Annotated in this window: 57 protein-coding genes (2 of these 57 cut by a window edge); 3 read left to right on the top strand and 54 right to left on the bottom strand. The window is 44.4% G+C overall.

What is annotated here, in order from left to right:
* The 24 genes from codY to smc all read right to left on the bottom strand — a co-directional run.
* A protein-coding gene (codY, locus tag ACGTNI_RS03125; protein WP_028782780.1) for a GTP-sensing pleiotropic transcriptional regulator CodY crosses the window boundary here: on the bottom strand, positions 1-603 show its 5' portion. It extends 177 nt beyond the left edge of the window; 603 of the gene's 780 nt are visible here — the first part of the coding sequence; it begins with the start codon at positions 601-603; its stop codon lies off the left edge, out of view.
* A gap of 30 nt (positions 604-633) precedes the next feature.
* Complete coding sequence (gene hslU / locus ACGTNI_RS03120; protein ID WP_394460009.1) at positions 634-2,028, bottom strand: ATP-dependent protease ATPase subunit HslU; 1,395 nt, start codon at positions 2,026-2,028, stop codon at positions 634-636.
* A 13-nt stretch (positions 2,029-2,041) separates the two neighbouring features.
* A complete protein-coding gene (gene hslV / locus ACGTNI_RS03115) occupies positions 2,042-2,587 on the bottom strand; it encodes an ATP-dependent protease subunit HslV (protein WP_085508258.1) in 546 nt (181 codons plus the stop codon).
* A 13-nt stretch (positions 2,588-2,600) separates the two neighbouring features.
* Positions 2,601-3,509 (bottom strand): tyrosine recombinase XerC, encoded by a 909-nt coding sequence (xerC, locus tag ACGTNI_RS03110; protein ID WP_394460006.1) that lies wholly within the window; start codon positions 3,507-3,509, stop codon positions 2,601-2,603.
* Positions 3,510-3,573: 64 nt separating this feature from the next.
* On the bottom strand, positions 3,574-4,881 hold the full coding sequence (trmFO, locus tag ACGTNI_RS03105) for an FADH(2)-oxidizing methylenetetrahydrofolate--tRNA-(uracil(54)-C(5))-methyltransferase TrmFO (protein ID WP_085508253.1): 1,308 nt from the start codon (positions 4,879-4,881) through the stop codon (positions 3,574-3,576).
* A 150-nt stretch (positions 4,882-5,031) separates the two neighbouring features.
* The gene (gene topA / locus ACGTNI_RS03100; protein ID WP_394460004.1) at positions 5,032-7,107 is read right to left on the bottom strand and encodes a type I DNA topoisomerase; all 2,076 of its coding nucleotides are present in this window, start codon (positions 7,105-7,107) and stop codon (positions 5,032-5,034) included.
* A 165-nt stretch (positions 7,108-7,272) separates the two neighbouring features.
* Positions 7,273-8,148, bottom strand: coding sequence for a DNA-processing protein DprA (gene dprA / locus ACGTNI_RS03095; protein ID WP_394460002.1), 876 nt, complete (start codon positions 8,146-8,148; stop codon positions 7,273-7,275).
* A 134-nt stretch (positions 8,149-8,282) separates the two neighbouring features.
* Positions 8,283-9,185 carry a succinate--CoA ligase subunit alpha gene (gene sucD / locus ACGTNI_RS03090; RefSeq protein WP_085508247.1) on the bottom strand — a complete coding sequence of 301 codons (903 nt, stop codon included), beginning with the start codon at positions 9,183-9,185 and terminating at the stop codon, positions 8,283-8,285.
* Positions 9,186-9,201: 16 nt separating this feature from the next.
* The gene (gene sucC, locus ACGTNI_RS03085) at positions 9,202-10,362 is read right to left on the bottom strand and encodes an ADP-forming succinate--CoA ligase subunit beta (RefSeq protein WP_062445823.1); all 1,161 of its coding nucleotides are present in this window, start codon (positions 10,360-10,362) and stop codon (positions 9,202-9,204) included.
* A gap of 157 nt (positions 10,363-10,519) precedes the next feature.
* The gene (locus tag ACGTNI_RS03080; RefSeq protein ID WP_085508245.1) at positions 10,520-10,783 is read right to left on the bottom strand and encodes an EscU/YscU/HrcU family type III secretion system export apparatus switch protein; all 264 of its coding nucleotides are present in this window, start codon (positions 10,781-10,783) and stop codon (positions 10,520-10,522) included.
* Entirely contained in the window at positions 10,780-12,045 is a 1,266-nt protein-coding gene (locus ACGTNI_RS03075; RefSeq protein ID WP_394460001.1) for a TP0910 N-terminal domain-containing protein, read from the bottom strand. Before ACGTNI_RS03075 ends, ACGTNI_RS03080 begins: the two co-directional genes overlap by 4 nt.
* Positions 12,046-12,060: 15 nt before the next feature.
* A complete protein-coding gene (rnhB, locus tag ACGTNI_RS03070; protein WP_394460000.1) occupies positions 12,061-12,834 on the bottom strand; it encodes a ribonuclease HII in 774 nt (257 codons plus the stop codon).
* A gap of 357 nt (positions 12,835-13,191) precedes the next feature.
* A complete protein-coding gene (gene ylqF / locus ACGTNI_RS03065) occupies positions 13,192-14,037 on the bottom strand; it encodes a ribosome biogenesis GTPase YlqF (protein WP_394459999.1) in 846 nt (281 codons plus the stop codon).
* 15 nt (positions 14,038-14,052) lie between these two features.
* Positions 14,053-14,613: a signal peptidase I gene (lepB, locus tag ACGTNI_RS03060; RefSeq protein WP_085508237.1), complete on the bottom strand. Its 561-nt coding sequence runs from the start codon at positions 14,611-14,613 to the stop codon at positions 14,053-14,055.
* A 142-nt stretch (positions 14,614-14,755) separates the two neighbouring features.
* Complete coding sequence (gene rplS, locus ACGTNI_RS03055) at positions 14,756-15,100, bottom strand: 50S ribosomal protein L19 (RefSeq protein ID WP_028782766.1); 345 nt, start codon at positions 15,098-15,100, stop codon at positions 14,756-14,758.
* A gap of 129 nt (positions 15,101-15,229) precedes the next feature.
* The gene (gene trmD, locus ACGTNI_RS03050) at positions 15,230-15,961 is read right to left on the bottom strand and encodes a tRNA (guanosine(37)-N1)-methyltransferase TrmD (RefSeq protein WP_394459997.1); all 732 of its coding nucleotides are present in this window, start codon (positions 15,959-15,961) and stop codon (positions 15,230-15,232) included.
* Entirely contained in the window at positions 15,961-16,476 is a 516-nt protein-coding gene (rimM, locus tag ACGTNI_RS03045; RefSeq protein ID WP_394459995.1) for a ribosome maturation factor RimM, read from the bottom strand. The genes trmD and rimM overlap by 1 nt, the downstream gene beginning before the upstream one ends.
* A 4-nt stretch (positions 16,477-16,480) precedes the next feature.
* Positions 16,481-16,867: a YlqD family protein gene (locus tag ACGTNI_RS03040; RefSeq protein WP_394459993.1), complete on the bottom strand. Its 387-nt coding sequence runs from the start codon at positions 16,865-16,867 to the stop codon at positions 16,481-16,483.
* Positions 16,868-16,967: 100 nt separating this feature from the next.
* Positions 16,968-17,195: a KH domain-containing protein gene (locus tag ACGTNI_RS03035; protein ID WP_394459991.1), complete on the bottom strand. Its 228-nt coding sequence runs from the start codon at positions 17,193-17,195 to the stop codon at positions 16,968-16,970.
* 15 nt (positions 17,196-17,210) lie between these two features.
* Entirely contained in the window at positions 17,211-17,483 is a 273-nt protein-coding gene (gene rpsP, locus ACGTNI_RS03030) for a 30S ribosomal protein S16 (protein WP_062445812.1), read from the bottom strand.
* Positions 17,484-17,567: 84 nt separating this feature from the next.
* Complete coding sequence (gene ffh / locus ACGTNI_RS03025) at positions 17,568-18,911, bottom strand: signal recognition particle protein (RefSeq protein WP_085508226.1); 1,344 nt, start codon at positions 18,909-18,911, stop codon at positions 17,568-17,570.
* Positions 18,912-18,924: 13 nt separating this feature from the next.
* Positions 18,925-19,245 (bottom strand): putative DNA-binding protein, encoded by a 321-nt coding sequence (locus ACGTNI_RS03020; protein ID WP_394459988.1) that lies wholly within the window; start codon positions 19,243-19,245, stop codon positions 18,925-18,927.
* A gap of 75 nt (positions 19,246-19,320) precedes the next feature.
* On the bottom strand, positions 19,321-20,319 hold the full coding sequence (ftsY, locus tag ACGTNI_RS03015; RefSeq protein WP_394460154.1) for a signal recognition particle-docking protein FtsY: 999 nt from the start codon (positions 20,317-20,319) through the stop codon (positions 19,321-19,323).
* Between the two features lie 337 nt (positions 20,320-20,656).
* Positions 20,657-24,223, bottom strand: coding sequence for a chromosome segregation protein SMC (gene smc / locus ACGTNI_RS03010; protein ID WP_394459986.1), 3,567 nt, complete (start codon positions 24,221-24,223; stop codon positions 20,657-20,659).
* 123 nt (positions 24,224-24,346) lie between these two features.
* Between smc and ACGTNI_RS03005 the strand changes: the two genes are divergently transcribed.
* Positions 24,347-24,568, top strand: a complete 222-nt coding sequence (locus ACGTNI_RS03005; protein ID WP_394459984.1) for a DUF1128 domain-containing protein — start codon at positions 24,347-24,349, stop codon at positions 24,566-24,568.
* 151 nt (positions 24,569-24,719) lie between these two features.
* On the opposite strand, the gene rnc is transcribed toward ACGTNI_RS03005, so the two are convergent.
* The 18 genes from rnc to sdaAB form a co-directional block, all read right to left on the bottom strand.
* Positions 24,720-25,412: a ribonuclease III gene (gene rnc / locus ACGTNI_RS03000; RefSeq protein ID WP_085508215.1), complete on the bottom strand. Its 693-nt coding sequence runs from the start codon at positions 25,410-25,412 to the stop codon at positions 24,720-24,722.
* An 81-nt stretch (positions 25,413-25,493) separates the two neighbouring features.
* Entirely contained in the window at positions 25,494-25,727 is a 234-nt protein-coding gene (acpP, locus tag ACGTNI_RS02995; protein ID WP_062445806.1) for an acyl carrier protein, read from the bottom strand.
* 102 nt (positions 25,728-25,829) lie between these two features.
* Entirely contained in the window at positions 25,830-26,570 is a 741-nt protein-coding gene (gene fabG, locus ACGTNI_RS02990) for a 3-oxoacyl-[acyl-carrier-protein] reductase (protein ID WP_394459981.1), read from the bottom strand.
* Positions 26,570-27,511, bottom strand: a complete 942-nt coding sequence (fabD, locus tag ACGTNI_RS02985) for an ACP S-malonyltransferase (RefSeq protein ID WP_394459979.1) — start codon at positions 27,509-27,511, stop codon at positions 26,570-26,572. Before fabD ends, fabG begins: the two co-directional genes overlap by 1 nt.
* Positions 27,508-28,515, bottom strand: coding sequence for a phosphate acyltransferase PlsX (plsX, locus tag ACGTNI_RS02980; RefSeq protein ID WP_394459977.1), 1,008 nt, complete (start codon positions 28,513-28,515; stop codon positions 27,508-27,510). The genes fabD and plsX overlap by 4 nt, the downstream gene beginning before the upstream one ends.
* Positions 28,515-29,090 (bottom strand): transcription factor FapR, encoded by a 576-nt coding sequence (fapR, locus tag ACGTNI_RS02975; RefSeq protein ID WP_085508206.1) that lies wholly within the window; start codon positions 29,088-29,090, stop codon positions 28,515-28,517. Before fapR ends, plsX begins: the two co-directional genes overlap by 1 nt.
* Positions 29,091-29,339: 249 nt before the next feature.
* Positions 29,340-30,302, bottom strand: a complete 963-nt coding sequence (locus tag ACGTNI_RS02970; protein ID WP_394460152.1) for an ABC transporter ATP-binding protein — start codon at positions 30,300-30,302, stop codon at positions 29,340-29,342.
* A 47-nt stretch (positions 30,303-30,349) separates the two neighbouring features.
* The gene (locus ACGTNI_RS02965) at positions 30,350-31,291 is read right to left on the bottom strand and encodes a C40 family peptidase (protein WP_394459975.1); all 942 of its coding nucleotides are present in this window, start codon (positions 31,289-31,291) and stop codon (positions 30,350-30,352) included.
* Positions 31,284-32,402 carry a mandelate racemase/muconate lactonizing enzyme family protein gene (locus ACGTNI_RS02960; RefSeq protein ID WP_394459973.1) on the bottom strand — a complete coding sequence of 373 codons (1,119 nt, stop codon included), beginning with the start codon at positions 32,400-32,402 and terminating at the stop codon, positions 31,284-31,286. Before ACGTNI_RS02960 ends, ACGTNI_RS02965 begins: the two co-directional genes overlap by 8 nt.
* Before the next feature lie 20 nt (positions 32,403-32,422).
* A complete protein-coding gene (locus ACGTNI_RS02955; RefSeq protein WP_394459971.1) occupies positions 32,423-33,340 on the bottom strand; it encodes a S66 peptidase family protein in 918 nt (305 codons plus the stop codon).
* Positions 33,341-34,093: 753 nt separating this feature from the next.
* Entirely contained in the window at positions 34,094-35,722 is a 1,629-nt protein-coding gene (locus tag ACGTNI_RS02950; protein WP_394459969.1) for a peptide ABC transporter substrate-binding protein, read from the bottom strand.
* A gap of 40 nt (positions 35,723-35,762) precedes the next feature.
* Positions 35,763-36,758, bottom strand: a complete 996-nt coding sequence (locus ACGTNI_RS02945; protein ID WP_085508194.1) for an ABC transporter ATP-binding protein — start codon at positions 36,756-36,758, stop codon at positions 35,763-35,765.
* Between the two features lie 5 nt (positions 36,759-36,763).
* On the bottom strand, positions 36,764-37,726 hold the full coding sequence (locus tag ACGTNI_RS02940; protein ID WP_394460150.1) for an ABC transporter permease: 963 nt from the start codon (positions 37,724-37,726) through the stop codon (positions 36,764-36,766).
* A gap of 2 nt (positions 37,727-37,728) precedes the next feature.
* Positions 37,729-38,661: an ABC transporter permease gene (locus ACGTNI_RS02935; protein ID WP_085508190.1), complete on the bottom strand. Its 933-nt coding sequence runs from the start codon at positions 38,659-38,661 to the stop codon at positions 37,729-37,731.
* A 13-nt stretch (positions 38,662-38,674) separates the two neighbouring features.
* A complete protein-coding gene (gene dppA / locus ACGTNI_RS02930) occupies positions 38,675-39,499 on the bottom strand; it encodes a D-aminopeptidase DppA (protein WP_394459966.1) in 825 nt (274 codons plus the stop codon).
* A gap of 207 nt (positions 39,500-39,706) precedes the next feature.
* Positions 39,707-41,743 carry an ATP-dependent DNA helicase RecG gene (gene recG / locus ACGTNI_RS02925; RefSeq protein ID WP_394459964.1) on the bottom strand — a complete coding sequence of 679 codons (2,037 nt, stop codon included), beginning with the start codon at positions 41,741-41,743 and terminating at the stop codon, positions 39,707-39,709.
* 4 nt (positions 41,744-41,747) lie between these two features.
* Entirely contained in the window at positions 41,748-42,632 is an 885-nt protein-coding gene (gene sdaAA / locus ACGTNI_RS02920; protein ID WP_394459962.1) for an L-serine ammonia-lyase, iron-sulfur-dependent, subunit alpha, read from the bottom strand.
* An 18-nt stretch (positions 42,633-42,650) separates the two neighbouring features.
* Positions 42,651-43,313 (bottom strand): L-serine ammonia-lyase, iron-sulfur-dependent subunit beta, encoded by a 663-nt coding sequence (gene sdaAB, locus ACGTNI_RS02915; RefSeq protein ID WP_394459960.1) that lies wholly within the window; start codon positions 43,311-43,313, stop codon positions 42,651-42,653.
* A 231-nt stretch (positions 43,314-43,544) separates the two neighbouring features.
* Between sdaAB and ACGTNI_RS02910 the strand changes: the two genes are divergently transcribed.
* Complete coding sequence (locus ACGTNI_RS02910) at positions 43,545-44,822, top strand: NCS2 family permease (protein WP_394459958.1); 1,278 nt, start codon at positions 43,545-43,547, stop codon at positions 44,820-44,822.
* A 280-nt stretch (positions 44,823-45,102) separates the two neighbouring features.
* Here the strand turns inward: ACGTNI_RS02910 and ACGTNI_RS02905 are convergent, their stop codons facing one another.
* The 4 genes from ACGTNI_RS02905 to ACGTNI_RS02890 form a co-directional block, all read right to left on the bottom strand.
* Positions 45,103-45,843 carry an SDR family NAD(P)-dependent oxidoreductase gene (locus ACGTNI_RS02905; protein ID WP_394459956.1) on the bottom strand — a complete coding sequence of 247 codons (741 nt, stop codon included), beginning with the start codon at positions 45,841-45,843 and terminating at the stop codon, positions 45,103-45,105.
* A gap of 352 nt (positions 45,844-46,195) precedes the next feature.
* Positions 46,196-47,662 (bottom strand): protein adenylyltransferase SelO, encoded by a 1,467-nt coding sequence (locus tag ACGTNI_RS02900; RefSeq protein ID WP_394459954.1) that lies wholly within the window; start codon positions 47,660-47,662, stop codon positions 46,196-46,198.
* A 119-nt stretch (positions 47,663-47,781) separates the two neighbouring features.
* Positions 47,782-49,443, bottom strand: coding sequence for a DAK2 domain-containing protein (gene fakA / locus ACGTNI_RS02895; RefSeq protein WP_394459952.1), 1,662 nt, complete (start codon positions 49,441-49,443; stop codon positions 47,782-47,784).
* Between the two features lie 45 nt (positions 49,444-49,488).
* Complete coding sequence (locus tag ACGTNI_RS02890) at positions 49,489-49,851, bottom strand: Asp23/Gls24 family envelope stress response protein (RefSeq protein WP_062445785.1); 363 nt, start codon at positions 49,849-49,851, stop codon at positions 49,489-49,491.
* A gap of 267 nt (positions 49,852-50,118) precedes the next feature.
* Here ACGTNI_RS02890 and rpmB point away from each other — a divergent pair, with 267 nt between their 5' ends.
* The gene (gene rpmB / locus ACGTNI_RS02885) at positions 50,119-50,307 is read left to right on the top strand and encodes a 50S ribosomal protein L28 (protein WP_028782733.1); all 189 of its coding nucleotides are present in this window, start codon (positions 50,119-50,121) and stop codon (positions 50,305-50,307) included.
* A 126-nt stretch (positions 50,308-50,433) separates the two neighbouring features.
* Here rpmB and spoVM read toward each other — a convergent pair whose 3' ends face one another.
* The 8 genes in view from spoVM to fmt are tightly spaced (at most 56 nt apart) and all read right to left on the bottom strand, a layout consistent with a single transcriptional unit that may run on beyond the window.
* On the bottom strand, positions 50,434-50,514 hold the full coding sequence (gene spoVM, locus ACGTNI_RS02880) for a stage V sporulation protein SpoVM (RefSeq protein WP_037985670.1): 81 nt from the start codon (positions 50,512-50,514) through the stop codon (positions 50,434-50,436).
* A 56-nt stretch (positions 50,515-50,570) separates the two neighbouring features.
* Positions 50,571-51,218: a thiamine diphosphokinase gene (locus ACGTNI_RS02875; protein ID WP_394459949.1), complete on the bottom strand. Its 648-nt coding sequence runs from the start codon at positions 51,216-51,218 to the stop codon at positions 50,571-50,573.
* Between the two features lie 55 nt (positions 51,219-51,273).
* Positions 51,274-51,921 carry a ribulose-phosphate 3-epimerase gene (gene rpe, locus ACGTNI_RS02870; RefSeq protein ID WP_394459947.1) on the bottom strand — a complete coding sequence of 216 codons (648 nt, stop codon included), beginning with the start codon at positions 51,919-51,921 and terminating at the stop codon, positions 51,274-51,276.
* A 2-nt stretch (positions 51,922-51,923) separates the two neighbouring features.
* Positions 51,924-52,799: a ribosome small subunit-dependent GTPase A gene (gene rsgA / locus ACGTNI_RS02865; RefSeq protein WP_394459945.1), complete on the bottom strand. Its 876-nt coding sequence runs from the start codon at positions 52,797-52,799 to the stop codon at positions 51,924-51,926.
* A gap of 12 nt (positions 52,800-52,811) precedes the next feature.
* Positions 52,812-54,902: a Stk1 family PASTA domain-containing Ser/Thr kinase gene (gene pknB, locus ACGTNI_RS02860; protein ID WP_394459943.1), complete on the bottom strand. Its 2,091-nt coding sequence runs from the start codon at positions 54,900-54,902 to the stop codon at positions 52,812-52,814.
* Positions 54,902-55,660, bottom strand: a complete 759-nt coding sequence (locus ACGTNI_RS02855) for a Stp1/IreP family PP2C-type Ser/Thr phosphatase (protein WP_394459941.1) — start codon at positions 55,658-55,660, stop codon at positions 54,902-54,904. The genes pknB and ACGTNI_RS02855 overlap by 1 nt, the downstream gene beginning before the upstream one ends.
* 43 nt (positions 55,661-55,703) lie before the next feature.
* Positions 55,704-57,053 carry a 16S rRNA (cytosine(967)-C(5))-methyltransferase RsmB gene (rsmB, locus tag ACGTNI_RS02850; RefSeq protein ID WP_394459939.1) on the bottom strand — a complete coding sequence of 450 codons (1,350 nt, stop codon included), beginning with the start codon at positions 57,051-57,053 and terminating at the stop codon, positions 55,704-55,706.
* Positions 57,046-57,671 carry the 3' portion of a methionyl-tRNA formyltransferase gene (fmt, locus tag ACGTNI_RS02845; RefSeq protein WP_394459937.1) on the bottom strand. It continues 322 nt past the right edge of the window, so only the last 626 of its 948 coding nucleotides appear in the window; the start codon falls outside the window, past its right edge — the gene reads right to left on this strand; the stop codon is at positions 57,046-57,048. The genes rsmB and fmt overlap by 8 nt, the downstream gene beginning before the upstream one ends.

Raw genomic sequence — 57,671 nt, 5'->3', positions numbered from 1 at the left:
AAGCAGCCCTTCGTTCCCTTCCAGTTCCTCAAAAATATGTTCAATCGCCTCCAGTTCACTATAAGACAAGGAACTGATTGCCATCTGAACAACAGCCTTACTTCTTGCCTCTTGTTCGATTTCTTCGGTCTTTTCATGAAGGATTTCCATTCCTACCACCGTAGCCCCGTATTCAGCAAGCAACAGATCATCTTCTTCAAAACTGTCACTCAGGCGGCTGAGGATCAATGTTCCAAGGCGTTCCCCGCCCCCGATAATCGGTACGATAGTTGTGAGACCATTTTCAAAAAGTTCCCTGTTTTCTACAGGAAATGCGGTATATTCACTATCAATATCAATATTGGCAGTTGTTTCCTGGATGGTGAATAGATTTTGGGTATACGCTTCCGGGAACTGACGTTCAGAAAGCATCGCTTTCATACGCTCATTTTCAATTTCCTGTTTAATCGCAAAACCTAATAGCTTACCTCGGCGGCTCAAAATAAAAATGTTGGCCCCAATGACATCGCGCAAAGTGGCTGACATGTCATTGAAATTAACTGATTTCCCTGTTGTTTTCTGTAACATAGAGTTGATTTTTCTGGCACGTTCTAATAATTGCATGTTTCTTTTCCTCCTAACTTTACTCGCTTACTAAAGGATAAACCGGCTTAAATCTTTATTTTTCACGATGCTGCTAAGTTTTTCATCGACGTATTGTGGGGTGATTTTTATCGTATCCATCGTTACATCGGGAGCTTCAAACGATAAATCCTCCAGCAATTTTTCGAGAATTGTGTGCAGTCTTCGCGCGCCGATATTATCTGTGTCCTGATTAACTTCAAAGGCGATTTCTGCTAGCTTAGTTACAGCTTCGTCAGAAAATTCAACCTTTATACCTTCTGTTTCCAATAAAGCTTCATATTGTTTTAAAAGTGCATTGGAAGGCTCTCTCAAAATCCGTTTAAAGTCTTCTACAGTAAGTTTCTCCAATTCTACACGAATCGGAAACCTTCCCTGCAGTTCCGGGATGAGGTCCGAAGGCTTAGCCATATGAAAAGCACCTGCCGCCACGAATAAAATATGATCCGTCTTTACAGGACCGTGCTTCGTCACCACAGTCGATCCCTCTACGATCGGCAGTATATCCCGCTGGACACCTTCCCGGGAAACATTTGCCTGATTATCACTTTTGGCAGCGACTTTATCGATTTCATCGATAAAGATCATGCCGGATTGTTCTACTTTTTCAATAGCCTGCTGGCTGACTTCATCCATATCAATTAATTTTTGCGCCTCTTCCTGTGTCAGTATTTTTCGGGCTTCCGATACAGGCAGGCGGCGTTTCTTCTTTTTCTTCGGCATGAATTGACTCATAGCATCTTGCATATTCATACCCATTTGTTCCATTCCTGAACCCTGGAGCATATCAAACATGGAGGGCTGCTGCTCTTCTACTTCTACATTGACCATGCGGTCTTCTAACTCACCCATTGCCAGCTGCTGGGCTATCCGCTTCCGTTTACTTTCGACTTCCGCTTCTTCATCACCCGTAGTATCCTGGGTTTCTTGACCGCCTTGCTGATTGAACAGCATTTCAAAAGGGTTCTTGAAGTTCGCCTGCTTTTTCTTAGATGGAACCAGCAACTCTACAAGCCGCTTGTTCGCTTGTTCTTCCGCGCGTCCTTTAACGGCTTCCATCTTCTCTTCTTTTACCATCCGGACTGCGGTTTCCATCAAATCTCTTACCATTGATTCGACATCCCGTCCGACATAGCCGACTTCCGTGAATTTAGTAGCTTCCACTTTGACAAACGGTGCCCCTACCAGTTTGGCAAGTCTGCGTGCAATTTCGGTTTTTCCGACACCAGTGGGACCAATCATCAAAATGTTTTTCGGTACAATCTCTTCCCGCAGCTGATCATCCAGTCTCATACGGCGGTATCGATTCCGTAATGCGACAGCAACTGATTTTTTGGCATCATTCTGGCCAATGATGTATTGATCCAGTTTTTCTACAATTTGTCTGGGGGTTAATTCAAATGACATTCCACCAGCCTCCTTATTCAATGACCTCGAGGGTAATCTGGTCATTCGTGAAGACACAAATTTCTCCAGCGATCTCTAATGCTGCCTGGGCGATTTCTTTGGCACTTTTTTCTGTGGAATAACGTTTCAGTGCACGCCCGGCACTTAGGGCATAATTGCCTCCGGAACCAATAGCCAGAATGCCATCATCCGGTTCAATCACTTCTCCAGTACCGGAAACCAGGAACATGCTGTCTTTATCCATGACAATCAACATGGCCTCCAGCTTTCTTAGCACTTTATCGCTTCGCCACTCTTTGGCTAATTCCACCGCCGCCCGGGCAAGATTGCCATCATAAGCTTCCAGGTTGGCTTCAAACTTTTCGAACAGTGTGAAAGCATCGGCTACGGAACCGGCAAAACCCGCCAGAACCTTTCCTTTAAAGAGACGCCTTACTTTCTTCGCGGTATGTTTCATAACTACCTGGTTGCCAAGTGTCACTTGGCCGTCGCCGCTCATCGCACATTGCCCTTTGTGCTGTACAGCAAAAATTGTCGTTGCATGAAATTGCTCACTCATCCTCTTCTCACCTCTATTTATTCGCTCTCGGGTGACTATCCCTATATATTTTACGCAAATGGTCCTTCGTCACATGAGTATAAATCTGTGTGGATGATAAATTTTCATGACCAAGCAGCTCCTGGACTGCCCGTAGATCAGCACCTTGATTCAGCATATGGGTCGCAAAGCTATGCCTTAATTTATGGGGATGTATGTTGACAGTCATAGCAGCTTTTTCAACCAGTTTATCCAGGATAAGACGTACACCGCGATCGGACAGGTCCCCGCCTTTTGCGTTCAAAAACAGCTGAACTGGCTGGGCTTTGCTTTTTTGTGATAGCCTTTCGCGTCCATCCTCGATATACCTCTTCAATGCCCTTTCAGCAAACTGGCCAAAGGGTACATACCTTTCCTTTCGCCCTTTTCCCCTTACCAAAATTGTACCGATAGCAAAATCTATATCCTCTACTTTGGTACCGACACATTCACTGACACGCATTCCCGTCCCATACATCAATTCAAGCAAAGCCTGATTCCTTTGCCCAAGAGGATCAGTCAAATCGCTCACAGAAAATAACCGCTCCAGTTCTTCTTCATAAAAGAATTCTGGAATCGGTTTACCCTCCTTTGGCAGGGAAACATTGAGGAATGGGTTATGGGAAACTTTTCCTTCCCTCTCCAGGAACCGGTAAAACGACCGCATACAGGAAAGCTTCCGTGATACACTTCTGCGGGAAAGCTTCTGCTGGTATAACTGCGTCAGGAATATCCGGATCAAAGGGTAATCAACTTCTTTGATACTGGCTATACCTTCTGTTTGCATAAAAAGAAAAAATGCATCGACATCTTTCTCATAGTGTTGAATCGTTAATGAAGATGCATTTTTTTCAATTTGCAGATATTCCAGAAAAAGTAGTTTTTCTGTTTGTAAGTCGTCCATATATCCACCTCTTCAAGGCGTTTAAATTTTAACACAATTCAATCAATTAACGCAATCGTTTTAACTAAATTGTAACAAAATTCTGAATTGTCTCCAAGGCTCTGTTAGCGTAGGCTTCATTTCTTTCTTTTTTATTTTTGATTTTTTTATCCAGCGGTTTAATAAGACCGAAGTTTGCATTCATCGGCTGGAAGTTCTTCGGGCTCGTCGTCGTAATATAATGAGCCATGCTTCCCATCATCGTTTCATGCGGCAGCACAACCGGCTCTTTCCCTTCGACGAGGCGAGCAGCATTGATGCCGGCGATGAGACCTGCAGCAGCAGATTCAACGTAGCCTTCCACTCCTGTCATTTGTCCCGCAAAAAATAAATCATCTCTATCTTTATATTGGTAAGTTGCTTTAAGTAGATTCGGGGAATTAATGAATGTATTCCGATGCATGACGCCATAGCGGACAATTTCAGCATTTTCCAGACCAGGGATCATTCGGAACACTTCTTTTTGCGCTCCCCATTTCAGGTGGGTTTGGAAACCTACCATATTATATAATGTTCCAGCTGCATCATCCTGACGTAATTGGACGACTGCATAAGGAGTGTTACCTGTTTTCGGGTCTTCTAAACCTACAGGCTTCAACGGGCCGAATGTCATGGTCTTTTTCCCGCGCTGGGCCATTACTTCGATAGGCATGCAGCCTTCAAAGAAAATCTCTTTTTCGAACTCTTTTAATGGTACGGTGTCAGCAGAAGTCAGAGCTTCGTAGAATCGGTCAAATTCTTCTTCTGTCATCGGGCAGTTCAGATATGCCGCTTCACCTTTATCGTAGCGTGATTTCAGATAGACTTTGTCCATATCAATCGAATCTTTTTCTATAATTGGAGCAGCTGCATCATAAAAGTATAAGTATTCCTCACCTGTCATTTCTTTCAAATGGCTGGATAATGACTCGGAGGTCAATGGTCCGGTGGCAACAATCACGGGGCCATCGGTTGGGATATTTCCAATTTCTTCATTATATACGGTTACGTTCGGGTGGTTTTTCACATGCTCCGTCACATAGCCCGCAAATTCGTGGCGATCCACAGCAAGCGCTCCTCCGGCAGGAACTTGTGACTGATCAGCCGCTTGTATGATAATTGAATCCAAGCTGCGCATTTCTTCTTTAATGACCCCCACTGCATTGGTCAGGGAATTGGCCCGCAGGGAGTTACTGCAGACGAGTTCTGCAAATTTATCTGTATGGTGAGCCGGGGTCTGTTTCGATGGCCTCATTTCGTACAAATGTACTTGGATGCCTCGCTTGGCAAGCTGCCATGCCGCTTCACTTCCTGCCAGACCGGCGCCGATTACTGTCACATGTTGTGTCGTCATCAGACATGCTCCTTTCAATTCGTGTCAAGTATATCTACTTACCATTCGGTAATTATATCGATACGGTCAACTGGTGTCAATAAGATATTACAAACATGGTTCACTCCTACCATACATACCAAAAAGAAAAAGCAAGCGCAAATTTTGCGCTTACTTTTGAGGTTCTTCTTTATAATCGCATTCCGTACACTGGATTTGTACACCTTTTTTCGACTTTTTCTCCACAAGCAGGGAGCTGCACTTTGGACAAGGACGGCTGATCGGCTTATCCCAGGAAATGAAGTCACAATCAGGATAACGTTCGCAGCCATAAAAAGTCCGGCGCTTCTTGCTTTTCCTTTCCACTACTTCTCCCTCTTTACACTTCGGACAGGTGACGCCGACTTTCTTTAAAATCGGCTTTGTGTTCCGGCAGTCAGGAAAGTTGGAACAAGCAAGGAATTTTCCATAACGCCCCATTTTATAGACCATTTCATGCCCGCACTTCTCACAGTCGACGCCCGCAGGTTCATCTTTGATTTCTACTTTTTCCATCTCTTTTTCAGCTTTTTCCAGTCTGGGTTCAAATCCTGTGTAAAAGTCTTTGATGATTTTAACCCATTCTACGTTTCCTTCTTCCACTGCATCGAGATCTTCTTCCATCTTGGCAGTGAAATCGACATCAATAATCTCCGGGAAGTATTCCTCGATGGATTCATGAACAATACTGCCCAGTTCTGTTGGCACAAATCGTTTATTATCGAGTGCGACGTAGCCTCTGCGCTGAATGGTATCCAAAGTCGGAGCATAGGTGGAAGGTCTTCCGATTCCCAACTCTTCCAATGTTTTGACCAATCTCGCTTCCGTGTAACGGGGAGGAGGCTGGGTAAAATGCTGATTCGGTTCGATTTCATCTGCTTTGACGGTCATTCCTTCTTCCAGGTCCGGCAGCATTTTATCTTCCTCTTTTTTGTTGTCATCCCGGCCTTCCACATATACTTTCATGAAACCCTGGAATTTCACCTTGGATCCCGTAGCACGGAACTCAACCCCCTGGTTGGTCATATGCACAGTCATCGTATCCAAAACTGCAGGCGCCATCTGGCTAGCGATGAAGCGGTCCCAAATCAACTTATATAGTCGATATTGATCACGGGACAAAATACTTTTCATTTTTTTGGGGTCCCGTACGGCAGAGGTCGGACGGATGGCCTCGTGGGCATCCTGGGCGCCTTCCTTCTGTTTCTTCTTCTTACTACCGCCCAGGTACTCATTACCAAACTTATCCTCGATATAGCTTTTAGCTTCGTTCTGAGCCGAATCCGATAGACGTGTGGAGTCTGTACGCATATAGGTGATCAAACCAACGGTACCTTCTTTTTTTCCCAGTTCAATACCTTCATATAATTGCTGGGCGATCATCATTGTCTTTTTTGCACGGAAATTCAGTTTCCGCGCCGCCTCTTGTTGAAGCGAAGAAGTCGTAAACGGTACCGAAGGGTTTCTTCTGCGTTCCCGTTTATTCACTTTATCAATTTGGAAATCCTTGCCCTTCATTTTCTGAAGGACCTGGTCTACGTCCTGTTTGGTTTTCAATTCCTGCTTTTTCCCGTCTATCCCATAAAAGGCACCAGAGAATTTTTCTTTCTCTTTTAGGAAAGAGCCGTCAATGGACCAATATTCTTCTGGCTGGAACTTGTTAATTTCGTTCTCTCTATCGATGATCAACCGCACCGCGACCGATTGTACCCGGCCGGCACTCAGGCCTTTTTTAACTTTTTTCCACAGAATTGGGCTAATGTTGTACCCTACCAATCTATCCAGGATACGTCTCGCCTGCTGAGCATCGACACGGTCCATATCGATGGTGCGGGGATTCTTGAATGAATTTTTTACGGCGTCTTTCGTAATTTCATTAAAGACCACACGACATTCTGTTTTGTCATCTATTTCAAGGCTATGAGCCAAATGCCAGGCAATCGCTTCCCCTTCTCTGTCGGGGTCGGCAGCGAGATAGACGCGCTTGGCTTTTTTAGCTGCTGTTTTCAATTCTTTAAGAACGGGACCTTTCCCGCGGATCGTTATATATTTTGGTTCAAATTCTTTGTCGACATCTACACCCATCTGACTTTTAGGCAAGTCACGGATATGACCTAAAGAAGCCTTTACTTTATACTTTTTTCCTAAGTATTTCTCGATTGTTTTAGCTTTTGCAGGTGATTCGACGATAACTAGATAATCTGCCATTACTGTTCCTCCCATAGAGGTGTGTGCACCTTATGCAATTTCTTTGATAAACTTTCCCTATTATTAAATACTTTCTTTTCATTTGTCAAACATGATTGGTCAGAATTTTTTTAACTTAAGCTGTGAAAAGGGGTTATCCGTCATATTTCGACAGTAAACCGAGTTTTATTTCGGCCAGGATTCTATAATGTCATGGGTATTTAGAACCATTTTCGCCCCTTCCTGGATCATGCGATTACAGCCTTCACTATTCTCATTCAAAAGTGAACCAGGAAACGCAAATACTTCTCTTCCTTGTTCCAATGCCTGATCCACCGTTATTAAAGAACCACTTCGAGCTTTCGCTTCCACTACCAATGTAGCCGCTGACAAACCGCTTACAATCCGGTTTCTTTCAGGAAAATGATACTTCTGGGGACGGACATCCGGGGCATATTCTGAAATTACCAATTGGGATGCAGCCATTTGCTGAAATAAGGATATGTTCTCTTTTGGGTAAATATGATGGAAGCCAGACCCAATCACCCCGACTGTTGTACCATGATAGCGCAAAGCCAGGAGGTGTGCAAACCTGTCTACCCCTGCAGCAAGCCCGCTGACTACCCTCCAGCCTGCTTCGATCAGTGGAGAAATGACCCGTTCCATTGCGGGGTAAGCTGACTTCGTCGGTTTCCTTGTACCGACTACACTGATTGATGGTGTATGATTCAATAGCTCTCGGTTACCAGCCAGATAAAGCACAAATGGCGGATCCGGAATATTTTTAAGCAGGATGGGATAATCCTCATCAAAAATTGTTATCACAGAGAATTCTTTCATAAATTGTTCACTTTTATACCTTCTCGCATCAGATTGAAGCTGGTCATGAAAAGCTTTAGCTCGTTGGAAGGGTATTTTGTAAAGCGAAGAGATATCTTGAGAAGACATATGAAAAACAGAGGTCAATCCAGGATCATGAAGGAGGATTCTTCGAAGTAAGGGGCGGGTTGCGTAGTCATTATTGTGAAGAAAAATCAACAATTTTCGTCGCGGATCATTCAATACTAATCACTCCTGTTTTGGTGGTGAATTTATAACGAGGTTTATTACTAAAAAAGGGGAAAAAAAGGGGGGATTTATGGCTAACTTAAAGAAGACCGTGCATGGAGATGCCATGCACGATCTTATACTTGAAATTAATGTGTTTTACACTTGTCATAAAGCCCGTTGTCTTGTAATACTTCAATCAATGTCTCACCCATGACAGATGGTGTTTCCGCCACTTTGATGCCACATTCATTCATGACCCGGATTTTCTCGTCAGCTGTACCTTTACCACCGGAAATAATGGCACCAGCATGGCCCATACGCTTTCCTGGAGGTGCTGTACGTCCGCCGATGAAGCCTACCACAGGCTTGGTCATATTTTTCTTGACCCATTCTGCCGCTTCTTCTTCTGCCGTACCACCGATTTCACCAATCATGATGACTGCTTCTGTGTCTTCATCTTCGTTGAACGCCTGCAGAACATCGATAAAGTCTGTTCCATTGACTGGGTCTCCACCGATACCTACAGCTGTCGACTGGCCAATTCCAGCTTCAGAAAGCTGATGTACCGCTTCATATGTCAAGGTACCAGAACGGGAAACAACCCCGACATGCCCCTTCTTATGAATATACCCAGGCATGATACCAATTTTACATTCTTCTGGAGTAATGACACCAGGACAGTTAGGACCTACTAAGCGTGTCTTCTTCCCCTCCATGTAGCGTTTTACTTTCACCATGTCAAGCACAGGAATATGTTCTGTGATACAGATTGCTAAATCCATTTCAGCATCTGTCGCTTCCATGATGGCATCCGCTGCAAAAGGTGCAGGGACGTAGATGACAGAAGCATTGGCACCGGTCTTTTCAACTGCTTCTGAAACTGTATCGAATACAGGGACACCTTCAACCTCTGTGCCGCCTTTACCTGGTGTGACACCACCTACGATTTTCGTACCGTAATCCAGCATTTGTTTCGTATGGAAAAGGGCTGTTGAACCTGTAATTCCTTGCACGATTACTTTTGTGTCTTTATTAACATATACACTCATCTGATTCCCCGCCTTTCTACTTCACTAGTTCTACTATTTTTTGTGCACCATCTGCCATTGAATCCGCAGATGTTATGTTCAAACCGGACTCATCAAGGATCTTCTTCCCTTGCTCAACATTCGTACCTTCCAGACGAACGACCAATGGAAGTGTCAAACCGATTTGTTTTGTAGCTTCTACAACACCTTCAGCAATGACATCACACTTCATGATACCACCGAAGATATTAACAAAGATCCCTTTGACATGTTCGTCAGATAAGATGATTTTGAAGGCTTCTGTAACCTTTTCCGTAGTAGCTCCGCCCCCTACATCAAGGAAGTTGGCCGGGTCGCCGCCATAGTGTTTGATGGTGTCCATTGTAGCCATTGCAAGACCAGCACCATTAACCATACAGCCGATATTGCCATCCAGTGCAATATAACTAAGGTCATACTTAGAAGCTTCCACTTCTTTCGGATCTTCTTCATCGAGATCACGAAGCTCCTGGACGTCTTTTTGACGGTAAAGTGCATTGTCGTCAAAGTTCAACTTAGCATCCAGCGCCATGACATCCCCATCACCTGTAGTGACTAGTGGGTTGATTTCAGCGATGGAACAATCTTTTTCGACAAAAACTTTGTAAAGCCCCATCATGAATTTCACAGCTTTTGAAATTTGCTCTTTCGGAATGTTGATGTTGAATGCCAGACGACGGGCCTGGAAAGGAGTCAATCCGACTACTGGGTCGATGACTTCTTTAAAGATTTTTTCAGGAGTTGCTGCTGCAACTTCTTCAATTTCCGTTCCGCCTTCTTCTGAAGCCATCATCGTAACACGGCTTGTTGCGCGGTCTAATACAAGGCCGACATAATATTCACTCTTAATGTCGCAGCCTTCCTCAATCAGTAAGCGCTTTACTTCCTTACCCTCTGGACCGGTTTGATGAGTAACGAGCGTTTTGCCAAGAATCTCATCGGCATATGTACGCACTTCATCAGCATTTTTTGCGATTTTGACACCGCCGGCTTTACCGCGGCCTCCCGCATGGATTTGCGCTTTCACTACTGTGACACCTGAACCTAATTTTTCAGCTGCTTCAACAGCTTCATCTACGGTATATGCCACATGACCATTTGGTACTGAAACGCCAAATTCGCGTAGAATGTCTTTCCCTTGATACTCGTGAATGTTCATGTTCCATCCTCCCATCATTTTAACTGCATTACCATTGTATAAAAAAACGTCGGGAATTGTCCACAGTAACCGTCGGGAACTTGTCGAAAAAGTGTCACATACAGAAACAAAGAGACCATAACTTAATTATGTAAACAATAAAGGTGAACTCTTTCTATTATATATCCTGGTCTGCCCGGTAAATAAAAGCAAATACTTCTGCCACCACCTGATACAGCTCCTCTGGTATTTCTTCATTAATATTCAATTGGGAAAGCAGTTCCACTAAGGAAGCGTCCTCCTGGATGGGAACACCGTTTTTTACTGCGTTTTCAATCAGATTGGCTGCCACATAGCCTTTCCCCTTGGCCAGCACTTTAGGGGCATGATCCTGATTCTGCTTATAACCTAATGCCATAGCCTGTTTCTTTTTATCCTTCATACTTTTAAATCCACTCCGCTCTCCGAAAAATAGCTTGGAAAAGTAACACCATCACTGGAACCTTTGATTTTTTTAAATTGAATAGAAGCAAGATCAAAACCCGCTTGATTAAGCCCGTTTTCCAATTGCGACTGAAAATGGGTGGTCTTTTTTAGTGACTCATTATGTTCATTATAAACGGTCAGGAATACTTTGCGCTGACGAATGGACATATCTACCACTGTTTCCTTTAAGTGCTCTAATTCTAAATAAAATAGAACATGACAAAATTCAGGGTGGATATCGCCCTTTTCATTTTTTCTGCCTTCTATATTAACCTGGATGTCCTTTGCTTTCATAAATGTACCGGGTAACACGAGGCTCCACTGTACCATTTGTGTATTATCCTGATGAGCTGTCAACTGAATTCCATTCAGAAAATGGAGAATTTGCTGCATCCGTTCTAACTGTGACTTCCCCGATTGCTGTTCATTCAGTACCTGAAGCATAAGTGTTTTCATACTTTGATTTGACTGAAGTTCCTCGTGGTTAGATAACTGTTTCAACAACTGCATTTCATCATCAAACCCTGCCAACAGCATCATGTTTTTCACTTGAAGGTAGATTTTTTGTGAAAGATTTTCCGCTTGAACCGGAGATCCTGGAGTCCCATTCAAACTGGCCAGGTTGTGAAGAAGGGCTTTTTCCGTATTGCTCAATGACGGTTTTTCCGTCAGATACCTCTCTGTTTCTTGCAGAAGGGATGATAACGTTGCATGTTGGCGTACGGTCAAGGCTTCTATGATGCCGGAACGGATAGGAAGCTGCTTTTCAATGGCTTGAAGCAAAGCTCCCAAAGTTTTTTGTTTATCACTTGCCTTATGTAAGAGGGATGAGGCCTGCTTCAATACTGACTGACGGAAAGGAAGGTTCCGCTCTACTAATAATGACACCAGACGTTTGTTATCTGTAGTCGCTGCTAACCCAAGTCGCTCTAACACCTGTTTAGCATCATAAATGGACTCTTTCGATTGTTTCGTTAATATTTTCAATTCGATTTTATCTTCCAGGGAAAGTATTTGAAATAGATACTGATCTCCAGATGTCACAGGAGCTTGCAACTGGGCAGTCACTTGTTGATTTCCTAACGATATGACTGCCGTATCATTTGGCATCAGTTTTATCACGCGCCCGGACAACACCTGCCCATGAAGCAGCCCTGGTCTGTTATCACTGGTCACTCGGTGTAATGCCTCAAATAACCCTGATGCTATACCTTTCAATGCGAAGTTCCTCCTTTAAGACCGGATTGCTGCTGACACTGGAGAAAAACTGTACCTGTGATAAGGGGAAGGGCCGAATTGTTCCAAAGCCTTCATATGTGTGCTTGTTCCATAGCCCTGATTTGATTGAAAATCATACATCGGAAACTCTTCGTGAATTTTTGCCATCATCCGGTCTCTTGTCACTTTTGCGACAATGCTTCCTGCCGCAATAGACACACTTCTTTGGTCTCCTTTGATTAATGCCTCTCCAGTACAAGGCATTCCATCAAGGTTGACTGCATCAATTAATAAATGATCAGGAGTGATTCCTAGGTCGTTCACTGCTCGTCTCATGGCCATTTTTGTTGCTTCATATATGTTGTAGCGATCAATTTCCTCATTTGTTACTTCGCCAATGCCATAGGCCAGTGCATCAGCTGTAATCCGTTCAAACAACATTTCTCTTTTTTCCTGTGATAATTGCTTTGAATCATTCAGGCCTTCTAAATAATAATCTTTATGTAAAATGACACAACCGGCTACTACCGGTCCGGCAAGTGGTCCTCTTCCAGCCTCATCAACACCGGCTACATATTGTTTGCCTGCTTCGTATTGTTTCTGTTCAAATACCATCATTTCTTGATATTTAACTTGGAGTAATTTTTCTTTTTCTAACTGGCGTTCATACTGAAGGAGCAACTTTTGAACACCTTTACGAGGGTCCTGTTTTAACGCTGTCCATTCATGCTCATCTAACTGCCTTCCTGCCAGCTTTTCTTTCACTTGTGCAATCGTCCATTTCCCCACCGTACATTCTCCTATCCTTATTCTATTTATCGGAAGTTTCTTCTTAAAATAAAGGCTCTGTTAAACGTTAAGCTCACATTTCATGCTTAGCTCACTCATTTTTTGAAGAACGATATAACGATGTTTCCGTTTCTCCTATAAACGCAAGGAGGGCCGGGAAATTGCGAGACTCCTATGGGAGGATAGTACATGGTGAGATCCCGTAGGGCTTTAGCCCGAGGAAGCTCACCGTACGCCCATGGAAAGCGAGTGATTTCCCGGACCTCCAAACCGTTACTACCGTAACGGAAACATTTTACAGATTCAATTTCAAAGAAAAAAGCGCACTTTTGAGGTCAAAAATGCGCTCTTATACTATTACTCTGTCGGAACATCGAAGGTAATCCTGCCCAGTTTGCCTGACCTCAGATCCTGAATGATGACTTCCGCCGTTTTTTCGTAATTGACACGCGCTCCTGCTTCCAGGCAGCCACGCCGTTTCCCAATCGTTTCGAAAGCCTCGATCATATCCTCAAAATTCGAGAAGCCGAACCTTTCATTTAAAAGGTCAGGATAAAAATTCTTCAGATAATCTAATATATAAGCTGCTACATCCTCAATCGGCAATATTTGGTCCTTTATCGTACCGATAGCAGCAAGACGGTAGCCAACTTCTTCATCTTCGAACTTTGGCCATAGAATGCCGGGCGTATCCAATAGCTCAAAGTCTTTCTTGACTTTAATCCATTGCTGGCTGGTTGTCACACCAGGGCGATCACCTGTTTTGGCAATCTTCTTATTGGCAAGACGATTAATCAGTGTCGATTTCCCTACATTCGGTATCCCAAGAATCATTGCCCGTGCTGGACGCGGGTTAATCCCTTTTGCTTTCATTTTGTTCATTTTTTCTTCAGCCATTTGTTTGGCAAGATTTATAAGCGCCTGGATGTCTTTCTTGTCCTGGGCATTCACTGCTACCACAGAAACATTATCTTTCTTGAATGCTTCCATCCACTCTTCAGACAACTTAGGGTCTGCAAGGTCTTTCTTCATCATAACGATCATCTTTGGTTTTGTCTGAAGTAATTGCTGAAGCATCGGATTCTGTGATGATTCCGGTGCCCGGGCATCCACAAGTTCGATGACGAAATCGATCAGCTTTAATTTTTCTGCAACTTCTCTTTTTGCTTTGGCCATGTGGCCAGGGAACCATTGTATTGTCATAACATCACCTTATTCTTAATCTACGAGCCGGATGCGATCGAGTGGCCAATAAGTAAATACTGCTTCCCCGACAATTTGATCCATAGGAACGACACCGAACATACGGCTGTCAGTCGAATTATTACGGTTATCTCCCAGGACGAATACATGCCCTTCCGGCACTGTTTCATAATCTTCTTCTGTTACTTGTTCTAACGTGAAATCCTGGGTTAGAATCTGATTCTCGGCCAGCTGATCTTTTCTTTCCTCCAGGTAAGGTTCTGCCACTCTCTCTCCATTAATATACAGCTCATCATTCTCGACAGCTACATGATCACCTGGGACCCCAATTACCCGTTTGATATAATCTCGTCTCTCTGTGGCATGAAAAACGACAATATCAAAGCGTTCCGGTTTTCCCAGCGTGTAATTGATTTTACTGACAATCAGATGATCATTATTTTCCAATGTCGGAAGCATTGATGGCCCTTCGACAACAACAGGAGCAAATAGTATAACCCTTACCAAAATGGCTAGTATGGCAGCGATCAGGAATGCTTTGATCCATTCCATCCATGCATTTTTCATGAAGGCCATCCCTTTCCTCTAAACTAACTGTTCCTACTACGTTATATTTCTTTAAGTTTAAGAAATACATTAATCTGTTAACAAAGTTAAGTTTTCTTAAAGTACAAGTAGAAAAAAGGAGCTTGGCGTCTGCAAGCTCCTTCCTGTTTCATTAGATGATTTCTTTAATACGTGCTGCTTTACCACGCAGGTTGCGTAGATAGTATAGCTTCGCACGACGAACTTTACCACGACGTGTACGTTCGATTTTCTCGATACGTGGGGAATGTAGCGGGAATGTACGCTCGATTCCTACACCGTAAGAAATTTTACGTACAGTGAATGTTTCGCTGATTCCGCCGTTTTGACGTTTGATTACAACGCCTTCGAATACCTGGATACGCTCGCGAGTTCCTTCCACGACTTTAACGTGGACCTTCACTGTGTCACCAGGACGAAAATCAGGATGGTCTGTACGAAGTTGATCTTTTGTAATTTCGTTAATCAAATCTTGCATCCTCTTTCACTCCTTCCAAACTAATGCTCTTGACTTACTAGGAGACAGCGGAACATCGTTTTCCGCTTAAACCGACGTTTAAGCACAAAATTTAATATATCATAGATTCTTTGCTACTGCAACAAGCTGTCAGCTATTTTCCCATTTTTCTATCCAGGATTTTTCTTTCTCGGTCAATTCCCTTTCTTTCAACAGATCCGGCCTGCGTTCCCATGTACGGTATAAAGATTGTTGGTGGCGCCATTCTTCAATACGGGCATGATCGCCGGACAAGAGTATGTCTGGTACTTTCATTCCCCGAAAATCAGCTGGACGGGTATAATGGGGATGTTCAAGTAAACCGTTCGAAAAAGAATCTTCAGGTGCCGATTGTTTATTACCGAGCGCATCAGGCAATAAGCGTACGACCGAATCGATCACAACCATCGCACCAAGCTCCCCTCCTGTCAATACATAATCACCAATAGACAGCTCGTCCGTTACGATATGCTGACGGATACGTTCGTCATAACCTTCATAATGTCCACATAGAAAAATTAAATGCTCTTCTTCGGAAAGCTCTATAGCCTTACTCTGCGAATGTGTCTCTCCCTGTGGGCACATCAGGATGACACGAGGCTTCGTGTTCCGCTTCTTCTTTACCGTTTCCACTGCATCGAACAGCGGCTGGGGAGTAAGCACCATTCCGGCACCTCCCCCGTATGGATAGTCATCAACCTTCTGGTGTTTATTATTACTGTAATCCCGGAAGTTGATGAAATCATAACTGAAAATATCGCGCTCTTGCGCTTTTTTCAAAATAGAGTTATTCAACACGCCTTCAAACATTTCTGGAAACAACGTCAGAATATCAATATGCATTAGTCAAGCAGCCCTTCTATTGGATCAATGACAATCCTTCCTTCTTCTATGTCCACTTGCTTCACGACATCATCGATATATGGAATAAGGACATCAGACTTTCCTTCTCGATCTACGACCCACACATCATTCGCTCCCGGGGTGAGGATTTCTTTTACTTTCCCAAGTTCTGTTCCATCCATTAGGAAGACACGGCAGCTGATAATTTCATGGAAATAATATTCTCCCTCTTCTAAATCCGACAACTGCTCCTCCCGAATCTGAAGGATGCCGCCCTTTAAGCGCTCGACATCATTAATGGTCGGGAGTCCTTCAAACTTAAGCAGATCAAACCCTTTATGCTCCCGGTGACCGGAGACAATCAATTTCTCCGGTTTCCCGCCGTCCTTCACCCAATACAAAGGCGCTCCTGGCTGGAATCTATCGTCAAAGTCGGTGATGCGAATCACTTTCACTTCTCCTTTGATTCCGTGCGTATTGACAATTTTCCCTACATTATACATCTGTTGTTCCATTTCATTACCTCGCTTGGATTACTATTCCATCTTTTATGACGATTGTCTGATGTTCGTATATTTCATCCCATCTGGCACCTTCGGTTACTTCAACAATCGCTTCGACTTCTTCAATGAACAATTCGCTGCCCTCTGGCAGTATTTCTAGTTGTTGGAGTTTATATTCTACCCAGTTCATCTTTTCTTTGCGAAGTTTGATTTCCTGTGTAAACCGTTTTTCTATTTCACTTGGTGAGATGTCACTTCTTTTCTCAAGCTTTCGCTGTTCAAAACGCAACTGCTGGCATTCACGGTCATATCTTTGATACCTTGACTGGAAATCTTGTGACAGCTGTTCTTTACTGTCTGCAGTCAGTACTTGTTTTACAGGAATTTTTTTTATAATTTTCATGTTCCTGCCCCTTTTTCTCAAAGATTCCGTTCTGTGTCCATTCCTCAATAAATAAAAGTAAATTGTAAAAAAGGGAAAGGTAATTGCTCCCTCTCCCTCATTACATGATATCCAAGTAAATTCTCTTTTTAGAGTCTGACCCTGCTGCGTAAACAACTGTCCGGATCGCTTTTGCTATCCGACCGTTCTTTCCAATCACCTTGCCGACATCCTCCTGGTTGACCGTCAAATGATAAACGATTTTGCGTTCCTCTTCGTTGACGTCTACCTGGATGTCTTCCGGGTGATCGACAAGCGGACTGACAATAGTTTCAATCAAGGCTTTCATGGTATCACCACTACTTTACTTTTGGTTTTTTGCTTCGTGGAACTTCGTCATGATGCCTTCATTTGAGAATAGGTTACGAACCGTGTCGCTCGGCTTAGCACCATTAGTCATCCAGTTCAAAGCTTTTTCTTCATCAATATCAACCTCAACTGGGTTTGCTACTGGATTATATGTGCCAATTTGTTCAATGAAACGTCCATCACGAGGAGAACGTGAATCAGCTACAACTACACGGTAGAATGGGTTACGTTTTGATCCCATGCGCTTTAGGCGAATTTTTACTGCCATCTTTAAGCACCTCCATAAATTATTAATGTTTCGCACAAGTTTAGATTTTAGCAGATGTTTTTCTGTGTGTAAAGGATTTTTCCATTACATGAATGGAAAATTCATTCCCTTGCCTTTTTTTCCTTTTTGCATATTGGTCATTTGTTTCATCATTTTCTTCATTTCTTCAAACTGTTTGAGCAGTCGGTTGACCTCAGATACGGATGTTCCGGAACCTTTAGCGATCCGGCGTTTACGGCTTGCATTCATCAGGGATGGATCCTGCCGTTCTTTCTTAGTCATCGACTGGATGATTGCTTCTACATGCGAGATTTGTTTGTCGTCAATCTGGGCATTCTTCAGACCCTTCATCTTGTTGGCTCCTGGAATCATATCGAGTAATTCATCCAATGGTCCCATGTTTCGGACTTGCCCCATTTGTTCCAGAAAGTCATCAAAGGTGAATGAAGCCGAGCGCATTTTCTGTTCTAATTCTTTCGCACGGTTTTCATCTACACTATCCTGAGCTTTTTCGATCAGTGTCAGTACATCTCCCATACCTAGAATACGGGATGCCATCCGTTCAGGATGGAAGGGTTCCAACTGATCGAGTTTTTCACCCATACCGGCGAATTTGATCGGTTTACCTGTTACAGCCTTAATAGACAATGCGGCACCGCCACGGGTGTCCCCATCGAGTTTCGTCAATACAACTCCACTGACTTCCAGTTGTTCGTCAAAACTTTCAGCAACATTGACAGCATCCTGACCGGTCATGGCATCGACGACAAGAAAAATTTCATCCGGCTGGACATTTTCTTTGATTTGCTGCAGTTCTCCCATCAAATCGCTATCAACATGAAGACGGCCAGCCGTATCGATGATGACGTAGTCGTTGTGGTTTTCTTTCGCTTCGGCGATCGCTTCATTGGCAATATCAACCGGATCGGCATCCGTACCTTTTGCATAGACAGGCAAATCCAATTGCTTGCCAAGTGTCTGAAGCTGATTGATGGCTGCAGGCCGATAAACGTCAGCCGCCACAAGTAACGGTTTACGATTGTGTTTTTTACGTAGGTGATTGGCAAGTTTCCCGGTAGTGGTCGTCTTACCGGCACCTTGAAGACCGACCATCATGATGACGGTCGGGGGGCGCTTCGCAACTGCGATCTTACTTTCGTCACCGCCCATCAAATCGGTCAATTCTTCTTTGACCACTTTGATTACCTGCTGACCTGGTGTCAGGCTTTCCATTACTTCCTGACCGATGGCCCGCTCTTTCACGCGTTTGACAAAGTCTTTGACGACCTTGAAGTTGACGTCTGCCTCAAGGAGGGCAAGACGGACTTCCCGGGTCATTTCTTTTACATCTTGTTCGGTTACCTTCCCTTTACCTTTGATCCGTTGGATTGTATTTTGTAAACGGTCGGCTAAACCTTCAAATGCCATAGAAGGAGCCCTCCTAATCTAATTCTTTTAATCGTTCGAGTGAATCCAGAACTTCTTTCTGATCTGTGAGTTTACCTTGCATCTCTTCAATCAATTGCTGCCGTTCCTGGAACTTCGCATACAAGTTCAATTTTTCCTCGTATTCTTCCAGCATGGATTCTGTACGGCGGATATTGTCATAGACAGCCTGCCTCGACACATGGAATGTCTCAGAGATTTCACCAAGAGAATAATCTTCTAAATAATACAATTCCATATAGTTCCGTTGTTTAGGTGTCAACAGCGTCTGATAAAAATCAAAAAGATAATTAATTCTGGTCGTCTTCTCTAGCACGGCAACCACTCCTTGTTAAGTGAAATGCCTTTACATATATGAATATTACAGAATGAAAGGCATAGCTGTCAAGCATCACTGCTCTTTTTCTTCGTCATGGGCTTCCACCATATCAGCGAATAAGCCATAGACAAATGCATGAGCATCAAACGGTTGAAGATCGGTCACTTTCTCACCTAGCCCTACCAGTTTAACAGGAATCTCCAGCTCATTACGAATCGCAAGCACAATTCCCCCTTTAGCTGTACCATCGAGTTTCGTCAACACAATTCCCGATACATCAGTAGCTTCCGAGAATGTCTTCGCCTGGCTCATCGCATTCTGTCCGGTCGTCGCATCCAAAACAAGGAGCACTTCATGAGGAGCAGTTGGTACTTCTCGCTCGATGACACGTTTCACTTTAGCTAATTCATTCATCAGATTGACTTTATTCTGAAGTCGTCCGGCAGTATCACATAGCAGGACGTCTGCGTCCCGGGATTTGGCTGCCTGGATGGCATCAAAAATGACTGCAGCCGGGTCACTTCCGGCACTATGCTTCACGACATTGACGCCGACTCGCTCACCCCAGGCATCCAGCTGTTCAATAGCCCCGGCACGGAATGTATCCCCTGCGGCAAGCATGACATTTTTTCCTTCGCTTTTTAACTGGTGGGCGAGTTTACCAATCGTAGTCGTTTTTCCGACGCCGTTAACTCCGACAAACAGGACGATCGACAATCCATCATGATTAATATTCAACTCTTCCATTTCTTCGCTGTCGTCATCGCCATAATAGATTTCAACAAGCTTCTCGGAAATAACTTCCCTTACATGTTTCGTATCTTTGATATTTCGTCTTTTTACTTCCATTTCCAGTTCATCAATCATTTCCATTACCGTGGTAACGCCGACATCAGCAGAAATAAGGATTTCCTCTAAATCCTCGAAAAAATCTTCATCGACCGTGCGGTAACGGGCAACCAGATCATTAATTCTTCCAGAGAAGGAATCTCTCGTTTTTGTCAGACCGATACGGAACTTAGCCGCAATTGATTTCTCTCGTGTAGAAGGGTCTGCTTCCGGCTCTTCCATCTGAGGCGTCTCCTCTTCGACAGGAAAGGCAGGGACAGCCTCTGGCTCTTCGAGCTGCTCTTGAGTCTCTGGGGTATTATCCAATTGTTTTACAGGTTCTTCTTCGGTATCCTCTTCCTCGATTTCTGTCTCTTCCTCCACAACTGGTTGATCATCAGGTAAAGAGTCTGTTTCTGTAGGCATAGTTTCCTCTGGCGTTTCTGTTTCTTCAATATCTGAATGTTGTTCTTCCAGATCTCCTGCCTGCTCTTTCTCCAGTTCTTTTAAATCCTGCTCAAAAGGATCTAAAATGAATTTGTCCTTTAACTTCTTGAAAAAGCTCATCCAATCTTCCTTTCTATACTCCTAATAAGTCGGCCGATTCTTCTAACCTCACAGAAACCAGCTTCGAAACGCCGGATTCCTGCATCGTAACACCGTAAAGCACATCCGATTCTTCCATCGTGCCTTTCCGGTGGGTAATGACGATGAATTGTGTCTTTTCACTGAATACTTTCAAATAGCGGGCGAACCGGTCGACATTGGCATCATCCAGTGCCGCTTCTACTTCATCCAGCACACAGAACGGTACAGGGCGAACCCTAAGGATAGCGAATAGCAGAGCGATGGCCGTCAACGCACGCTCGCCCCCTGACAATAAGCTGAGATTTTGAAGCTTCTTTCCCGGTGGCTGCGCTACAATATCCACACCAGTTTCAAGCATATTGTCAGGGTCCGTCAAACGAAGGTCGGCTCGTCCACCGCCGAATAACTCGGTGAAAACGACGGAGAACTCCTGTTTAATTTGGGTGAATGTTTCTTCGAACCTTCGATGCATCTCCCCATCCATTTCAGAAATGACAGAATAAAGTGTATCTTTCGCTTCGTTCAGGTCCGCCTGTTGGTCTTTCAAAAACTGATAGCGTTCCTGGATACGGTCAAATTCATCAATGGCACCTAGATTGACAGTCCCCAGCTCGTCAATCGCACGCTTGATCAATTTTACTTTCGTCGTGCTGGCATTAATATCAGCTGCACGTTCATATTCCTGCTTTGCGCGTTCAAACGTAAGGAAATATTCTTTTTGCAAATAACCAAGCATGTTTTCAAGTTCAACATCCATTCGGTTCGCTTTGACCTCTTTATCCTGGATGTCCTGAACATAGTGATGATGGGTACGATTTTGCTCTTTCAATTCCTGGTCTTTCTGTTTAATATGCTCGGCATGCTCGTTCCTTTTATTTCTTTGGCTAGCGATTTCAGTTGCTGTCTCTTCTTTGTCGGACTTTTTATCCTGAATAGAGGCTTCTAATTCGGCTTCTGTCTGTTTATTGTTGGCTATATCCATCAACTGGCTGTACTGCTGACGGTTTTCTTCCAGGCTTTGTTCCAGTTCGGCTATTTGTTCTTTCAGTCCTTGCCACTTCTCCTGGTGATATTTCACATCAGAATCTTGCTCTGTGAGTTTGACCTGCAACTCATGCTGCCTGGTTTTCAAACTTTCTTCGTTTTCGGACTGTTGTTTTTCTGCTTCTGTTAACGTATCGATTTGCTGTTGAGCCTTTGTCAATTGTACTTCCAGACCCTCCAGCTCAAGAGCCAGATCAGCCAGACGAGCTTTTAATTGATCACGGTCCTGTTCGTATTGCTCCTGGTCCTGATCAAACAAAACCAATTGATCATTTACGTTATCATGCTTCACTTGGACTTCACGAAGAACTGCCCGCTTTTCCTGCTCCTGTTCTTTTAAATTGTCTTTAGAAACTCGGAGTTCCTGCAATGTTTCCTTCTGTTCTTCGTTCATTCGCTTTAATTGCTGCATTTCTTGTTCTGCAGCCCTTGTTTTCTGTTCAAATGTGGACAGTTTATCATGCAGTTCCTGCAGTTCTCTTTCTCTCGTAAACAAGGACTGATTTGTTTTCTTTTTTGCTCCTCCAGTCATCGCTCCGCCTGGATTGATAACGTCTCCTTCTAATGTAACAATGCGGAAGCGTCGCTGCATCGTTTGTGCCAATTTGTTTGCTGTCTCTAAATCTTCCGCGATGACAATGTGACCCAGAAGGTGACGAATGGCCCGGTCGTATTGATGGTTAAAATCAACCAAATCAGCAGCTACTCCTACAAACCCGGGCTGGCTTTTAATTCGAGACGTCATATCTGCAGGAATAAATCGGGGCTGGATTGTTTCCAGCGGCAGGAAGGTCGCTCTCCCTTTATTATGCTGACGAAGCCAGTGGATCGCCTGGCGGGCAGCAGATTCATTGGTCATGATGACATGCTGCGCCTGTGCGCCCAACGCTGTCTCGATGGCTGTGATTAAATCGCCAGGGACATCGATTAACTCAAGGACTGCACCTTCAATCCCCTGGATGTATTGCTGTTCTCTCGCTTTCAATACTTCTTTAACGCCTTGGAAATATCCGGAGAAATCCTCTTTCATTTCTTCCAGCATTTCTTTCTTAGATTTCAGCTTTTCGACATATTGGTACCCTTGATAAAGTTTGCTTTGCAACTCCTGGTATCTGGTTTGGCTGGTGTTCAGTTTTTCTTCCAGTGCGGTCAGTTGCTGCTCTTTTTTCACACGCTGTTCGGAGATGTGGTTGACTTCCTGTTCGATCTCTTCTTTTCTGGCAATCAACCGCTCCCTTTCTTCACGCATATCTTTGAATTTATCTCTTTGCACTTCACTTTTTGAGCCGATTTGATCCAGCTGTCGGGAAACCGACTGCTTTTCATTTCGTTTGGCAGCCTGTTCATTCAATAATTCAATATAGTCACCTTTCAGCTCTTCAATCTGTTCTCCGATATCCTGACTCTCCAGCTCCAGCTGTCTGGTTGTTTCTTTATAAGCCTTTCTTGTTTCTGCTTGCTGTTTTTTTCTTTCTTTTAGTTCTGCTTCGTGTTTTTCACACACTGCTTTCGTCTGCTCCAGACGGGACGACAGCTGAGTGAACTCTTCTTCCAGCTTTACTTTATTCTCTTCAAAATGCTTGAATTGTTCTTTGACGAGCTGCTTTTTTCCTTCGAGATTCTCCAGCTCTTGAGTCAGGGTGAGCAGTTTCTCTTGCAGTTTTTCTATCGATTCATCTAAGACCAACACTTGGTCCCGCTCTTTTTCCACTACGGATTCTTTCTGTTCGATAGCAGCCTTGATTTCAGCTTCTTTAACCTTCATTTCTTCCAGGTTGTCCAATAAGTCCTGCCATTCGTTGTTCAATGTTTCTATTTGTGCGATTAATAGAGATATCTCTACGTGTTTCAATTCCTCTTTTTTCTCCAGGTAATCTTTAGCAATGGCTGCCTGTTCTTTTAATGGTTCGAGCTGACCTTCTATCTCATGAATAATATCTTCCACTCTGTTAAGGTTTTCCTGTGTTTCGGCCAGCTTGTATTCTGCCTTTTTCTTACGCTGTTTGTATTTCAGCACCCCGGCAGCTTCTTCAAAAATACTGCGTCGTTCTTCTGCTTTCGAACTTAAAATTTCCTCTACTTTTCCCTGGCTGATAATGGAAAAGGCTTCCCGGCCTAAGCCAGAATCCATAAACAGATCGACGATATCTTTAAGGCGGCAAGGCTGTTTATTTATATAAAAAGCACTTTCACCCGATCGATAGACCCTACGGGTAACACTGACCTCCTGGTAATCAAGCGGCAGTGTCTGATCTTCATTATCCAATGTCAAGGTTACTTCCGCCATATTCAGGGCATTTCTCGAATCACTTCCAGCAAATATGATGTCTTCCATCTTACTGCCGCGAAGGGACCGGGCGGATTGTTCACCGAGCACCCAGCGGATGGCATCGGTAATGTTGCTTTTCCCGCTTCCGTTCGGTCCTACGACAGAGGTGACACCTGGCACGAAGTCAACGGTGACTCTTTCTGCAAAAGATTTGAATCCAATGGTATCTAAACGTTTGAGGAACATCTGCATCCTCCTATGTAATTAACTTTCCTGTAGTTTTAAGCTTGCATTTCAACTCATTTATTTTATCATAAACATTAAGGCTATAGAAGAAGCCAAACAACCCCGAAATGAGGAGGAATCGTCGTGAGCTTGAATGAACCCACGCAAGAAAACTTAGAAACGATCATTAATGACCTGGCTGACCGTCTGCAGGTAGTCAACCGTTCGATCATGGACCCTGCTGACTATGACCTGGACAATTATGAGGAAATCAAATCCCTGCATGACATGATTGTTATGAAGGGACAGCTAAGTGTCTCAGAGACACAGGCATTTGTCGAAGAGTTAGGCAACTACCGGAAATAATATCGAAAGCTTAGAAAACTGGGCTTGTCGCCAATAACTTATGGCGAAAGCCTTCGTACTTTCTTATGCTTTAATCTTTTAACAAAATTAATTTTTCTTAAAGTGCAACAGAAAGCCGCGCAGCAAATGCGCGGCTTTGTTACTTAATTATTTACTTACATGCTCCTGATTTTCGGAGTGCTTCTTCAGCAGCTTTTTGTTCTGCTTCTTTTTTTGTGCGGCCGATGCCGATGCCGGCGGTTTCATCCGAAATTCGGACATGGGCTACGAATTCGCGATTGTGGGCCGGGCCAAGTTCCTCCACGATTTCATATTCGATTACCCTGTTCTTTTCACGCTGCACTACTTCCTGTAATTGGCTTTTGAAATCCATCGCATGCGAAAAAGCACCTTTTTTCACCTTTGGATATACATATTTCTCCAAAAAGGCAAGGACTGCCTCGTACCCCTGGTCCAGATAAAGAGCACCAATGAATGCTTCAAATACATCCGCAAGCAAGGCTGGGCGATTTCTACCGCCTGTCATCTCTTCCCCTTTTCCTAATTGGATCAGCTCACTGAAATTCAGTTCATCAGCAAACCGAACGAGAGAGATTTCACAGACGATCGAAGCGCGAAGCTTCGTCAACTCACCTTCACTCATGTCCGGGTACTTGCGGTAAAGGTACTGGGAGACACCAAGTTCCAGCACAGCGTCACCAAGAAATTCGAGACGCTCATTATCCTTACGCTCTGTCTTACGATGCTCATTCACATAAGATGAATGGGTAAATGCTTGTTTTAAAAGTTCAATATCTTCGAAGTGGATACCAATTTTCTCTTGAAAGGTTGAAAAGTCCTCCATCGCTCACCTAAACCCTTTCAGTTAGTATTGACGACATATAGGAAGGGCTGTCCATATATAGGACAGCACCTTGCCAAACTGTTATTGGATGCTGTTTATGTAATTCACAGCGTCACCAACAGTATTAATTTTTTCTGCTTCTTCATCAGCGATCTCCGTATCGAATTCATCTTCAAGCTCCATAACAAGCTCTACTACATCCAAAGAATCCGCTTCAAGATCATCTTTGAAGGAAGCCTCCATTGTGACCTTAGATTCATCTACATCAAGACGATCGACAATGATTTGTTTGACACGATCAAATGTATCTGCCATAAGACTTCACCTCCCTTCCGTTATTATAAATGAGTTTTCATCGAAAAACTAGATGATTCAAATATTTATGATTTCAACCGGCAAAATTAACCGGATAAATCCTTACATAACCATGCCGCCATCAACATGAAGCGTCTGTCCAGTCATATAGCTGCTGTCATCAGAAGCAAGGAAGCGAACCACATTGGCGATATCTTTTCCTTCCCCTAAACGGTTAAGCGGGATCATCTTGAGCATTTCCTCCCGCTGCTCTTCTGTCAGCTCATCTGTCATATCAGTTGTAATGAAACCAGGAGCTACAGCATTAACAAGGATATTCCTTGTTGCAAGTTCCTTGGCGTTGGATTTGGTCATGCCGATCACTCCAGCTTTAGCAGCTACGTAATTGGCCTGCCCTGGGTTTCCGGACACACCTACGATTGAAGCAATGTTGATGATGCGTCCGCTTTTTTGTTTCATCATCTGGCGGGTTACCGCTTTAGTAGTCAGAAACACGCCTTTCAGATTTGTATCAATGACCTGATCGAATTCCTCTTCTTTCATTCGCATCAGTAAATTATCCTTCGTGATGCCGGCGTTGTTAACCAGTATATCAAGACGGCCGAATGCTTCAATCGTAGTTTTAACCATATCTTTGACGTCGGCTTCCTTTGATACATCTGCCTGGATTTTCATAGCTTTTCCGCCATTAGCCTCTATCTCATCCACCACTTCCTGCGCCTTCGCTTCACTGCCTGCATAGTTTACCGCAACCGCGGCACCTTTATCAGCCAGTTCCAGCGCAATGGCGCGTCCAATTCCTCGGGAAGCGCCTGTGACAAGTGCTACTTGATTTTCCAGCATTATGAATCCTCCTTATACCATTCGATGAATGCTTGTAATGTCTCTGGATCCTGAATTTGGAATGTCTTCATTCTCCGTTTCACTTTTCGAACCAATCCGCTCAGTACTTTGCCGTGGCCGACTTCCACAATGGCGTCAATATCCTGTTCGACAAACTTTTCTAAAATCTGCTGGAAGCGGACAGGAGAATACAGCTGCTCAATTAACAGCTCTTCGATCATCTGCTTATCTGTTACAGGTTCTGCTGTAACATTGGCATACACCGGAATAGAAGCATCAGAAAGATCCGCGTTCTTCAAAGCTTCAGAAAAGTCCTCGCTTGCCGGTTTCATTAGTCGGGAATGGAAAGGACCACTGACATTCAGCGGCAGCACACGTTTTGCTCCTGCTTCCTTCAATTGTTCAGAAGCTTGATCCACTCCTTCTTTACTACCGGAAATAACAATTTGTCCAGGGCAATTGATGTTGGCCAAATCAACGACTTCATCGTCCTTCATACCTTCCAAAACGTTCTGGATTGCATCCTGATCCAGCCCTAACACAGCTGCCATGGCTCCCTTACCAGTCGGGTAGGCATGCTCCATCAACTGACCGCGCTTATGTACAAGTGCTGCCGCTTCAAGCGGTTTAAGCGCCTTTGAAGCTACCAGTGCGCTATACTCACCAAGACTGTGGCCGGCAGTCATTACCGGTTCAATTCCTTCTTTCTCAAGCAGACTGACAATTGCAGCACTATTTATTAACAATGCCGGCTGAGCATGTTCCGTTTTTGTCAGCTCATCCTGGGGCCCATCAAACATAAGTTTCGTTAGAGGGACTTCCAGCTCCTCATCTGCCTGTTCAAATAAGTCTTTCACTTCATCATAAGTCTCATACAAAGCCTTCCCCATGCCGACTTCCTGAGAACCCTGGCCTGGGAAAACAAAAGCTACGCGTTTCATGCGTCTTCCTCCTCTGTTCCATGAATACTTTTCACTGTTTCAGCTATTTTCGTGGTAACATCCTCTTCGGCCATATGGGTCGCTTGCCTGATTGCATTGAAAATTGCCCGGGCATTGGAAGAGCCATGCGCCTTGATGACCGGAGCAGACAGCCCAAATAGGCCGGCGCCTCCATATTCCGAATAGTCGAGTTTATCTTTCAGCTGTTTTAAATCATTTTTGACAAGGCCAGCAGCAAGTTTCGTTTTGAAATTGGACATGAATGTTTCTTTAATCATCGAAAACATCGTCATCGCAGTACCTTCAATTGTTTTGAGAGCAATATTGCCACTGAATCCGTCGGTTACCACAACATCTGCCACTCCATCAAGGAGGTCTCGGGCTTCCACATTACCGACAAACTCTACCGGTGCTTCTTTCAGTCCGGCAAAAGCTTTTTTGGCAAGGTCACTTCCTTTGCCATCTTCCGTACCAACATTCAGCAAACCGACTTTTGGCTGCTTGATTCCTCTGACTTTCTCCGAATAGATGGAACCCATGATCGCATACTGTACGAGGTGCTCCGCTTTAGCATCAACATTGGCACCGACATCAAGGAGAAGGAATCCTTTCCCGTCTACCGTCGGGAGAGTCGGACTTAGTGCCGGGCGTTCGATTCCTTTGATTCTGCCGACAATAAACAGGCCAGCACTCATCAATGCTCCCGTATTGCCTGCAGAAATACAAGCATCCGCTCTTCCTTCTTTCACTTCCTGCGCCATCAGCACCATGGAAGCTTGTTTTTTACGGCGTACGGCCCGGACCGGTTCATCTTCACTTGTAATTTTTTCTTTCGTATGTATAATCGTTATATTTTTTGTATCCTTTATTAATGGCTTGATTTTTTCCTCATCCCCAACCAGGGTGATTTGAAGCTGTTCATTTGCCTCAACTGCCTGGATAGCACCTTTGACGATTTCCACTGGTGCATGGTCGCCACCCATCGCATCGATTGCGATTCTCATTATTCCTGCCCCCTCTGTTGATTCGAACGAAACATCTCAAAAATTCCGGAGAACACTTTTTCATTATCCACAAAACTGTTCACTTCTACAACCGTCCGTCCTTTTTCGTCTACCCCGGTAACCGATGCTTTAGCAACGACCCTTTCCCCTTTTGTAACCTGTCTGGTAAACCGTATTTCCGCTTTCGCCGTTAGCGCCAATTCATCATTGATGACCGCAACCGCCAATGAATTTGCCTGAGCAAACAAATGATGGCCACGGGCAATATCGTTTCTGGAAAATACATGCTCCCGGTCTATATCCAAAATGGAAATAGCTCGCTGATCCAACTCTAAATCTACTATTTCACCGATCACTTCTTCAATGGGTAATGCTTTTACGGTTTCATTCCATTCATTCCTTGCAACAGATTTGATCCTTTCCCTAAGTTCCGGAATGGAAAGCTCCATCCGATCCAGCCGTATCGTCTGGATACTGACGCCGAACTTCTTAGCCAGGTCTTCATCGGTAATGAATGGCGTGGATTCGATTGTCTCTTTTAATTCTATTTGCCTTGTGCGTTTATCCTTTTTCATAGCTTTCATCCACCGTCCGAATTATGACTAGGTACTAATAGTAATATATAATACCAAATGGGTGAATGCAAGGATAAGCATTCTAAAAAGGCTCGAAACGCTCATCGTCATGTCCTAATGGAAATCCCATCGTTTTTAAAAATCTTAGCGCGCCTGTTTAAGAGATCTATTTGCTTTACGGCAGCAATTATTACCAAAAAAAGGCTGCCCCGATTAGTCCTCAGATACTTGTCGGAGAGCCTTTCTTGTTTAATTCATTTGTTTTCGTTTACCTTTTAACGGCGTCTTATCTTCTATGTCATCATTATAAAGGTGGCATGCTACAAAATGGTTGTCCCCGACGGCCTGCCAGACAGGTTTGGTCGTGGCACAGGCTTCCATAGCCATGGGACAGCGTGTCCGGAATACACAGCCACTCGGAGGGTCGATCGGGCTTGGCAGTTCCCCTTCGAGAATCATACGCTCCCGTTTCTCTTCAACATCAGGATCTGGTATTGGAATCGCTGACAGCAAGGCTTGCGTATAGGGATGTTTTGGGTTTTCATAAAGGTTGTCACTGTCCGTCAACTCTACCAAATGTCCTAAATACATGACACCAATACGATCTGATATATGGCGCACCATCGAAAGATCATGAGCGATAAAAAGATAGGTCAGCCCTTTTTCTTCCTGCAGCCTTTCTAATAGATTTACGACTTGGGCCTGAACAGAAACATCAAGCGCGGAAATCGGTTCATCTGCGATGATGAAATCGGGATCCAGCGCCAAGGCACGCGCAATTCCAATCCGCTGCCTTTGACCGCCGCTGAATTCATGGGGATACCTTGTTGCATGGTCCCGGTTCAGGCCTACCTCTTCCAGCAGTTCATAAACCCGCTCCATCCGTTGTTTTTTATTAGCATATAAATCATGCACAATCATCGGTTCAGAGATTATTTCTCCGACTGTTGAGCGTGGGTTCAGTGAGGCATAAGGGTCCTGAAAGATCATCTGCATATTCCGATAGAACTGAAATTTTCCCTCTTCATCCAATTGATGAACGTCATTACCTTCATATACCACATTTCCGTCTGTACGATTGTAGAGCCCCATGATCGTTCTTCCGATCGTGGACTTCCCACAACCGGATTCACCTACAAGCCCAAACGTTTCCCCCTGATACACATCAAAGCTCACGCCATCGACAGCTTTAAGTAAACGCCCTTTCCCCATGGTGAAATGCTTCTTCAATTCGTTTACTTGCAGAATCGTTTTGTTATTCATGCTGGTCCCTCCGTCTCCTGCCAGTAGCGTCTGGCTGCACAAAGTTCTTTTTCATAAATCGTACCTGTTAATGAAATTATTTCGATTCCTTTGCCGGTACTTGGAGAATGGATCATCTTCCCTTCTCCATAGTAGATCCCGACGTGATGAATCCTGCCTTTTCCTTCTTCATAGGCAAAAAACAACAGGTCCCCCGGCATCAGGTGATCGAAAGATATTTCCACCCCTGCCATCGCCTGGTCAGTGGCATCCCTCGGTATTTGATAGCCTGCAGCTTTATGCATATTGTAGGCAAAACCGGAACAGTCGTAGCCATAGGCACTCATGCCGCCCCAGAAATAAGCAAGTCCTGTGAATGCCTCTCCCATACGAACAATGTTCGTGCCATTTTCTTTCTTCATCCCAAGGGATTCCGAATAAATGGTAATATCCTCTTTCTTCAGATAAGCTGTGCCATGTGGAGTTCTGACACGGACGGAATCTTCCAGAACCTCTTGTACAGGAAGTGTCGTCATATAGCTTAATTCGAGAATTGGTTCGCCCGTTTCCTTTAGCAGGGTACCCTTCTTTGTAGCGACAACGGCTGATTTTTCTCTTTCCCAAAACTCCCTCGTAATCGGCTGCAGTTGCGTCATCGGAACCCAGCCAGGGTAGCCGCGCTCGTCTTTTTTTGATGGCTGTGACGGTATGATGACATGCGCCCAGTCTTCACTTTTATCCGTCACCAGCACTTCTTCTCCATATAATAGTTGAGATTGTACCAGGTTTTTATCGCACAGCTCGAGCCGCTTTTCTTTCGTTAACAGGGCCAGCCATTCCTCTAGTTTCACAGGATTGGTCAACCCGGGTTCATCAAGTTCCCGCGGGGAATTCGGTGATGTCCATACCGTAGCGACGGAAACGTTGACGATGTAGTTTTCATGTGTTCCTTCAAGCATTGGAAACACTCCCTTTATTCTGGATGTATTGTTTTTTTATCTCCGAAATACCAAGGCCGCTGCTCTCTTCCGGCAAGTGGATCTGTTTCCCCTGGTATTGGATGCCGCCTTCCACTATGTCATCCGCCAGCATTAACGGTGCATCGAAATCGTAACGGGTGACATTTTTCTGACTGGCAGCAAAATGGCTGGCAGCGGTTATTCCAAGCTTCGTCTCAATCATGCTCCCTACCATGCATTCTACTCCAAAGCTTTCTGCCAAGGTACATATTTTCATAGCCTGATAGATGCCACCGCTTTTCATGAGTTTGATGTTCATTAAATCGGCACTCTCTGTTTCCAGCACTTTTCTGGCGTCATACATAGAGAACACACTTTCATCAGCCATGATTGGTGTATCAACATGGTCAGTCACCTGTTTCAAACCTTGAAGATCATGAGCCTTAACCGGCTGTTCTACCAATTCTATGTTCAGATCAAGATCTTCCATTTTTTTGATGGCATAGATGGCTTCTTTCGGTTTCCAGCCTTGATTGGCATCGAGGCGAATCACAGCAGCTTCCCCTGCTGCCTGACGGACCGCCTTGATTCGTTGAATATCCGTTTCGATATGATCTTTGCCCACTTTTACCTTTAATGCAGTAAACCCATTTTGTATGTAGCGTGCAGTGTCGTCTGCCATTTTTTGGACTTCATTGACACTTACGGTATAGTCGGTTTCCAAACGGTTGCGATAACCACCAAGAAACTGGAACAGAGGCATACCAGCATACTGACTCAGACAATCAAATATCGCCATATCTACTGCTGCTTTTGCACTCGTATTTCCAACCAAAACTGTGTGGAGGATTTCAAAAACCCTCTCCCGTTCCAAAAGAGATTGTCCAATTAATTTTGGAGCAATAATTTTTTTAATAGCAGTTTCAATGCTATCCAGACTCTCTCCTGTAATCACATGCGTTGGCGGTGCCTCTCCCCATCCGGTAATTCCGTCATCACAGATTATTTTCACGACAATCGCTTCCGCTTCGGTTACTGTCCGGAGTGCAGTCTTGAAAGGGGTATGTAAGGGAATAGCAATACGCATCGTTTCTATTTTTTTAATATCCATTAGAGCACTCCTCTACTGATTTACTTAACACCAGGCGAAATTTTCAACGTCCCGTTGGAAGAAAGTTCTGCTTCAACTCCCAATGGTACGGCATAATGCGGCTGACAGTGACCGATCTTGAAGCCTGCCACCACCGGTTTCTTAAGCCCACCCAAATAGTCTGTCAATACTTGTGATAGACTGAGAGATGCTTTTCGTTTGGATGGTTCAGCATTCTTGAAATCACCAACAACAATACCCGCAGCGTCATGGATCTTGCCACTTAACCTCAATTGATTCAACATCCCATCGATCCGGTAAGGTTCTTCATCAATATCTTCAATTAACAGTAATTTTCCCTTCGTGTCGACCTCAAAAGGAGTTCCAAGTGTACTGACAAGCAGCGAAAGATTGCCGCCGGTCAGTTCGCCACTTCCATCCCCTTCTGCAATTACGGTTAACGGAGCAAGGGATTCGTTGTAAGTCAAAGGCTGCGGAAAAAATAATTGATGAAACATTGTTTTTGATTCGTCATGAAAGTCATCTTTTCCAATATCTGAACTTAGCATCGGGCCATGGAAAGTAACTAGTCCTGTTTTTTGTCGGATTGCTGTATGTAAGTAAGTGATATCACTGTAACCCCAGAAGATTTTCGGATTTTTCCTGATCAGCTCATAATCAATCTTATCAGCAATTCTTCCTGTTCCATAACCACCGCCGGCACAGAAGATTCCTTTTATATCAGTTCGTTCAAACATATCATGCACATCAGCTAAACGGTCCTCATCTGTTCCTGCAAGGTAACCATGAACATCTTCCACATGGTCAGCTATAACAACTTCGAGGCCAAGTGATTCCATAAATGGAATCGCCCTGTTCAATTGATCAATATTCGGCGGGCTGGCCGGCGCGATTACGCCTACTTTATCACCTTTATGCAACCGGTTTGGTAATACCATTTCCATTCCCTCTTCCTATGTAAAAAATAGGCTCTGTTAAACGTTGTTGTTGATTTTTCATATTAGGCTTATTCCACAATAGGGCCGAAAAGTCGAAGACTTGACTTCGAGATAATTTGGGTCCTTTGCCGAATCAGGAGTAAGGGCGGCTGGGAAACAGTTCGCTTTCCTGTGGGGGAGCCGCCGAGCCTCCTCGGTCGTTTCACTCCCTGCGGGGTCTCGTCTGGATCCTTCTCCCACGGGAGTCTCACCGTTTCCCTGCCGCCTTATCCGTTTTTGAATAACGGACCATTTATAAAGGTGAAGATGTCTTCAACATTTTCTCTTTAATGACCAAGGATTCAGCTAGTAGACCATTTTTCAGAAGGACTCTTACTAAGTTTGAAGTGATTTAGTGATGTTTCCGTTTCTCTCATACACGTAAGGAGGGACGGGAAATTGCGAGACTCCGATGGGAGAATAGTACATGGTGAGATCCCGCAGGGCTTTTGCCCGAGGAAGCTCACCGTACGCCCATGGAAAGCGAGTGATTTCCCGGACCTCTCAACGCTTAACACCATAACGGAAACAGTTTCTATCGAAACTGAGTCTTAAGCAAAAGGGAGCTATTTTTGTAAAATCAACACGGAGCTTTAACAGAGCCAAAAAATAGGCCGGGAGCAGGGATCAGCCAATGATCTGCACCCAGATCCTGCTTCATCGACACCTGCCCCGGCCATGTTCTTTCTTCTTAATTATGAAACTCTTTTTTTTCTAGTTTTTATCTGCCCATTTTAATTCCAGGTATCCGACAGGGTGACGGACGATGTTTTCTACTTCATCTTTCTGAAGTACTACCTGGTTGTAGAAGTGGATCGGGAAGAGTGGCATTTCTTCAAATAGAATTTTTTCTGCTTCATACATGTATTCGAAACGCTGTTCTTCATCCGATTCGGACTTGGCTTGTTGAATCAATTCGTCATACTCTTCATTCGACCAGCCTGTACGGTTCATGGATGAATCAGTTGTGAAGCTTTCCAGGAAGTTGATCGGATCTGCATAGTCAGCAAGGAAAGAGCTTCGGGACAATTGATGTTTCAAGTCTTTCTGATCCTGTAAAAATACATTCCACTCGGTATTTTCCAACGTAATATCGACATCTAAATTTTCTTTGTACATGCTTTGAAAAGTCTCAGCGATCGATTTATTTACGTCACTGGTATTATAAGTTAATGTGACCTTTGGCAGCTCCTCATAACCCTCTTCTTCCATACCTTCTTCTAAAAGCTGCTTTGCTTGCTCAGGGTCATACTCTACTAAATCTCCGTTTTTATCACGGAAATCTTCACCAGAGGGGTCAGTGAACCCATAAGATACGAAACCATAGGCAGGTTCCTCTTTATTCTTCGTTACATACTCGACGATTTCCTCCTGGTTGACGGCCATAGCGAATGCTTTACGGATTTTTTCATTTGTAAACGGTTCTTCGTTTACATTAAAACGGTAGAAGTGAGTTCCTGCCTGCTCCTCAATTACTACATTTTCACTATCAATCAACTCGTCGGACATTTCACTTGGGATATCGGACGTATCCAGGTCTCCGCTTTCATACATTTGGTATTCTGTATTGGTGTCATTTACCATCGCCCACTCAACTTTATCCAATTTGACGGTGTCTGCATCCCAATACTCGTCGTTCTTTTCCATGACAAGCTCGCTGTCATGAGTCCATTTCGCTAACTGGAAGGGTCCGTTTCCTACAAATGAATCTGCTTCTGCGAACCATTCTTCATTCTCACTTTGCACTTCCTCATTAATTGGGAAAAAAGCCGGATTAGAAATCACATGCAGGAAATACCCGGTTGGAGCTGTCAAGGTAACCTCGAGGGTCTTTTCGTCTACCGCTTCAACCATCACGTCATCTTCAGAGCCTTCCCCATTATTGTATGCTTCTGCTCCTTCAATGAAGTAGCCAAGAAATGCTGCCGGGGACGCGACTTCCGGGTCCACCAGACGTTTCCAGGCGAATTCAAAATCTCCTGCTGTTACAGGATCTCCATTGGACCAGTTGGCATCTTCACGGATATGGAACGTATAAACCTTTCCATCTTCTGAAACATCCCATTTTTCGGCGGTTGCTGCTGCCGGTTCATGGGACTCATCCAGACGAGTCATTCCTTCCATTAAATTGTTCAGTACATTCCAAGAGTAGGAATCGAAACCGATTGGAGGATCCAGGGATGTAGGTTCAGAGCCATTGTTCAGCTTCAATACTTTTTCTCCCCCTGAAGCTTCCTCTCCTCCATCATTCTGCTCCCCGCTATCAGAGCTTCCACTGGTTGTGCAGGCAGCCAGAACTACCGCCACCATCACGGCTAGTAACAACATCAGCCATTTTTTCATTTCTTTTTCTCCCTTCTGAATATGTATTTATCTTGAGGCCTCACTTGGAAGCCAACAATTTATTCGCACGCTCATCCTGAAGCCAGCATTCAACCTCGTGTGTGGATGAGAGTTTTGTCTCCAATGGGTAAACGCGGTCACACACTTCCATCGCCTTTGGACACCTTGCAGTGAAAGGGCACCCTGCCGGCGGTGAAAATAAATCCGGAGGAGTTCCGTCGATCGGTATCAGCTTTCCTTCTCTCCTGTCCAATCGCGGAACAGAATTTAACAATCCTTTCGTATAAGGGTGCTGAGACTGGTAGAAAATTTCTTTCTTCGTACCAACTTCGATGATCTTACCGGCATACATTACTGCAATCCGGTCAGCAATTTTCGCTACAACACCCAGATCATGGGTAATCAATATAATTGCTACCCCTGTCTGTTCCTGAATACGCTCGAATAATTCCAGTATTTGCGCCTGAATGGTGACATCAAGAGCAGTGGTCGGTTCATCGGCAATCAAAAGCTCCGGTTCGCAAATGAGTGCCATTGCAATTACAATACGCTGCCGCATACCACCACTGAACTGGTGAGGATACAGGCTGAGGCGTTCCTCAGGGTTAGGGATACCGACTAAGTCAAGAAGTTCCACAGCTTTTTGCTTTGCTTGTTTGGCAGAAACAGAAGTATGCTGTTTCAATCCTTCTGTAAGCTGGTTCCCGACCGTCAAGGTAGGATTCAGCGCGGTCATCGGGTCCTGAAAAATCATCGATATGTCTACGCCTCTAATTTTTCTCATCTGATTTTCAGGGAGGGTGATTAGCTCTTTGTCTTTGAATTGAATAGTTCCATTCGTTATACGTCCGGGTGGCTGGGGAATCAGGCGCATGATTGAGTTTGCTGTTACACTCTTGCCACAGCCCGATTCACCTACAATCGCCAGCGTCTCGCCTCTATGTAAGTCAAAGCTGACACCCCTGACAGCTTGTACTTCCCCTCCATAAGTTAAAAAGGAAACTTCAAGGTCTCTAACTTCCAGTAATTTTTCCAATGTTGTCACCTCCTGAGCTTAGGATCGAGTGCATCCTGAAGCCCGTCTCCAAGTACGTTAAAAGCAAACATCGTTGCAGAAATAAAAAGTGCCGGGAAAAACAGTCTCCACCAATGTCCAGACAGTATCGTGCCTAATGCGTCATTGGCCATTACACCCCAGCTGGCATAAGGGGATTGAATGCCAAGTCCTAAGAAGCTCAAAAATGCCTCCGCAAAGATAGCTGTCGGGACTGTAAGGGTCATTTGTACAATGATCGGACCCATCGTGTTTGGAAGAAGGTTCTTCCGGATAATACGCGAGGTTTTTGTACCGAATGATTTCGAAGCCAATACAAACTCATAATTTTTTATTTGCATAACCTGTCCTCGAACGATACGAGCCATCCCTACCCACCCTGTCACTGTCAGGGCGATAATGATCGTCATAAGGCTAGGTCCCATTACAACCAATAAGAGGATAACAACCAGCAAATAAGGAAGCCCGTATAAAATTTCAATGATGCGCATCATTACATTATCCGTACGACCGCCTTTATAACCGGCAATACCTCCATAGATAACCCCGATAAAAAAATCGATCAAAGCTGCCATCAATCCGACAAACAAAGAAATTCTCGCTCCGTACCATGTCCGGGTAAATACATCTCTACCCAGGTTATCCGTCCCAAACCAATGACTGGGAGAAGGTGGCTGATTTTGATTCGCCCGGACACTTTCACTCACACTATAAGGTGAAAGCATTGGTCCGAAAATTGCCATAAAGGTTAATAAAATCAGAAAAACCAGGCCGCCAATGGCAAGCTTGTTCTTTAGCAGCCTGCGCCATGCATCCTGCCAGTAAGATAAGGATGGACGAACAACTTTTTCTGAATCCTTTTCATTTTTTTCTTTTGGTTTGAACCATTCATCTGGAATATCATTGCCAGCAGGAGAATGTTTCTTTTGTTTTTCTGCAAGATGGTTCATATTCATTCCCCTTCCTTCTTATGCATCTTTATTCTGGGATCCAGCAAGCCATAGGCAATATCGACCAAAAACAGCATGAAAACCAGGAAAAAGCTGTAGAACACAGTAGTACCCATGATGACAGGATAATCCCTCTGGTTAATGCTTTCGATGAAATATCGTCCCATGCCAGGAATTGCGAAAATCTTTTCAATGACGAATGTACCGGTTAGAATTCCTGCTAACAACGTGCCTAAAATCGTGACTACCGGCATCAGCGCATTTTTCAAAGCATGTTTGATAATAATCTTATAGGGCATCAGGCCTTTTGCTCTTGCAGTTTTAATATAATCCTGTGTCAGCACCTCAAGCATGCTCGAACGTGTCAGTCTTGCGATGATGGCCATCGGTCCAGTCGCGAGCGCCAGCGTCGGCAGGACCATATGTAAGGGACTCGACCAGGTGGCAGCGGGAAAAATGTCCCAATCGACTGCAAGTTTTTGAATTAACAAGGTTGCTAACACGAAGTTTGGAATAGAAATACCCAGGACAGCTATCGTCATTGCCAAATAATCGATGATACCGTTATGTTTTAAAGCTGCCAATACACCGAGGATGATCCCTGAAATAACAGCAACGAGAATAGTGACAATCCCTAATTCGAAAGAAATCGGAAAACCTCTCCCTAATAAATCATTGACTGTCTGTGTCGGGTGTTTGATCGATGGTCCGAAGTCCAACGTAGCAATCGATTTCAGGTAGATGAGATATTGAATAAATAATGGTTCATTTAAATGGTAATGCGCTTCAAGGTTAGCCTGGACTACCTCATTAGAGTTTCTTTCTTCGTTGAATGGTGAACCTGGAATGGCATGCATCAAAAAGAAAGTCAATGTAGCAATGATTAATACGGTTCCGATCATGATCAGAAAACGTTTGATTATGTACTTTGTCATATAGGCACCCTCCCTAACTGAACGACGTATGCATCGCCAGTTCAGTCATGACGATCATCGCCTGATAGGCTTCTATGATATCTTTTGCTTTATATTTCACTATGGTGGTGCCTGGTTCAATTTCTGTATTTGGCATCAGGTTTGCCCATTCTGCCTGCCCGTAATTATTAAATTCTATCCGCAGTACCGGGTTATCAGGAGGTGTCAGCGGCTTGACCAGGCTACGTTTTTTCAGGGCTGCAGTAACTTTTTCCTGGATCAGTTCTCCTGCTTTTTCCGGGGTCAGGCTTTTCACTGACGATCGTGATATGGTTTCTTTGACGACAGCTGTCGTTATGTTTGGTATAAGCGCCTCTGCTTCTTTGGCTGCGCAGTCATCGCCAGCGACCAATAATACCGGGACGCCGTAATAACCGGCTACATAAGCGTTGAACCCGAATTCCCCTACTTCGACATCATTTATGTAGAAATTCCTTACTCCGAAAATCATCGAATGGGACATCACTCCCCGTTGACCGGCTCGTGCGTGATATCCGATGAACATTGCTCCCGTGAAGCTCTCATCAAGGCTTTGAACCATTGATAACGGTTTCACATCACCTGTGATCAGATGAGCTTCTGGATGAAGCTGATCAATCAGCAGATTATTCATCTTTGAATGGCTGTCATTCACTAATACCTCTTTACAACCTGATTTCCTGGCTGCTTCGATTACGTAATTCGCCTCTTCTGTCATGATGCGGCGGGCCCGGTCGTAATTCAGTTCCGATGAATCTACATATGTATAATCGGGCAGACCGGTTATTCCTTCCATATCAACGGAAAGAAATAGTTTCATAGATGCAACACTCCTTTGGTCGTTTAAATGGTTAAGTTTTTTGGGGGAATTTTCTTAAAATTCTATCAAATTTTTCCTGAATTAGCAATGTAGTTCATAAATATGTAGAAATTTGAAAAAGGTTGTTTCTGTAGCGTTACACTGATACCGCCAATCAATCCCATTGGTGCATCAGTCTTTCGCCACTGAAACAACCCTATATCTCTATCAATCCAGTATTTCCCCTTGCAATGCTTCGTCTTTATACAGCATGTTTTTCAGTGCTGCCCATTCTTTCTCCGTCTCCAGCTGACCGGAAGCAATAATATCTGCAGCATCTTGCCGGGCGGTCTCGAGTGCGCGGTAATCATGTACCATATCCCCGACTTTAAATTCCGGGACGCCACTCTGTTTCCTTCCAAAAAAATCACCTGGCCCACGGAGCTGAAGGTCCTGTTCCGATAATTCAAACCCATCCGTCGTCTCTGTCATGATCCGCATCCGTTCCTTGCCGATTTCGCCTTTTGGCTCTGCCAATAAAATACAGTAGCTCTGGGCATCTCCACGGCCGACACGACCCCTGAGCTGGTGCAGCTGACTGAGACCGAAACGTTCGGCATCATAAATGACCATTACGGTAGCATTCGGCACATTCACCCCTACTTCTACTACCGTCGTGGAAACTAAAACCTGTATATCATTATCCACAAACTGCTGCATAACGGCTTCTTTTTCCTCCTGATGAAGGCGTCCGTGCATCAACCCTATTTGAATATCGGGTTCATAATATGTCTGCAACTGATGGTGCAGGTCGACAGCATTCTGAATATCCAATTTATCGGATTCCTCTATCAAAGGTGAAATAACATACGCCTGATGGCCCTGGGCAACCTCTTTTTGAATGAATTGAAGGACGCGATCCATCATGTCACCTTTCACCCAATAGGTTTCCACTGGTTTACGGCCAGCCGGCATTTCGTCGATTACCGATACATCCATATCACCGAATGCCGTAATAGCAAGTGTTCTTGGAATCGGGGTAGCCGTCATGAACAAAACGTCCGGATTAAGCCCTTTATCCCGTAATGTCCTGCGCTGATTGACACCGAAGCGGTGTTGCTCATCTACAATGACCAGTCCAAGTTTGGAAAAGATAACTTCATCCTGGATCAGCGCGTGTGTACCAACAATAATATCTGCCTCTTGGGTGCGGATCTCTTCGAGAATAGCTTTTCGCTGTTTCCCTTTAATAGACCCCGTCAATAAGACGATATTGACCCGGTCACCGAACATTTCCTGTAAGGATTCATAATGCTGTTCCGCCAGTATCTCCGTTGGCACCATCAACGCGCCCTGATTGCCGGCTGTAATGGAAGCATATAGAGCGATAGCTGCAACAGCTGTTTTCCCTGACCCCACGTCCCCTTGCAGAAGACGGTTCATCCGATGTGGGGATTTCATATCTTTTAAAATTTCTGCCAGTGATTTCTTTTGGGCTTTGGTCAATTCAAAGGGGAAGGAATCTACAAAGGCCGTCAGTTTATCATTATCATAGGCCTGTCTGTTCCCTTCTGTAGCTTCCCGCTTCATTTTCCTCAACAACTGCATTTTCAACTGGAAAATCAGGAATTCTTCATACGTAAACCTTCTTCTCGCATGTTTTAATAATTCCCGGCTTTCCGGATAATGCATTTGCCAAAGCGCTTTCGTTCGTTCCGGGAGTTTATAGCTGTCAATCAGCTGCTCTGGCAGAATCTCTGTTACTTCGTCGCCATAGGCTTCTAAGGCAGACAGGATTACTTTCCGCATTTTTTTCATGGTGATGTTTTCTTTCAGTGAATAGACGGGCTGAATCGGGTTCTGTGCTTCCGCCCGTCCTTTCTTGTATTGGCTGACCGTTATTTGAAGCCGGTGCTGATCCCATTTTCCCGTAACCGTAATAATGTCGCCGGCACTGATCTGTTTTTTTGCAAATGCCCGGTTGAACATGACGGCCTTTACGGCAAATTGATCCACTTGCAAGGTCATCGTCAGCCGGGATTTTTTCCGCCCATAAAAAGTAAGGGAAGGTTCCCCGATGACCTCCCCTTCGATCGTGGCATTTTCATTATGCACAAGTTCCGTCAATGGTTTAACTTCGTAGGTGTCATAGCGATAAGGAAAATAGAACATAAGATCTTCTACTGTGTAAACTCCTAGTTCATTCAAGGTTTCTTTCAATTTTTCCCCGACACCATTCACCTCAGAAACTGGTTGCGTCAACACACTATCACTCTTTCTTCAAAGAAATTCCGTACACTTTCGCTTCTAGCTCCCGGCCTGTTGGTGTAGCTGCAAGGCCTCCCTGTGCTGTTTCTCTAAGAGCAACAGGCATGGTCTGTCCAATTTTATACATCGCATCGATCACTTCGTCACATGGAATCCGGCTTGTAATGCCTGCCAGTGCCATATCCGCTGCTGTAATTGCGTTGGAGGCACCCATGGCATTTCGTTTCACGCATGGAACTTCGACGAGGCCGGCAACCGGATCACAGACAAGTCCGAGCATATTTTTTAGTGTAATGGCCATTGCCTCTGCTGACTGCGATGGTGTACCGCCAGCCATCTCCACGATAGCAGCGGCAGCCATTCCGGCAGCAGAACCGACTTCTGCCTGACAGCCGCCGGCAGCCCCGGATATAGATGCATTATTGGCAACCACAAAGCCGAACGCCCCGGATGTAAAAAGATAACGTACCATTTGTTCTCTCGTCGGGTTCAATTTATTTTTTACCGCAAAAAGCGTACCCGGAACACACCCGGCGCTTCCCGCTGTAGGTGTGGCACAGATGGTTCCCATAGCTGCATTGACTTCATTCGTAGCAACTGCTTTACTGACGGCATCCAGCAGAATCGTTCCGGACAAAGGTTCGTGGTTTTTCATATATTCCTGAAGCAGTACAGCATCCCCGCCAGTTAAACCACTGTGAGATTTTACCCCTTTCAAGCCATCTTCGACCGCTTTTTCCATGACATCGAGATTGCGTTCCATCTGCCCGACAACCTCTTCCCGTGCCTTCTCCTTTACTTCCATTTCCTGACGAATCATTACTTCTGATATTTGAATGCCTTCGCTTTCCGCCATTTCGACGAGTTCAGCTACATTACGAAACATAATTCATGCTCCTTTCTATTAGTCGACGATCTTAGCAACCTGTAAGATATGGTCAGCTCTCTCCAGCTCCTGCAAAATGCTTTCGTCTATATTTTGATCGACTTCAATTACCATCAACGCCTGCTGTCCTTCCTGCTTGCGTGAAACTTCCATATGTCCGATATTGATTTCATGTCGTGCCAATATACCGGTAACAGAGGCAATCGCTCCGTACCTGTCATTATGAATCAACAGGACAGCCGGATGGCTTCCGGATAAACGTAATTCAAAGCCGTTCAGCTCCGTAATTTCCGCCATACCTCCGCCAATGGAGATACCGACAAGCTCCAGGTCTCCTTTATCGTCACCGATACGTATTCTCGCTGTATTCGGATGGTCGGTATGAGATTCTTCTTCATGGAACCTCACTTTCATTCCTTTTTGTTTTGCTGTATCTAATGCGTCCCTGATCCTGGTATCGTGCGTATCATAATCCAATAATCCGCCAACGATGGCAACGTCTGTACCGTGCCCTTTATAGGTTCGGGCAAAAGAACCATACAAATGAATTTCTGCCCACTTCGGTTCCCGTCCGAACAGGTTCCTTGCAGCCCGTCCAATTCTGGCTGCTCCAGCTGTATGGGAACTAGATGGTCCGATCATAACCGGACCCATAATATCGAAAACTGATTTATATTTCATCCAATCACCTTTCCCTTCCACAAGATAAGCCGTTATGTACGGTATCTACACACGCATATTCCCTATTCTATTTTAGCGGGAAAACGTTTACTTGAACAGGAGTATTCCCTACTATTTTTACCATAAAGTTGAAGGTATTGCCAGAATACGAATCAGGTATTATAATTGAACTTTGTGGGTTGCATGAACAACCGGGTGGGAGAGGGCTACAAATATATAGAGGAGTACACCATGTTTAACAAGCATAAACATGCCATTGATGCTGCTCAGTGGAAAAATGATATCCTTGCTGGTCTGATCGGCTATTTTACAACTGTCTATATTGTAGCAGTCAATAGCTCCATTCTGAATGATGCAGGGATCGGCGTAGAGAACGCGATGGTCGCTACCATCCTTGCCAGCTTTGTTGGTACATTGCTGATGGGGTGGCTCGCCAATGCCCCGATGGTGCTGATACCAGGGATGGGAGTCAATGCCCTGTTCGCCTATACGATAGTCGAAGGCACCGGCATGAGCTTCCAGGAAGGGCTGGCGGTCGTCATCGTATCTTCGTTGATTTTCCTTGTGACGGCATTCACTAAACTTGGGGAGTGGCTGAAAGAAGCGATTCCAGATTCCTTGAAGCACGCCATCACAGTAGGACTTGGTTTGTTCCTGACCCTGATCGGCCTTGAAAAAGGTGGACTTGTTGTCAGAGGAGAACACTCCTTGATCGCACTGGGAAACCCTTCTTCCGAAATGGTGATTACCAGTCTGTTGACCTTATTCATCGGAATATTTCTGTTCACCAGAAACGTTCCCGGCAACTTTTTGATCACCATGATCATCGGAACCGTGATTGCCTCCTTTTTTGGACTGCTTGGCGAACCGGGAACAGGCATTTCCATGGATATGGGGTCTTTCATATGGATGCCATCATTTGAAGGAATCGGGACTTTGACCTTTTGGATGGCTGTCTTCCCGTTAAGTATCGTGCTGATATTTGAGAATATGGGCTTGATACACGGACAGCTTGCGATGCTGAGAGATGAAAACAAGTTCAAACGCGCTTATAAAGCAACCGCTTTTTCTGCACTTGCAAGTGGTTTTCTTGGCACTTCCCCAACGGTATCATCCGCTGAAAGTGCCGCCGTCATTGCATCAAAAGGGAAAACCGGCCGCGCAGCATTTACAATGGCTATCCTGTTCCTGGCTACATTATTATTGATACCATGGATATCGATGGTTCCAGGTACTGCTATCAGCCCGATTTTGATTATTGTCGGGGCTTTGATGGTGCAAAACATCAAACATATCGAATTTGATCAGTTATCCGAGACAATGCCTGCTTTCTTGATCATTGTCATGATTCCTTTCACTTATTCGATTGCTGATGGGATGGCTTTTGGATTCATCGCCTATCCACTAGTAAAGCTGGCGATTGGAAAGCAAAGGGAATTATCTTTCCCAGTCGTATTCATAGCCATGATGTTCTTATTCGAATTTGTCATGCGATCAGTCGGACATTAATAGTTAAGGTGCTCAGAGTTAATGGCTAACTCTGAGCTTTTTTTATAATTAAAAGATTGTTATTTTCAGGCATAAGAGAGACAACCGGCATAGTATGTGAGAATCTTGCACCCAGATGAGAGCCACTTTTTGAAATTTGAGAGATACTATTGAATTTTTAAGAGACAAAATTAAAAATAAATGAGATAAAATTATGGGAAGAGAGAATTATCACCTATAATAGAGACAATCTAACCTGATTGGCCTCCTCCCTTAATTAAGCCCTTCTGGAAACAGCTTGTTAATGTTCATAAATCATTTTCCGAGTCATCCCTCCGTCAATGACGATATTCTCCCCATTGATGAAATCATTTTCTTCCTGACTTAAAAATACACAGGCTATGGCGACATCTTCCGGTCTGCCAACTCTTTTGGAAGGGTGCTGAAAGTGGTCAATTTCTCTTAAGTCTTCATAATGCTCTGTTTGGATCCATCCGGGGCTGATGCTATTCACCCGGATATAGTAGTCACTCAACGTCATCGCTAAAGAATGGGTCAGTGCGACTATGCCTCCCTTACTTGCAGAATAGGCTTCGGTCTGAGGTTCAGCCATCGATGCTCTCGTGGAGGCAATGTTGATAATGCTGCCCCCATGTTCCTTCATAAGTAAAGCTGCTTGTTTGGTAAGAAAAAATACACTGCTCAAATTCGCAGCAATCACTTCATTCCAGTCTTCTTCTTCCATATCCCAAAAATTTTTGAATTTAGAAATTCCCGCATTATTGACTAAAATATCAATGCGATTATATTCGCTTTCCATTTCATTAAATAACTTTTGGACTTCCTTATAATTCCCTACATCACATTTTTTAAATTCCACTAAGCCGCTGTTTCCCTGTGCTTGTTCACAAACTTCTCTTCCGTTTTTTTCATCTTTGTCAATCAGTAAAACTCTATAGCCTTCTTCTAAAAAGGAGTTTACGATGGATTTTCCAATTCCATTAGCTCCTCCAGTTACGAGCGCAGTTTTTCTGTCTTCCATTATCCTGCCTCCTTTACCACTATGTTACCGAAACAGCTGACCTGTAAACGATAAGAACAAAAGCGCAAGCGCCTTGCTCACCCCCGACAAGCTTAAGACAAGCCTCGCCGTGACGTTTTTTGTACTTTTAGACTGATTCATTTTATAAAGGATTAAAGTATAAGTAAAACTAAGGCTTTCGCCATAAACCATTGGCGATAAGCCAAGTTTTTCTAATCACAGAGAGGATTGACTTAAGACCTCGAGGGGGTAGGCGCTGGAGCTGGATGGAACCAACCACGTAAAGTTATCCACTAAAAGAAAATTTTATAATTTCCTAGACATTAAAAAAGACAGTGGGTTTTCCACTGTCTTAGGTCCCGCAATAGGTTCGGTATGGGAGACTGGAGGGCGCTGGTAGTGTTGTGTATTCCTCCTGCTCCGGTGAATAGGCATAGGGATCAGAAAGAACCTCTAAAAGCCGTTCCATCACACTGTAGTCCCCGTTTTGTACAGCCGCTTCCAACGCCTCTTCCACCCGGTGATTACGAGGGATAATGGCTGGATTGACTTTCTTCATCTCCTGATAGGCAGAGGTTTTCGATAAGTCCTGTCTGTCTAACCGATGCTGCCACCGCTCATACCATTGCTTGAATTCCGGACTCTCATTCATAGGAGTATCCTCCGGTTTACCCAACGTTAACAGGCGGAATGTATTGGTAAAATCAGCACGGTGATTCTTCATGATATCAAGAAGGCCTTCAATCAATTTCTCATCCTTCTCCTCTTCATTTTGTATGCCCAGCTTCTTTCTCATTCCTGCCAGCCAATAGCTATGATAAGAATCCTGGTACTGTCCCAGAATCTCTTGAGCCAGTTCCACTGCATGGTCCTGGTCTTCATGAATCAACGGCAAAAGGGCTTCCGCTAAGCGCGCCAGGTTCCACTGTCCAATTGCCGGCTGATTTTGGTAGGCATAACGTCCTTGCACATCAATCGAGCTGAACACGGTCGCCGGGTCATATTCATCCATAAAGGCACAAGGCCCATAGTCAATCGTTTCTCCACTGATGGTCATATTATCCGTATTCATCACCCCATGAATAAACCCAATCAACTGCCAATTTGCTATTAATTTAGCCTGGCGTCTGACCACTTCTTCATAAAAAGCAAGATATCGGTCTTCATTTTGTTCAATTTCAGGAAAATGACGCTCTATGGCATAGTCAGCAAGCTCCTGGAGTTTTTCAATATCATCCAGTCTTCTGGCATATTCAAAGGTGCCGACTCGAAGGTGACTGGCAGCAACACGGGTTAATATGGCACCTGGCAATGGTGTTTCCCGGATGACCGATTCTCCTGTTGTTACTACAGCAAGGCTTCGATTGGTCGGTACACCCAAAGTATGCATCGCCTCACTGATGATATATTCCCGCAGCATTGGGCCAAGGGTTGCCCGGCCATCGCCTCTGCGCGAAAATGGGGTACGTCCTGAGCCCTTGAGCTGAATATCTAATCGTTTTTCTGATGGGGTGATTTGTTCACCAAGCAAAACGGCACGGCCGTCTCCTAACATAGTAAAGTGCCCAAACTGGTGACCTGCGTACGCTTGTGCAATCGGCTCCGCCTGACCGGGCACGTGGTTCCCTGCCAACACCTTTACTCCCTCTTCCGTATCGAGGCTGTCACCGTTCAAACCTAAAGTTGCTGCCAACGACTTATTGATGATAACGGGCTTCGGTGAAGGAACCGGCTCTGGTTTTACTTGTTCAAAAAATGGCTTCGTCAGTCGTGCATAACTATTTTCAAAGTTCCATCCAATTTCTTTATGATGTGTCATTATATCTCCTTTACATAGTTAAGGTTTATAGTTTTCTATTCACTTATAGTCCCCTGCACAAACTAAATATAATCAAAAGAGGCCTAAACCTTAGGGTTATAGACCTCTTATTTTGATAATTATTCGACTGAGAATATGAAGGAATAGATCGGCTGGTCGCCCTGATGGACTTCAACTTCGATATCTTCAAATTCTTCTTCCATGAAAGCTTCGAGTTTCTCGATTTCTTCCTGGGTTGCTTCTTCACCGGCTAAAACGGTAAGAATTTCATCTTCATCTTCATCAATCATTTCTTTCAGGAGTTTCTCAACGGTAGTTATTTTATCTTTGTCGGTCGCTTTGATATCCCCATCGAAAATTCCCATGAAGTGATCTTTTTCAATGGTCATGCCATCGATTTGGGTATCCCGGACCGCATAGGTGATCTGCCCGGTTTTCACCTGTTCCATCATGCCGGACATTTCCTGTTGATTTGTTTCCAGATCAGCATCCGGGTTGAATGCCAATAAAGCACTCATACCCTGAGGGATCGACTTGCTGGGAATCACCGCCACATTGTCTTCCGCAAGATCAGCCGCCTGTTCGGCAGCCATGACGATATTTTTGTTATTAGGCAGGATCAGCACATTTTTAGCATGAGCCTCTGACACAGCTTCCGAGATGTCCTGTGTACTTGGGTTCATTGTCTGGCCTCCCTGGATGACAACTGTGGCGCCAAGGCTTTCAAACATCTTTTTCAGGCCGTCCCCCATAGAAACAGTGACAATTCCATATTCAGCTTTTGCTTTTGGCTGCTTCTCTTTTTTGTCACCTACGATAGAAGTATGCTGTTCGCGCATGTTTTCAATTTTCATATTCACGAGACTGCCGTAGCGCTGACCGAGTGTCATCGCTTCGCCAGGGTATTCGACGTGGACGTGTACTTTAATCAATTCATCATCGGAAACGACAAGCAGGGAGTCTCCCATTTCACTCAATTCATTGCGGAATTGGTCTTCATCATAAGGGTTATCCTTAAGCTTGTCCTCTTCGAACTTGACCATGAACTCGGTACAGTACCCAAACTCGATATCTGCTGTGTCCATGAAATCCTGAGCGAGCTTATGATGCTCGGCATTCACCATTTCATCCATGGAACCAGCAGTGTCAGGTTCCGGCAGTGTTTCCCCTTTCAGGTTTGCCAGAAATCCTTCATAGATAGTCAATAGACCTTGCCCGCCACTGTCTACAACTCCGACTTCTTTCAGGACCGGAAGCAGTTCCGGAGTGCGTTTTAAAGAAGCCTGAGCTTCTTTTACAACCGTCTCAAGAAAAACGATCATATCCTCTTCTTTTTTTGCTGTCTTGACAGCGGCTTCTGCCGACTCTTTGGCCACTGTCAAAATGGTCCCTTCCACAGGCTTCATCACCGCTTTATAAGCCGTTTCAACACCTGCTTGCAACGCCTGGGCAAATTCTTTTGTATCACAAGATTGCTTCTGAGCGAGTTCTTTTCCGAATCCACGGAACAATTGAGAGAGAATGACACCTGAATTGCCTCGCGCACCCATTAATAAACCCTTGGCCAGTGCCTGGGCAACATCCCCTGTATGATTTTCCTTTACATTCTTGACTTCATTAGCACCTGAAGTCATCGATAAATTCATATTCGTACCCGTATCACCATCAGGAACGGGAAAGACGTTCAACGCATCAATCATATCCGCGTTATTGGTTAGATGCTGCGCGCCTGCGAGCACCATTTCAGCGAACGTTTTACCGTCCAACAATTTAACCGTCACACCTGCTTCCTCCTCTATATCTGCTAGTTTGTCTGTTATTATTGTTTAGTTAGTAGAAACGCGAACACCCTGAATATAGATGTTCACTGAGTTTACGGATAATCCCACTGTTTTATTCAAAGTATATTTGACTTGAGACTGGACGTTGTGAGCAACTTCAGAAATTTTCGTCCCGTAGCTTACGATGATATACATATCAATATGCAATGAATCATCTTCCTGTCTGACCACCACGCCTTTAGAAAAGTTCTCTTTTCTGAGGATTTCTGCAATACCATCACGCAGCTGGCTTTTTGAAGCCATCCCTACGATTCCATAGCATTCAACAGCGGCACCGCCTGCGATGGTAGAAATTACTTCGTTACTGATTGTTACTTGACCATATTTAGTATTCATATCAACAGACATGATGATCCTCCTTCGTCCCTGTTCGTTTATTCCCTATATTATAACACATTCTCAAGCTTGTCAGGTTTATCGCTGGTACTTATCCGTTCTGGGCATCTATCGTGTCTTTTTCAAAGATTGCCCCTATAATACTTTGGATGAATTCATGCGTTCTGTCAAGTGAAAATTCTTGATATAATTTAACAGCAATTATTGCAATCCTGATTGCATTATGATACATTGTATAAGTATTTCAAGATATACTTGTAAGCACTAGGAGGGATTACCATGGGACGTAAATGTGTAGTAACTGGACGCAAAACAACTTCAGGTAACAATCGTTCGCACGCTATGAACGCTAATAAACGTAATTTCAAGGCTAATGTACAAAAAGTACGCATTCTAGTGGATGGAAAGCCTAAAAAAGTTTATGTATCAGCCCGTGCACTTAAATCTGGTAAAGTAACACGCGTATAATCACGCAGTAGTATGCCTGTCGCTGACAGGCATTTCGTTTACTTTAATACAGTAATTTTTTACATTTTTTCTATTAAACTTTCTTAAAGTACAAAAAAAGCACCCTGCGCCGGGGTGCTTTTTTTGTTACCCTTTTTTAAAGGTTCCTATGACAGCTCTGACAAAGCCACCAATAAATTTTGGGAGTTTAATGGTATAAAATTTCAATGAGTCCCCCTCCTCTTTCCTGAATCAACTGCGGACAAGCTGTATGGTGCGCATTCTCAACTATCTCGACTCCTTATTAACAATAGTATGCCTTGGTCGTATGAAAAAGTACCATATTCTTTTACAAGCTTGTTTGACATACAAAGAGTGGAGCCGAGGGGCAGGTCCCTGTCGTTCAATGGGTAATAAAAACCCTCAAGTGAGAGCTTCTCTACTGTCAGTGAAATCGGAATAAAGGAGATGTAAGGATAATCATCGACTTTTTTGACTCGATGATTACCTGGTGTAGTGAGTTCAATCTGGTTCTGTTGATCAATAATTACGGACGGTACATTCGCCCGTTCTGTCTGATGCAGCAAATGAATATTGGCGAGCGTATGATCGATTCGGCCGCCGGTCACCCCAAACAGGTAAATCTGGTCAGGTTTTTCTTTCAAAGCTGCTTTGACTGCCAGCTCGAGATCGGTGTCGTCTTTTTCTTCCGGATGAACGTCCATATGTTTGGCATAGTTCCTGATTTCTTCCAGACGATTTTCGGTCACCGAATCAAAATCACCGACAGCCAGGCTGATGGGAATGCCTTGTTCGAGCAATACTTCCGCTCCTTGATCCGCACCAATCCATATCATATTATCTTTATCATATTCCGTTAAATCAGGGATATACTGTTTCGGTCCCCCTCCGACTATGGCTACGTGTTTCATCTGCCCCACTCCTCACTGAATGGAAACAGCCGCACCATGTGCGGCTGTCTGATTATTAGGCGTTCTTGATCGCCTCAATGGCTGCTTTTCTGTCTTCTTTATTGAAAACGGCACTACCGGCAACAAGTACATCAGCCCCAGCTTCCACACATGTTCGGGCTGTATCTTTATTGACTCCTCCATCAATTTCTATTTCAAAGGATAACCCCAATTCTTTTCTCCATTGGGAGATCTGTTGTATCTTAGGCACAACGGATTCAATGAAAGATTGGCCGCCGAAACCAGGGTTGACCGTCATCAACAATACGAGATCGACATCCTGAAGAATTGGTTTGATCGTTTCTGCGGGGGTCGCCGGATTAATGACAACACCTGCTTTCACCCCATGGCTTTTGATCAATTGAATGGTACGATGCAGGTGTACATTCGCTTCCTGATGTACGGTAATAATGTCAGCGCCTGCTTTTGCGAATGCTTCAACGTATTGTTCGGCATTTTCTATCATTAAGTGAACATCCAATGGAAGATCCGTGACTGGACGGACAGCATCGACAATTAATGGTCCGATGGTGATATTGGGAACGAAATGCCCATCCATCACATCAATATGGATGTAGTCCGCTCCTCCATCCACTACTTCTTTAATCTCTTGTCCCAACTTTGCAAAATCTGCAGACAATATAGAAGGTGCTATCTTTGTCATAGTCAATACCTCGGCTTTCTTGTTTGGATTTCTTCTAGAAACTGTAAGTAATGGTCGTAACGCTGGCTTGATATCTCTTCATTATCTACAGCAGTTTTTACGGCGCATTTTGGCTCTTTTTTATGGAGACAGCCTCTGAATTTGCATAAATGCTGTACTTCCCGGAATTCCGGGAAACATTCCGGCAGCTGATCTTCTTCCAGGTCTTGAAACTCCAATGAGCTGAACCCAGGCGTATCAGCTACCAGCCCACCTGCTATTTCAAATAGTTCCACATGGCGGGTTGTGTGTTTCCCACGACCGAGACTTTCGGAAATCTCATTGGTTTCAATTGATAAAGCTGGATCCAGGTGATTCAACAAGGTGGATTTTCCTACACCTGACTGACCAGCAACTACGGTGATTTTGTCAGTCAAATGTTTTTCAATTTGATCGAGTGCCATATCTGTTTCCTTAGACGTAAGGATGACGGGATAGCCGATTCTCTCGTAGATGGCTTGAAACGCCCTGACCTTCTCTTTTTCTTCCACTCCATCAACCTTTGAGATGACAATCAAAGGTTCAATACGGTTCGCTTCAATCAGGACAAGAAAACGGTCCAGCAGCAAAGGGTTGAAATCCGGATTTTTGGCAGAAGTCATGATTAATGCTTGATCCACGTTGGCGATTGGCGGACGTACCAGCTCGTTTCTCCGGTCTTCAATAGAAAGCACATAGCCCTCCTGTTGGTTTTCCGCTTCAAACGTGACTTCATCACCTACCAGCGGAGTGATCTTTTGCTTCCGGAATACGCCTCTTCCTCTACACTGATAAACTTCTCCGTTTGAATAGACATAATAGAAGCCGCTCAACGCTTTTATTATTTTTCCTACTGGCATTTTTTCACCATCCTAATATGCAACCGTTTCTTCGGCAACTGTTTCTCCATCTCGTACAACTCGGTAACTTGCTTCTGAGCCAGGTGCAATAATCAACTCGATATCAAATTCTGTATCTTCCGTTATCATCGTTTTTTCGTAAACTTCGGAGATATCATTTTCCATATCATCCACATAGATGATTACTTCCTGTTCCTGTGGTTCTTCTTCGTTATTTTCATCCTGTCCTTCATCGTCCTGTCCTTCATCGTCCTGTCCTTGATCATCCGTATTCTCTTCTTCATCTGTTTCTTCCTGTGCCGGCTCGTAAGGAACCTCGACCGTCACCGTTTTGGTATGCGGCTTCGCTTCCGGGCCTTTGGAAATGACAATCGTAACAGTCGAGCCTTCATTCACTTCCTGGTATGGGTCTGGCTTCTGCTCCATGACCAGGCCTTCTCCGGTATTATCGGAAAAAGATTCTTCTACTTCGACCCCGAGGTTGTTCTCTTCTAAATAACTTTCCGCATCAGCCTGTGAACGCCCCCTTAAATCCTGTAACATGACAGTAGGCGGACCAGCGCTGACTTCAAAGATGACCCGTGTATCTTCCGGGACAACGTCTTCATCCGGCTGGGGCTGTATTTGTTCGATAATGGTACCAGCAGGGTAATCCGTGGAACGTTCCTGGATGCTTCTTACACTTGCATAGCCATTTGCTTCCAACTCGGTCTTAACTTTTTCAAAGTCCTCACCGACATAGTCGCCAAAAGTCGCGGTCTCTTTTCCATCGCTGGAAAAAACGGTCACGGTCGATCCCTCTTTGATCGTCCTCCCGGCCTCAGGGTTCGTTTTAACCACATATCCCTCTTCGACTGTATCGGAGTACACCGTTTCTCTTTCGACTTGCAGATTCAAGTTTCTAAGTTCACTAAACGCTTCTTCATATTCCATCCCAGTCACATCGATCATTTCAACATCTTTCGGCTCTAACAATCCCGGTATTAGCAATAACGCGGCAATACCGCCAGCCAGCAGCACTAAAAATATTGTCAGCAGCCAAGGCCAAACCTTCTTTTTCTTTTTCTTGTTCTTCTTCTCTTTCATTTCTTCTGCATTTTCCCGCGGTTGTTCATTATTCATGAGCGGTACTGGCTTGGTACCATGGCTGTTTCCATTGGTGTGAACGATTGTTTCATCACTGTGATGATTTTCGAATGCTTCTTTTGTAATGACGGGGATCGCTTTCGTTTTTTCGTCTGTATCATCCTCATCAATAGTGAAAGGAGCTTCATCTTTTCTTGCAGGGTCCAGCGATGTTTCTAAATCCATTTCCATCTCATGGGCGTTGCCATACCGTTGCAGCGGATCTTTGGCAGTCGACTTCAAGACAACGTTTTCAACGCTCTGCGGCAGGTCAGGGTACCACCGTTTCATGGATGGTGTATCATTTTGAAGGTGTTTCAATGCCACCGAAACCGCCGATTCACCAGAAAATGGGAGCCTGCCTGTCAATAATTCAAATAATACGATTCCCATGGAATAGATATCTGATTTTTTGGTGGCAACGCCTCCCCTGGCCTGTTCCGGTGAAAGGTAGTGGACCGAGCCAAGGATTGAATTCGTTTGGGTGAGCGCTGTAGCACTAAGTGCCATCGCTATACCAAAATCGGTTACTTTTACTTGTCCAAAATGATCGATCAAAATGTTTTCTGGTTTGATATCCCGGTGGACAATTCCGTTCTCATGGGCATGAGCGATTGCGGATGTCACTTGCTGCATGATAGCAATGGCATCGGAAACATCTACAGGGCTGTTCAGCTGTATGTATTTCTTCAATGTCATCCCGTCGATATGTTCCATGACCATATAATAAATATCATCTTCTTCGCCTACATCATAGATGTTCACAATATTGGGATGAGAAAGACTTGTTGCTGATTGTGCCTCCCGGTGGAACCTTGCAATGAATTCTTCATCGTTTCCATATTCCAGACGAAGCACTTTGATGGCAACATCCCGCTCAAGAATGGTATCTTCAGCTAAATAAACGTTAGCCATCCCGCCGCCGCCGATCATTTCTTTGACCAGATACCGCTCGTTCAACAGGCGGTTGTTCAACATTACATGCCACCCTCTTTCTCATTGGGGTGATCATAATGCACGAGTGCCAAGGTAATGTTATCTTCTCCGCCTCTTTCATTCGCGATAGTAACCAGCCTGTTTGCAGCTTCTTCCAGTTCAAGCGGGTGTTTGACAAGGTCATATAATTCTTCATCTGTTAATTTGTTCGTCAGTCCATCACTGCATAACAGTAAAACATCTTCTTTTTCCCAGCCTATCGACTGGACATCAATAGCCAGGTCTGGTTCCGTACCAAGCGCCTTCAATAAAACGTTCTTCCGTGGATGCTGTTCCGCATCCTCTTTAGTAATTTGGCCGGATCGGACAAGTTCGTTCACTAATGAATGGTCCTCTGTCACCTGCTTGAATCCATATTGATTGGCTAAATAACATCTGCTGTCTCCAATATGGGCAATGGTTACAAATTCATTCGTACATATGGCTGCTACAACCGTCGTACCCATCCCTTTACATTCTTCATTTATAATGGAATGGTCTAATATCGTTTGATTGATGGAATGGATTGCCTGTTGCAGCCATTCTTCCGCCTGCCCCGGTGAAGTTATAGTTTCGGCACTCTGCCAATGGTTATGTAAATAAGAAGTGGCCATTTCACTTGCCACATCTCCTGCACGGTGACCGCCCATCCCGTCAGCTACTACTGCGAGAGTCTGGTGACGGCCGTTAACAAAGAGGCCGCCCGCGTCTTCATTATGGTTTCTCACCTGGCCTCTATCTGTCAAAAAGTACCCGTTCATCATTTCACCTCGTCTTCAAATACAAAAATTTTTATAGGTTACTCTAGCTTTGTTTAAGCAATCTCGTCAGAAAGAACCCATCTGTATCATAGTGCTGGGGGAAAAGCTGCAAGCCATAGTCACTTAGCCCCGGCGCCTCCTTCAGCTCTTCAGGGAGATCATTTCTGAAAGCAGGGTCGATAATATATTCCGGATGGTTGGTCAAGAAACGCTCAATGACCTGCTCATTTTCTCGAGCATCTACTTTACATGTACTATAAACGAGTTTGCCGTCTTTCTTCAACAACGGTGCCATACTCTCCATCAATTCATCCTGTATGGAGGATAACACCAGGATATCTTTTTCTTGTTTATGGTATTTAATGTCCGGCTTGCTGCGCAGTACGCCTAGCCCGGAACAAGGGGCATCCAGTAGAATCCTATCAAAGCTTTCCGGCTTATGTTTGTCACCGAGAGCTCTGCTGTCGGCCTGTCCGGCGGTTATGATAGAGAGATCAAGCTGTTTCGCCTTTTCAGCCACCAATTTTGCTTTTTTGGCATGAAGGTCGTAAGCGATGACGTTCCCTTCATTTTGCATTTTTTCAGCTATATGGGTAGTCTTTCCGCCAGGAGCGCTGCAGGCATCAAGCACGGTCATCCCCGGATTAACGTCCATCATTTCTCCCACCAGCATCGAGCTTTGATCCTGAATCGTAAGGCTCCCATTATGAAATAAATCATGCTTTAGTATGTTACCTTTATGGATTAAAATACCTTGCCCCGATAGCATCGAAGGCGATACCTCAAAGCCCTCATTCATCAGTTGTTCCATGACCTCACGCCTGTCCGCTTTCATCGGCTGGACACGGACACTGACCGTTTTGTGAGTAAGGTTCGTATGACACATGTCACTCGTCGTTTCTAACCCATACATATCCACCCAACTGGCTACCAGCCATTCCGGGTGACTGGTTTCAATGGCAAGCCGACGGATCGGGTCTTCGATTTTTTTTGTGTCCGGGACTCCTTCCCGCTGTATGTTACGTAGTACGCCATTGACGAGAGAAGCGATTCCTTTGTGACCTCTTTTTTTGGCTATTTCTACAGCTTCATGAATAATGGCATGGTCGGGTACCTTATTTAAAAACTGCATCTGATACACCGACATATAGAGCAGCCACTTCACCCAGGGACGCAGCTTCTTCTTTCCTTTGAGACGGTCATCAACATAATAGGCTAAAAGATTGCGGTGCTGCAAGGTTCCATAAACAATTTCTGTCAAAAGTGCCCCGTCCCGCTCCGTGAGCTCTTCCTGTTTCATCGCCCGGTCAATCAATACGTGACTGAAACCGCCTTGTTCACCGATTCTTGTCAATAAGTCCAAGGCGGTTTCCCGTAATACAAATTTACTCATTGCCTTCTCCTAACTTATCCCCACGCTGTAATTTACTTCCTGCGCCATTCAGGAAATCAGCAGCAGACATGCGTTTTTTTCCTGTAGGCTGTAGTTCTGTTATTTTAATTCCGTTTTCATCACCAGTCATGACGACAAAGCCGTCTTCCTGTATATTCGTTACTTCTCCAGGTTCACCTTTCCCAGGTGCAGCCACTTTCTCTCCCCACCATACTTTCATTGGCTTCCCCTTCCAATAGGTGTAGGCGACAGGCCATGGATGCAGACCGCGAATCTGGTTATAAACGGTCTTATAATCATTTGTCCAGTTGATTTCTTCCTGCTCCCGTTTGATATTGGAGGCGAAGGTGGCGAATGTTTCATCCTGCTTCTTCGGCTCCAGCTCTCCGTTTAAAAGCTTTGGCACAGTCTCATGGAGAAGTTCTGCCCCGGCAAGAGACAGTTTGTCATGGAGTGAACCGACGTGGTCATCTTCTTCGATCGTTACTTTTACTTGTGAGAGAATATCACCGGCATCAAGCTTCTCTACCATATACATGATGGTAATCCCCGTCTCTTTTTTCCCTTGTAGTATCGCGTAATGGATAGGGGCACCTCCGCGAAGTTCCGGTAGTAAAG

This window comes from Thalassobacillus sp. B23F22_16 (assembly GCF_043496955.1).
GTDB lineage: Bacteria > Bacillota > Bacilli > Bacillales > Halobacillaceae > Thalassobacillus > Thalassobacillus devorans_A.
This window is presented reverse-complemented; position numbering and strand designations above follow the sequence as displayed.

What these genes read in the sequence shown, in the direction of transcription:
- hslU (WP_394460009.1), bottom strand. Translation starts at nt 2,028, where the DNA reads ATGTCATTTGAATTAACCCCCAGACAAATTGTAGAAAAACTGGATCAA.
- hslV (WP_085508258.1), bottom strand. Translation starts at nt 2,587, where the DNA reads ATGAGTGAGCAATTTCATGCAACGACAATTTTTGCTGTACAGCACAAA.
- xerC (WP_394460006.1), bottom strand. Translation starts at nt 3,509, where the DNA reads ATGGACGACTTACAAACAGAAAAACTACTTTTTCTGGAATATCTGCAA.
- trmFO (WP_085508253.1), bottom strand. Translation starts at nt 4,881, where the DNA reads ATGACGACACAACATGTGACAGTAATCGGCGCCGGTCTGGCAGGAAGT.
- topA (WP_394460004.1), bottom strand. Translation starts at nt 7,107, where the DNA reads ATGGCAGATTATCTAGTTATCGTCGAATCACCTGCAAAAGCTAAAACA.
- sucD (WP_085508247.1), bottom strand. Translation starts at nt 9,185, where the DNA reads ATGAGTGTATATGTTAATAAAGACACAAAAGTAATCGTGCAAGGAATT.
- sucC (WP_062445823.1), bottom strand. Translation starts at nt 10,362, where the DNA reads ATGAACATTCACGAGTATCAAGGGAAAGACATTCTACGCGAATTTGGC.
- ACGTNI_RS03080 (WP_085508245.1), bottom strand. Translation starts at nt 10,783, where the DNA reads ATGAAGGATAAAAAGAAACAGGCTATGGCATTAGGTTATAAGCAGAAT.
- ylqF (WP_394459999.1), bottom strand. Translation starts at nt 14,037, where the DNA reads ATGACAATACAATGGTTCCCTGGCCACATGGCCAAAGCAAAAAGAGAA.
- lepB (WP_085508237.1), bottom strand. Translation starts at nt 14,613, where the DNA reads ATGGCCTTCATGAAAAATGCATGGATGGAATGGATCAAAGCATTCCTG.
- rplS (WP_028782766.1), bottom strand. Translation starts at nt 15,100, where the DNA reads ATGCAAGATTTGATTAACGAAATTACAAAAGATCAACTTCGTACAGAC.
- trmD (WP_394459997.1), bottom strand. Translation starts at nt 15,961, where the DNA reads ATGCATATTGATATTCTGACGTTGTTTCCAGAAATGTTTGAAGGCGTG.
- rimM (WP_394459995.1), bottom strand. Translation starts at nt 16,476, where the DNA reads ATGGAACAACAGATGTATAATGTAGGGAAAATTGTCAATACGCACGGA.
- ACGTNI_RS03040 (WP_394459993.1), bottom strand. Translation starts at nt 16,867, where the DNA reads ATGAAAATTATAAAAAAAATTCCTGTAAAACAAGTACTGACTGCAGAC.
- ACGTNI_RS03035 (WP_394459991.1), bottom strand. Translation starts at nt 17,195, where the DNA reads ATGAAAGCCTTGATTGAAACTATTGTCAGTCCGCTTGTCGATCACCCG.
- rpsP (WP_062445812.1), bottom strand. Translation starts at nt 17,483, where the DNA reads ATGGCAGTAAAAATTCGCCTAAAGCGCATGGGATCAAAACGTAACCCA.
- ffh (WP_085508226.1), bottom strand. Translation starts at nt 18,911, where the DNA reads ATGGCATTTGAAGGTTTAGCCGACCGTTTACAAAATACAATCCAACGG.
- ftsY (WP_394460154.1), bottom strand. Translation starts at nt 20,319, where the DNA reads ATGGAAGAGCCGGAAGCAGACCCTTCTACACGAGAGAAATCAATTGCG.
- smc (WP_394459986.1), bottom strand. Translation starts at nt 24,223, where the DNA reads ATGTTCCTCAAACGTTTAGATACCATTGGATTCAAATCTTTTGCAGAA.
- rnc (WP_085508215.1), bottom strand. Translation starts at nt 25,412, where the DNA reads ATGGAGGACTTTTCAACCTTTCAAGAGAAAATTGGTATCCACTTCGAA.
- acpP (WP_062445806.1), bottom strand. Translation starts at nt 25,727, where the DNA reads ATGGCAGATACATTTGATCGTGTCAAACAAATCATTGTCGATCGTCTT.
- fabG (WP_394459981.1), bottom strand. Translation starts at nt 26,570, where the DNA reads ATGCTGGAAAATCAAGTAGCACTTGTCACAGGCGCTTCCCGAGGAATT.
- fabD (WP_394459979.1), bottom strand. Translation starts at nt 27,511, where the DNA reads ATGAAACGCGTAGCTTTTGTTTTCCCAGGCCAGGGTTCTCAGGAAGTC.
- plsX (WP_394459977.1), bottom strand. Translation starts at nt 28,515, where the DNA reads ATGAGAATCGCAATCGATGCGATGGGTGGCGACCATGCACCAGTGGAA.
- fapR (WP_085508206.1), bottom strand. Translation starts at nt 29,090, where the DNA reads ATGAAAAAGGATAAACGCACAAGGCAAATAGAATTAAAAGAGACAATC.
- ACGTNI_RS02970 (WP_394460152.1), bottom strand. Translation starts at nt 30,302, where the DNA reads ATGGGGAAAGGGCGTTTACTTAAAGCTGTCGATGGCGTGAGCTTTGAT.
- ACGTNI_RS02965 (WP_394459975.1), bottom strand. Translation starts at nt 31,291, where the DNA reads ATGCTTGAAGGAACACATGAAAACTACATCGTCAACGTTTCCGTCGCT.
- ACGTNI_RS02960 (WP_394459973.1), bottom strand. Translation starts at nt 32,402, where the DNA reads ATGGATATTAAAAAAATAGAAACGATGCGTATTGCTATTCCCTTACAT.
- ACGTNI_RS02955 (WP_394459971.1), bottom strand. Translation starts at nt 33,340, where the DNA reads ATGGTATTACCAAACCGGTTGCATAAAGGTGATAAAGTAGGCGTAATC.
- ACGTNI_RS02950 (WP_394459969.1), bottom strand. Translation starts at nt 35,722, where the DNA reads ATGAAAAAATGGCTGATGTTGTTACTAGCCGTGATGGTGGCGGTAGTT.
- ACGTNI_RS02940 (WP_394460150.1), bottom strand. Translation starts at nt 37,726, where the DNA reads ATGAACCATCTTGCAGAAAAACAAAAGAAACATTCTCCTGCTGGCAAT.
- ACGTNI_RS02935 (WP_085508190.1), bottom strand. Translation starts at nt 38,661, where the DNA reads ATGACAAAGTACATAATCAAACGTTTTCTGATCATGATCGGAACCGTA.
- dppA (WP_394459966.1), bottom strand. Translation starts at nt 39,499, where the DNA reads ATGAAACTATTTCTTTCCGTTGATATGGAAGGAATAACCGGTCTGCCC.
- sdaAA (WP_394459962.1), bottom strand. Translation starts at nt 42,632, where the DNA reads ATGTTTCGTAATGTAGCTGAACTCGTCGAAATGGCGGAAAGCGAAGGC.
- sdaAB (WP_394459960.1), bottom strand. Translation starts at nt 43,313, where the DNA reads ATGAAATATAAATCAGTTTTCGATATTATGGGTCCGGTTATGATCGGA.
- ACGTNI_RS02910 (WP_394459958.1), top strand. Translation starts at nt 43,545, where the DNA reads ATGTTTAACAAGCATAAACATGCCATTGATGCTGCTCAGTGGAAAAAT.
- ACGTNI_RS02905 (WP_394459956.1), bottom strand. Translation starts at nt 45,843, where the DNA reads ATGGAAGACAGAAAAACTGCGCTCGTAACTGGAGGAGCTAATGGAATT.
- ACGTNI_RS02900 (WP_394459954.1), bottom strand. Translation starts at nt 47,662, where the DNA reads ATGACACATCATAAAGAAATTGGATGGAACTTTGAAAATAGTTATGCA.
- ACGTNI_RS02890 (WP_062445785.1), bottom strand. Translation starts at nt 49,851, where the DNA reads ATGTCTGTTGATATGAATACTAAATATGGTCAAGTAACAATCAGTAAC.
- rpmB (WP_028782733.1), top strand. Translation starts at nt 50,119, where the DNA reads ATGGGACGTAAATGTGTAGTAACTGGACGCAAAACAACTTCAGGTAAC.
- ACGTNI_RS02875 (WP_394459949.1), bottom strand. Translation starts at nt 51,218, where the DNA reads ATGAAACACGTAGCCATAGTCGGAGGGGGACCGAAACAGTATATCCCT.
- rpe (WP_394459947.1), bottom strand. Translation starts at nt 51,921, where the DNA reads ATGACAAAGATAGCACCTTCTATATTGTCTGCAGATTTTGCAAAGTTG.
- rsgA (WP_394459945.1), bottom strand. Translation starts at nt 52,799, where the DNA reads ATGCCAGTAGGAAAAATAATAAAAGCGTTGAGCGGCTTCTATTATGTC.
- pknB (WP_394459943.1), bottom strand. Translation starts at nt 54,902, where the DNA reads ATGTTGAACAACCGCCTGTTGAACGAGCGGTATCTGGTCAAAGAAATG.
- ACGTNI_RS02855 (WP_394459941.1), bottom strand. Translation starts at nt 55,660, where the DNA reads ATGAACGGGTACTTTTTGACAGATAGAGGCCAGGTGAGAAACCATAAT.
- rsmB (WP_394459939.1), bottom strand. Translation starts at nt 57,053, where the DNA reads ATGAGTAAATTTGTATTACGGGAAACCGCCTTGGACTTATTGACAAGA.